General features: G+C 72.2%; 50 protein-coding genes, 1 tRNA gene and 1 pseudogene (2 of these 52 only partly in view). 19 read left to right on the top strand and 33 right to left on the bottom strand.

What is annotated here, in order from left to right; translation table 11 throughout:
- Window positions 1-2,990, top strand: partial view of an alpha-mannosidase gene (locus HW837_RS07045; RefSeq protein ID WP_045556738.1) — the 3' portion only. The gene continues 58 nt to the left of window position 1, outside the view; only the last 2,990 of its 3,048 coding nucleotides appear in the window; its start codon lies off the left edge, out of view; it ends in the stop codon at window positions 2,988-2,990.
- A gap of 142 nt (window positions 2,991-3,132) precedes the next feature.
- Here HW837_RS07045 and HW837_RS07040 read toward each other — a convergent pair whose 3' ends face one another.
- Window positions 3,133-4,284 carry an ATP-grasp domain-containing protein gene (locus HW837_RS07040; RefSeq protein ID WP_045556739.1) on the bottom strand — a complete coding sequence of 384 codons (1,152 nt, stop codon included), beginning with the start codon at window positions 4,282-4,284 and terminating at the stop codon, window positions 3,133-3,135.
- Between the two features lie 251 nt (window positions 4,285-4,535).
- Between HW837_RS07040 and HW837_RS07035 the strand changes: the two genes are divergently transcribed.
- From HW837_RS07035 to HW837_RS07025, 3 genes are read left to right on the top strand one after another with little or no spacing between them, the layout of a single operon-like run.
- Window positions 4,536-5,474: a metallophosphoesterase family protein gene (locus HW837_RS07035; RefSeq protein WP_196789231.1), complete on the top strand. Its 939-nt coding sequence runs from the start codon at window positions 4,536-4,538 to the stop codon at window positions 5,472-5,474.
- The gene (locus tag HW837_RS07030) at window positions 5,419-6,126 is read left to right on the top strand and encodes a 4'-phosphopantetheinyl transferase family protein (RefSeq protein ID WP_045556741.1); all 708 of its coding nucleotides are present in this window, start codon (window positions 5,419-5,421) and stop codon (window positions 6,124-6,126) included. Before HW837_RS07035 ends, HW837_RS07030 begins: the two co-directional genes overlap by 56 nt.
- Window positions 6,123-7,106, top strand: coding sequence for a polyprenyl synthetase family protein (locus tag HW837_RS07025; RefSeq protein ID WP_045556742.1), 984 nt, complete (start codon window positions 6,123-6,125; stop codon window positions 7,104-7,106). The genes HW837_RS07030 and HW837_RS07025 overlap by 4 nt, the downstream gene beginning before the upstream one ends.
- Before the next feature lie 57 nt (window positions 7,107-7,163).
- On the opposite strand, the gene HW837_RS07020 is transcribed toward HW837_RS07025, so the two are convergent.
- From HW837_RS07020 to HW837_RS07000, 5 genes are all read right to left on the bottom strand, one after another.
- Window positions 7,164-7,391, bottom strand: coding sequence for a hypothetical protein (locus tag HW837_RS07020; protein WP_045556743.1), 228 nt, complete (start codon window positions 7,389-7,391; stop codon window positions 7,164-7,166).
- 120 nt (window positions 7,392-7,511) lie between these two features.
- Window positions 7,512-8,936, bottom strand: a complete 1,425-nt coding sequence (locus HW837_RS07015) for an FAD-dependent monooxygenase (RefSeq protein WP_045556744.1) — start codon at window positions 8,934-8,936, stop codon at window positions 7,512-7,514.
- Window positions 8,920-10,128, bottom strand: a complete 1,209-nt coding sequence (locus tag HW837_RS07010) for an MAB_1171c family putative transporter (protein WP_045556745.1) — start codon at window positions 10,126-10,128, stop codon at window positions 8,920-8,922. The genes HW837_RS07015 and HW837_RS07010 overlap by 17 nt, the downstream gene beginning before the upstream one ends.
- Window positions 10,129-10,194: 66 nt before the next feature.
- A complete protein-coding gene (locus HW837_RS07005; RefSeq protein WP_045556746.1) occupies window positions 10,195-10,725 on the bottom strand; it encodes a hypothetical protein in 531 nt (176 codons plus the stop codon).
- A 31-nt stretch (window positions 10,726-10,756) separates the two neighbouring features.
- A complete protein-coding gene (locus HW837_RS07000) occupies window positions 10,757-11,413 on the bottom strand; it encodes a helix-turn-helix domain-containing protein (protein WP_045556747.1) in 657 nt (218 codons plus the stop codon).
- Between the two features lie 274 nt (window positions 11,414-11,687).
- On the opposite strand from HW837_RS07000, the gene HW837_RS06995 reads away from it, so the two are divergent.
- Entirely contained in the window at window positions 11,688-12,371 is a 684-nt protein-coding gene (locus HW837_RS06995) for an MmyB family transcriptional regulator (RefSeq protein WP_045556748.1), read from the top strand.
- A 52-nt stretch (window positions 12,372-12,423) separates the two neighbouring features.
- Here the strand turns inward: HW837_RS06995 and HW837_RS06990 are convergent, their stop codons facing one another.
- Genes HW837_RS06990 through HW837_RS06975 form a run of 4 tightly spaced genes read right to left on the bottom strand, consistent with a single transcriptional unit; the run spans window position 12,424 to window position 15,756 of the window.
- Window positions 12,424-13,218: an ABC transporter ATP-binding protein gene (locus HW837_RS06990; protein WP_045556917.1), complete on the bottom strand. Its 795-nt coding sequence runs from the start codon at window positions 13,216-13,218 to the stop codon at window positions 12,424-12,426.
- Window positions 13,219-13,244: 26 nt separating this feature from the next.
- Complete coding sequence (locus HW837_RS06985; RefSeq protein WP_045556749.1) at window positions 13,245-14,021, bottom strand: ABC transporter permease; 777 nt, start codon at window positions 14,019-14,021, stop codon at window positions 13,245-13,247.
- Window positions 14,018-14,791 carry an ABC transporter permease gene (locus HW837_RS06980; RefSeq protein ID WP_045556750.1) on the bottom strand — a complete coding sequence of 258 codons (774 nt, stop codon included), beginning with the start codon at window positions 14,789-14,791 and terminating at the stop codon, window positions 14,018-14,020. Before HW837_RS06980 ends, HW837_RS06985 begins: the two co-directional genes overlap by 4 nt.
- On the bottom strand, window positions 14,788-15,756 hold the full coding sequence (locus HW837_RS06975; protein WP_193379919.1) for an ABC transporter substrate-binding protein: 969 nt from the start codon (window positions 15,754-15,756) through the stop codon (window positions 14,788-14,790). Before HW837_RS06975 ends, HW837_RS06980 begins: the two co-directional genes overlap by 4 nt.
- Before the next feature lie 106 nt (window positions 15,757-15,862).
- Between HW837_RS06975 and HW837_RS06970 the strand changes: the two genes are divergently transcribed.
- The 3 genes and pseudogenes from HW837_RS06970 (at window position 15,863) to HW837_RS50295 (ending at window position 16,502) form a co-directional block, all read left to right on the top strand.
- A complete protein-coding gene (locus tag HW837_RS06970) occupies window positions 15,863-16,060 on the top strand; it encodes a hypothetical protein (RefSeq protein ID WP_045556752.1) in 198 nt (65 codons plus the stop codon).
- A 144-nt stretch (window positions 16,061-16,204) separates the two neighbouring features.
- Window positions 16,205-16,264 (top strand): annotated as a pseudogene (locus HW837_RS50300) (hypothetical protein); the annotation flags it as partial.
- Between the two features lie 55 nt (window positions 16,265-16,319).
- Complete coding sequence (locus HW837_RS50295) at window positions 16,320-16,502, top strand: hypothetical protein (protein WP_237270028.1); 183 nt, start codon at window positions 16,320-16,322, stop codon at window positions 16,500-16,502.
- Here the strand turns inward: HW837_RS50295 and HW837_RS06960 are convergent.
- Genes HW837_RS06960 through HW837_RS06950 form a run of 3 tightly spaced genes read right to left on the bottom strand, consistent with a single transcriptional unit; the run spans window position 16,479 to window position 18,672 of the window.
- On the bottom strand, window positions 16,479-17,432 hold the full coding sequence (locus tag HW837_RS06960; RefSeq protein ID WP_193379920.1) for a PDR/VanB family oxidoreductase: 954 nt from the start codon (window positions 17,430-17,432) through the stop codon (window positions 16,479-16,481). The genes HW837_RS50295 and HW837_RS06960 overlap by 24 nt on opposite strands.
- On the bottom strand, window positions 17,429-17,611 hold the full coding sequence (locus tag HW837_RS06955) for a hypothetical protein (protein WP_045556755.1): 183 nt from the start codon (window positions 17,609-17,611) through the stop codon (window positions 17,429-17,431). Before HW837_RS06955 ends, HW837_RS06960 begins: the two co-directional genes overlap by 4 nt.
- The gene (locus HW837_RS06950) at window positions 17,608-18,672 is read right to left on the bottom strand and encodes an aromatic ring-hydroxylating dioxygenase subunit alpha (RefSeq protein ID WP_193379921.1); all 1,065 of its coding nucleotides are present in this window, start codon (window positions 18,670-18,672) and stop codon (window positions 17,608-17,610) included. Before HW837_RS06950 ends, HW837_RS06955 begins: the two co-directional genes overlap by 4 nt.
- A 307-nt stretch (window positions 18,673-18,979) precedes the next feature.
- Here HW837_RS06950 and HW837_RS06945 point away from each other — a divergent pair, with 307 nt between their 5' ends.
- A complete protein-coding gene (locus HW837_RS06945) occupies window positions 18,980-21,031 on the top strand; it encodes a phosphocholine-specific phospholipase C (RefSeq protein WP_193379922.1) in 2,052 nt (683 codons plus the stop codon).
- Window positions 21,032-21,266: 235 nt separating this feature from the next.
- On the opposite strand, the gene HW837_RS06940 is transcribed toward HW837_RS06945, so the two are convergent.
- Both HW837_RS06940 and HW837_RS06935 read right to left on the bottom strand, forming a co-directional pair.
- Window positions 21,267-22,256 (bottom strand): DMT family transporter, encoded by a 990-nt coding sequence (locus HW837_RS06940; protein WP_193379923.1) that lies wholly within the window; start codon window positions 22,254-22,256, stop codon window positions 21,267-21,269.
- A complete protein-coding gene (locus HW837_RS06935) occupies window positions 22,253-23,053 on the bottom strand; it encodes a phosphatase PAP2 family protein (RefSeq protein WP_193379924.1) in 801 nt (266 codons plus the stop codon). The genes HW837_RS06940 and HW837_RS06935 overlap by 4 nt, the downstream gene beginning before the upstream one ends.
- Window positions 23,054-23,282: 229 nt before the next feature.
- Here HW837_RS06935 and HW837_RS06930 point away from each other — a divergent pair, with 229 nt between their 5' ends.
- On the top strand, window positions 23,283-23,897 hold the full coding sequence (locus HW837_RS06930) for a TetR/AcrR family transcriptional regulator (RefSeq protein WP_045556760.1): 615 nt from the start codon (window positions 23,283-23,285) through the stop codon (window positions 23,895-23,897).
- Between the two features lie 184 nt (window positions 23,898-24,081).
- On the opposite strand, the gene HW837_RS06925 is transcribed toward HW837_RS06930, so the two are convergent.
- From HW837_RS06925 to HW837_RS06915, 3 genes are all read right to left on the bottom strand, one after another.
- Complete coding sequence (locus HW837_RS06925; RefSeq protein WP_045556761.1) at window positions 24,082-25,125, bottom strand: DUF2510 domain-containing protein; 1,044 nt, start codon at window positions 25,123-25,125, stop codon at window positions 24,082-24,084.
- Between the two features lie 159 nt (window positions 25,126-25,284).
- Complete coding sequence (locus HW837_RS06920; protein WP_078853369.1) at window positions 25,285-26,598, bottom strand: anhydro-N-acetylmuramic acid kinase; 1,314 nt, start codon at window positions 26,596-26,598, stop codon at window positions 25,285-25,287.
- A gap of 6 nt (window positions 26,599-26,604) precedes the next feature.
- Entirely contained in the window at window positions 26,605-27,912 is a 1,308-nt protein-coding gene (locus HW837_RS06915; RefSeq protein ID WP_193379925.1) for an MFS transporter, read from the bottom strand.
- Window positions 27,913-28,153: 241 nt separating this feature from the next.
- Between HW837_RS06915 and HW837_RS06910 the strand changes: the two genes are divergently transcribed.
- Window positions 28,154-30,826 carry an ATP-binding protein gene (locus HW837_RS06910; protein ID WP_045556763.1) on the top strand — a complete coding sequence of 891 codons (2,673 nt, stop codon included), beginning with the start codon at window positions 28,154-28,156 and terminating at the stop codon, window positions 30,824-30,826.
- Between the two features lie 67 nt (window positions 30,827-30,893).
- Here the strand turns inward: HW837_RS06910 and pcaDC are convergent, their stop codons facing one another.
- From pcaDC to HW837_RS06875, 7 genes are all read right to left on the bottom strand, one after another.
- A complete protein-coding gene (gene pcaDC / locus HW837_RS06905; protein ID WP_193379926.1) occupies window positions 30,894-32,027 on the bottom strand; it encodes a bifunctional 3-oxoadipate enol-lactonase/4-carboxymuconolactone decarboxylase PcaDC in 1,134 nt (377 codons plus the stop codon).
- Window positions 32,024-33,355 (bottom strand): 3-carboxy-cis,cis-muconate cycloisomerase, encoded by a 1,332-nt coding sequence (pcaB, locus tag HW837_RS06900; protein WP_045556765.1) that lies wholly within the window; start codon window positions 33,353-33,355, stop codon window positions 32,024-32,026. Before pcaB ends, pcaDC begins: the two co-directional genes overlap by 4 nt.
- Window positions 33,352-33,957: a protocatechuate 3,4-dioxygenase subunit alpha gene (pcaG, locus tag HW837_RS06895; protein ID WP_045556766.1), complete on the bottom strand. Its 606-nt coding sequence runs from the start codon at window positions 33,955-33,957 to the stop codon at window positions 33,352-33,354. Before pcaG ends, pcaB begins: the two co-directional genes overlap by 4 nt.
- Before the next feature lie 6 nt (window positions 33,958-33,963).
- Entirely contained in the window at window positions 33,964-34,737 is a 774-nt protein-coding gene (gene pcaH / locus HW837_RS06890; protein ID WP_045556767.1) for a protocatechuate 3,4-dioxygenase subunit beta, read from the bottom strand.
- A gap of 115 nt (window positions 34,738-34,852) precedes the next feature.
- Entirely contained in the window at window positions 34,853-36,079 is a 1,227-nt protein-coding gene (locus HW837_RS06885) for a thiolase family protein (protein ID WP_045556768.1), read from the bottom strand.
- Window positions 36,076-36,723: a CoA transferase subunit B gene (locus HW837_RS06880; RefSeq protein WP_193379927.1), complete on the bottom strand. Its 648-nt coding sequence runs from the start codon at window positions 36,721-36,723 to the stop codon at window positions 36,076-36,078. Before HW837_RS06880 ends, HW837_RS06885 begins: the two co-directional genes overlap by 4 nt.
- Window positions 36,723-37,502 carry a CoA transferase subunit A gene (locus tag HW837_RS06875; protein WP_045556770.1) on the bottom strand — a complete coding sequence of 260 codons (780 nt, stop codon included), beginning with the start codon at window positions 37,500-37,502 and terminating at the stop codon, window positions 36,723-36,725. Before HW837_RS06875 ends, HW837_RS06880 begins: the two co-directional genes overlap by 1 nt.
- A 208-nt stretch (window positions 37,503-37,710) precedes the next feature.
- On the opposite strand from HW837_RS06875, the gene HW837_RS06870 reads away from it, so the two are divergent.
- Window positions 37,711-38,166: a MarR family winged helix-turn-helix transcriptional regulator gene (locus HW837_RS06870; RefSeq protein ID WP_045556771.1), complete on the top strand. Its 456-nt coding sequence runs from the start codon at window positions 37,711-37,713 to the stop codon at window positions 38,164-38,166.
- Between the two features lie 44 nt (window positions 38,167-38,210).
- On the opposite strand, the gene HW837_RS06865 is transcribed toward HW837_RS06870, so the two are convergent.
- The gene (locus HW837_RS06865; RefSeq protein ID WP_093788748.1) at window positions 38,211-39,224 is read right to left on the bottom strand and encodes a DUF3048 domain-containing protein; all 1,014 of its coding nucleotides are present in this window, start codon (window positions 39,222-39,224) and stop codon (window positions 38,211-38,213) included.
- A 131-nt stretch (window positions 39,225-39,355) separates the two neighbouring features.
- Here HW837_RS06865 and HW837_RS06860 point away from each other — a divergent pair, with 131 nt between their 5' ends.
- Complete coding sequence (locus HW837_RS06860; protein ID WP_193379928.1) at window positions 39,356-40,546, top strand: zinc-dependent alcohol dehydrogenase; 1,191 nt, start codon at window positions 39,356-39,358, stop codon at window positions 40,544-40,546.
- A 14-nt stretch (window positions 40,547-40,560) separates the two neighbouring features.
- Here HW837_RS06860 and HW837_RS06855 read toward each other — a convergent pair whose 3' ends face one another.
- On the bottom strand, window positions 40,561-41,628 hold the full coding sequence (locus HW837_RS06855; RefSeq protein ID WP_193379929.1) for an ATP-dependent DNA ligase: 1,068 nt from the start codon (window positions 41,626-41,628) through the stop codon (window positions 40,561-40,563).
- An 89-nt stretch (window positions 41,629-41,717) separates the two neighbouring features.
- Here HW837_RS06855 and ligD point away from each other — a divergent pair, with 89 nt between their 5' ends.
- On the top strand, window positions 41,718-42,728 hold the full coding sequence (gene ligD / locus HW837_RS06850) for a non-homologous end-joining DNA ligase (RefSeq protein ID WP_060882656.1): 1,011 nt from the start codon (window positions 41,718-41,720) through the stop codon (window positions 42,726-42,728).
- A 66-nt stretch (window positions 42,729-42,794) separates the two neighbouring features.
- On the opposite strand, the gene HW837_RS06845 is transcribed toward ligD, so the two are convergent.
- Both HW837_RS06845 and HW837_RS06840 read right to left on the bottom strand, forming a co-directional pair.
- Complete coding sequence (locus HW837_RS06845) at window positions 42,795-45,002, bottom strand: OmpL47-type beta-barrel domain-containing protein (RefSeq protein ID WP_237270027.1); 2,208 nt, start codon at window positions 45,000-45,002, stop codon at window positions 42,795-42,797.
- Window positions 45,002-47,482, bottom strand: a complete 2,481-nt coding sequence (locus HW837_RS06840) for a ThuA domain-containing protein (RefSeq protein WP_193379930.1) — start codon at window positions 47,480-47,482, stop codon at window positions 45,002-45,004. Before HW837_RS06840 ends, HW837_RS06845 begins: the two co-directional genes overlap by 1 nt.
- 199 nt (window positions 47,483-47,681) lie before the next feature.
- Here HW837_RS06840 and HW837_RS06835 point away from each other — a divergent pair, with 199 nt between their 5' ends.
- Both HW837_RS06835 and HW837_RS06830 read left to right on the top strand, forming a co-directional pair.
- Window positions 47,682-48,755: a multicopper oxidase domain-containing protein gene (locus HW837_RS06835; protein ID WP_193382333.1), complete on the top strand. Its 1,074-nt coding sequence runs from the start codon at window positions 47,682-47,684 to the stop codon at window positions 48,753-48,755.
- A gap of 164 nt (window positions 48,756-48,919) precedes the next feature.
- On the top strand, window positions 48,920-49,978 hold the full coding sequence (locus HW837_RS06830) for a LacI family DNA-binding transcriptional regulator (protein ID WP_193379931.1): 1,059 nt from the start codon (window positions 48,920-48,922) through the stop codon (window positions 49,976-49,978).
- A gap of 34 nt (window positions 49,979-50,012) precedes the next feature.
- Here the strand turns inward: HW837_RS06830 and HW837_RS06825 are convergent, their stop codons facing one another.
- Together HW837_RS06825 and HW837_RS06820 are read right to left on the bottom strand one after the other, a co-directional pair.
- Complete coding sequence (locus HW837_RS06825; protein WP_193379932.1) at window positions 50,013-51,230, bottom strand: glycoside hydrolase family 64 protein; 1,218 nt, start codon at window positions 51,228-51,230, stop codon at window positions 50,013-50,015.
- Window positions 51,231-51,390: 160 nt separating this feature from the next.
- A complete protein-coding gene (locus HW837_RS06820; RefSeq protein ID WP_193379933.1) occupies window positions 51,391-52,206 on the bottom strand; it encodes a VOC family protein in 816 nt (271 codons plus the stop codon).
- Window positions 52,207-52,437: 231 nt separating this feature from the next.
- Here HW837_RS06820 and HW837_RS06815 point away from each other — a divergent pair, with 231 nt between their 5' ends.
- From HW837_RS06815 to HW837_RS06805, 3 genes are all read left to right on the top strand, one after another.
- On the top strand, window positions 52,438-52,686 hold the full coding sequence (locus HW837_RS06815) for a WhiB family transcriptional regulator (protein ID WP_060882649.1): 249 nt from the start codon (window positions 52,438-52,440) through the stop codon (window positions 52,684-52,686).
- Between the two features lie 258 nt (window positions 52,687-52,944).
- Window positions 52,945-54,285: an SDR family NAD(P)-dependent oxidoreductase gene (locus tag HW837_RS06810; RefSeq protein ID WP_045556782.1), complete on the top strand. Its 1,341-nt coding sequence runs from the start codon at window positions 52,945-52,947 to the stop codon at window positions 54,283-54,285.
- Window positions 54,286-54,313: 28 nt separating this feature from the next.
- Window positions 54,314-54,386 (top strand) — tRNA-Trp (locus tag HW837_RS06805).
- A 249-nt stretch (window positions 54,387-54,635) separates the two neighbouring features.
- Here the strand turns inward: HW837_RS06805 and HW837_RS06800 are convergent.
- A complete protein-coding gene (locus HW837_RS06800) occupies window positions 54,636-55,613 on the bottom strand; it encodes an acyl-ACP desaturase (RefSeq protein ID WP_045556783.1) in 978 nt (325 codons plus the stop codon).
- A gap of 241 nt (window positions 55,614-55,854) precedes the next feature.
- Window positions 55,855-55,969, bottom strand: the 3' portion of a protein-coding gene (gene ddaH, locus HW837_RS06795; RefSeq protein ID WP_045556784.1) for a dimethylargininase. The gene runs 662 nt beyond the window's last position; 115 of the gene's 777 nt are visible here — the last part of the coding sequence; the start codon falls outside the window, past its right edge — the gene reads right to left on this strand; it ends in the stop codon at window positions 55,855-55,857.

Raw genomic sequence — 55,969 nt, 5'->3', positions numbered from 1 at the left:
TCAAGCCCGCGATCTACGCGGCCTCGGTGCCCTTCGAGGTCGAGGCCTGGCAGGCGCCGGGCGAGCCCGTCCCCTTCGAGGAGGCCGCGGCCGCCTCGTACACCCCGTTCGCGATGGACACCCCCTGGGGCCCGCCGTGGGGCACCACCTGGTTCCGGATGCGCGGACAGGTCCCCGCCGCATGGGCGGGCCGCCGCGTCGAGGCCGTCATCGACCTCGGGTTCGTCGGCGACTGGCCCGGCAACCAGGCCGAGGCCCTCGTCCACCTCGCCGACGGCACCCCGCTGAAGGCGGTCAACCCGCTCAACCAGTACGTCCCGATCGGCAACCCCGTACGCGGCGGCGAGAGCGTCGACTACCTGGTCGAGGCCGCCTCCAACCCCGACATCCTCGCCGACAACTTCTCGAAGATCACCCCGCTCGGCGACATCCTCACCGCCGGCGACAAGCCGCTCTACACCTTCCGGCGCGCCGACATCGCCGTCCTCGACGAGGAGGTCTTCCACCTCGACCTGGACCTCCAGGTGCTGCGCGAGCTGATGGTCCACCTCGGCGAGCACGAGCCCCGCCGCCACGAGATCCTGCACGCCCTGGACCGGGCCATGGACGCCGTCGACCTCGACGACGTCTCCGGCAGCGCCACCGCCGTCCGCGAGATCCTCGCCCCGGTCCTCGCCAAGCCCGCCCACGCCAGCGCCCACACCGTCTCCGGTGTCGGCCACGCGCACATCGACTCCGCCTGGCTCTGGCCCATCCGCGAGACCAAGCGCAAGACCTCCCGCACCTTCTCCAACGTCACCGCGCTGGCCGACGAGTACGAGGACTTCATCTTCGCCTGCTCCCAGGCCGTGCAGTACGAGTGGGTGCGCGACAACTACCCGCAGGTGTGGGAGCGGATCAAGAAGGCCGTCGACAAGGGCCAGTGGGTCCCGGTCGGCGGCATGTGGGTCGAGTCCGACGGCAACCTGCCCGGCGGCGAGGCCATCGCCCGCCAGCTCGTCCACGGCAAGCGGTTCTTCATCGAGCACTTCGGCATCGAGACCAAGGGCGTCTGGCTGCCGGACTCCTTCGGCTACAACGCCTCCTACCCGCAGCTCGCCAAGCTCGCCGGCAACGAGTGGTTCCTCACCCAGAAGATCTCCTGGAACCAGACCAACCGCTTCCCCCACCACACCTTCTGGTGGGAGGGCATCGACGGCACCCGCATCTTCACCCACTTCCCGCCGGTCGACACCTACAACGCCCGCTTCAGCGGCGAGGAGATGGACCGCGCCGTCCGCAACTACCAGGAGAAGGGCGGCGGTACGCGTTCCCTGGCCCCCTTCGGCTGGGGCGACGGCGGCGGCGGCCCCACCCGCGAGATCATGGAGCGGGCCCGCCGCCTCGCGGACCTGGAGGGCTCCCCGAAGGTCGTCGTCGAACACCCCGACGAGTTCTTCGCCAAGGCCCGCGCCGAGTACGAGGACGCCCCCGTCTGGAACGGCGAGCTGTACCTGGAGCTGCACCGCGCCACGTACACCTCCCAGGCCCGCACCAAGCAGGGCAACCGCCGCAGCGAGCACAAGCTGCGCGAGGCCGAGCTGTGGGCGACGACGGCCGCGCTCCACGCGCCGGAGTACGCCTACCCGTACGAGAAGCTCGACCGCCTCTGGAAGACGGTCCTCCTCCACCAGTTCCACGACATCCTGCCGGGCTCCTCGATCGCCTGGGTGCACCGCGAGGCCGAGGCGGAGTACGCCCGCGTGGCGAAGGAACTGGAGGAGCTGACGCGGGAGGCGATCGCGGCGCTCGGCGGCGGTGACTCCCGTGTCTTCAACACCAGCCCCCGCGACCGTGCCGAGGTGGTCCGCACCTCCACGGGCTCCCCGGTGTACGTGACGGTGCCGGCGAACGGCAGCGCGCCCCTCGCGCCCGCCGATGCCCCGCACCCCGTCACCGTCTCCGGCCGCGTCCTCGACAACGGCCTGGTCCGGGTCGAGATCGCCGAGGACGGCACCCTGGCGTCCGTGCGCGACCTCGTCGCCGACCGCGAGGTCCTCGGCGACCGGGGCAACCTGCTCCGCCTGCACACCGACCTCCCCAACTACTGGGACGCCTGGGACGTCGACAAGCACTACAGGAACCGCTACACCGACCTGCTGGAGCCCGAGTCGATCACCGTGGTCGAGGAGGACCCCCTGCTCGGCGCGATCCGCGTGGAGCGGTCCTTCGGCAAGGGCTCCCGCATCACGCAGACGATCACCCTGCGCGCCGGCAGCCCCCGGATCGACTTCGAGACGGACATCGACTGGCACGAGGCCGAGAAGTTCCTCAAGGCCGGTTTCCCGATCGACGTCCGCGCCGCCCACACCTCCGCCGAGATCCAGTTCGGCCACATCCAGCGCCCCACCCACACCAACACCAGCTGGGAGGCGGCCCGCTTCGAGGTCTCCGGCCACCGCTGGGTGCACGTCGGCGAACCCGGCTACGGCGTCGCGGTCATCAACGACTCGACGTACGGCCACGACGTCTCCCGCACGGTCCGCGAGGACGGCGGTACGACCACCACGGTCCGCCTCAGCCTGGTCCGCGCCCCGCGCATCCCGGACCCCGAGGCCGACCAGGGCAAGCACCGCCTCACCTACTCGCTCCTGCCGGGCGCGAGCATCGAGGACGCGGTCGCCGAGGGCTACGCCCTCAACCTGCCGCTGCGCGTCGCGGACGCGGCGGGCGCCCCCGAGCCGGTGGTGTCCGTGGACGGCGAGGGCGTCACCGTCGAGGCGGTCAAACTCGCCGACGACGCCTCGGGCGACGTCGTGGTCCGGATCTACGAGTCGAGCGGCGGCCGGGCCCGAGGCGTCCTGCGCACCGGATTCCCGCTCGCCGGGGCCCAGATCACCGACCTGCTGGAACGCCCCCTGGCGGAGGCGGCCACGGACGGCGACGGCGTCCCGGTGACACTGCGCCCGTTCGAGGTGCAGACGCTGCGGCTGGCGGTGGGGAAGCGGTGACCCTGCTTCCCGGGAAGCGTCAAGGCTGAACGCCGTACCCGCGCCCCTGAACCGGCCGCAGGCCTTTCAGGGGCGCGGGGAACTGCGCGAGAAGCCCCACCGGACCCGCGGATGGGGTCGAAGGGGCGCGGCCCTTGCTGGCTCAGACGGCGAGCGGCCGGTCCGCGGCGGTCGGCTTGCAGGCCACCGGCGGCGCGACAGCCACCGGCCGCGCGTCCACCGCGACGGCCACCTCGGCAACCGGCACCTCAGCCACCTGGTGCGGCAACGCCACCGGCCGCACCGGCCGCGGCCCCGACACCACCGTGTAGTCCTGCCCCAGCCGCGTCGGCAGCACCTCTCCCGGCTCCTCGCCGAGCGCCAACCGCACAGCGGCCCACGGCGCGTTGATCCCGCACAGCGCCAGCTGGTGCAGCCCGCCCGCCGGGCGCGTGTTGATGTCCATGAGGACCGGCTCGTCGCCGTACATCCGGAACTGGATGTTGGTCAGGTAGTGCAGCCCGAACCGCTCCGCGATCCGCCGCGCCGGCTCGATCCACGCCGGGTGGAGCGTGAACCCGCGCCGCCGGCCGTTCTTGGTACGGCCCACGGCCATCCGGACCCGTCCGTCGGGGCCGGTGAGGCAGTCGACGGACACCTCCGGCTGCTCCAGCCGCGGCATCACCATCCAGTCGACCGGCTCCTCGGCCGCCCGTACCGCCTCCACGACCATGTCGAGCTGGACGTACGGGCTCGGGAAGCCACTGAGGTGTTCGAGCGAGAAGGGGGTGCGCGTGACGACACGGAAGCCCACACCGCCCGCACCGGACGCCGGCTTGAAGCACGCCCTGTGTCCGCCTGCCTCCAACTCCTCGACGGCGGCGATCAGTTCGTCGGCGTCGGTGACCCGGAACCACGGCGGGACCGGCACCCCGTGCTCCCGGACCGCCTCGTACGCGGTCACCTTGTCCTCGAAGACCTCGATGGCCGAGGCGGTCGGCGCCAGCAGAGCCGTACCGACGGCGGCGAACTCCTCGCGGTGCGCGGCGAGTGCCGCCTGGTGCAACCGGGGCACGAACACGTCGATGCCGCGCTTGGCGCACTGGTCCAGCGCGTACTCCACGTACGCGGCGGGGGAGAGGCCCTCGGGCTCCAGGTCGGCGGTGTCGGCGGCGGCCAGGACGGGGGAGTCGGCGTCACCGTGCGTGGCATGGATCTCCACCGGACGAGCGTGCGGATTATGCCGCAGCTGATCCATGAAGAAGACATTCTCCGCGTACGTGCGGTTGAGCCAGACGCGTACGCGAGAGACCATGCAGGCCGCCTTTCCAGGGTTCGCGGGCAGGGCGAAGCAGGCCGTGCCCGGCCAGGGGGGATGGAGGTACGCCGAACCGCCGTACGCGAAAGAGAGGCGTGGCGGTGGTGTAGGACGGATCATACGGCCACCGGGGCCCATGTTTCTGTCACGCGCGTGTTAATCCTTGTGGGGCGGGCGCGCCGGGAGCCGTCCGCCCCCGCGCGGCAGGTCGGTCTTGTCCACGGGTACGCACCTGTGTTCTCGTGTTGATGTTCGGTGTCCGGAAGGGAGCACGGGTGGAGTCGAGGGTCGGCCGTCACGGAAATCTGCTGGCCGTCAGTGATCTGCACATCGGCTATCCCGAGAACCGAGCCCTGGTCGAGCGGATGCGCCCCGAGACCGACGACGACTGGCTGCTCGTCGCCGGTGACGTCTCCGAGAAGGTCGCCGACATCCGCTGGGCGCTCAGCACCCTCGCCGACCGCTTCGCCAAGGTCGTCTGGGTGCCCGGCAACCACGAACTGTGGACCCACCCCAGCGAGACCGTCCCCCACAGGGGCGTCGAGCGGTACGACCATCTCGTCGCCCTCTGCCGCGAACTGGGCGTCGTCACCCCCGAGGACCCCTATCCCCTCTGGGAGGGCCCCGGCGGCCCGGTGGTGATCGCACCGCTGTTCCTGTTGTACGACTACTCCTTCCTGCCCGAGGGATGCGCCACCAAGGCGGCGGGACTCGCCTACGCGCACGGCACCGGAATCGTCTGCACCGACGAGCACGTGCTGCACCCCGACCCGTACCCGAGCCGCGAGGCCTGGTGCCACGCCCGTGTCGCGGAGACCGAACGCAGGCTCGCCGAACTGCCGGTAGAGCTGCCGAAGGTGCTGGTCAACCACTACCCGCTGGACCGGCACCCCACGGACGTCCTGTGGTACCCCGAGTTCGCCATGTGGTGCGGCACGGAGCTGACCGCCGACTGGCACCGGCGGTTCAACGTCGAGGTCATGGTCTACGGCCATCTGCACATCCCGCGGACCACCTGGCTGGACGGGGTCCGCTTCGAAGAGGTGTCCGTGGGATACCCCCGCGAGTGGCGACCGCGCCCGGAACCCCCGGGCAGGCTGCGCCGCATTCTGCCGATGGAGGTCGGAGCCGGTGATCGAGGAACTGCTCCCGGGAGCGGTCGTGGTCGTGGAGGCGCACGCCCATGAAGCGGCCGCCGCCGTCGAGGGGGTCGAGCTGTACCCCGAGGAGGAGGCGGTCGTCGCCCGGGCGGTGGAGAAGCGGCGCCGCGAGTTCACCCTCGTCCGTGCCTGCGCCCGGCGGGCCATGGAGAAGCTCGGGGCCGCCCCGCAGGCGATCGTGCCCGGCGAGCGCGGCGCCCCCGGCTGGCCGGACGGACTGACCGGCAGCATGACCCACTGCGAGGGGTACGCCGCCGCCGCGCTGGTCCGCGCCGTCGACCTCGCCTCCCTCGGCATCGACGCCGAACCCCACGACGTCCTGCCCGAGGGCGTCCTGACGGCGATCGCCCTGCCCGCCGAGGAGACCCGGCTGCGCCGGCTGACCGCCGACCACCCCTCGGTCCACTGGGACCGGCTGCTCTTCAGCGCCAAGGAGTCCGTCTACAAGGCGTGGTTCCCGCTCACCCGGCGGTGGCTGGACTTCTCGGAGGCCGACATCGAGCTGACCGTCGGCCCCGACGGCCGCTCCGGCGCGCTGCGCGCCCGGCTCCTCGTCCCCGGACCGGTGGTGGCCGGCCGCCGCGTCGACACCTTCGACGGGCGCTGGACCGTCCGGGGCGGGCTGCTGGCGACGGCGGTCCCGGTTCCCTTCCCCGCGACGGACGAGGACGCCGGATGACCACCCTCTCCTACGCCGAACTGCACCGACAGGTCGCGTCCGACATCGACGCGGAGATCGCCGGCGCCCTGGAGGGCCTCGGGCCGTCGACCGCGGCGGTCCGAAGATCCATATCCGGGCTGCTGGGACATCAGCAGATGAAATACCCGTTGTCCGTGCTCCCCCTCCTCGTGCACGGCTGTGAGACCGGCGTCGCCCGACCGGCCGTCCCTCTGGCGGCCGTGCACGTCCTGTGGTGGACCTCCGCCTGCTACCTCGACGACCTGGCCGACGGCCACGGCGCGCACACCCCCGCCGGACTCGGCCCGGACGAGGCACTGCTGGCCGCCGTCCTCAGCGGACAGGCCCTGCCCATCAGGGTCGTACAGGCCCAGCCGGTGCCGGACGCGGTGCGCAACGCCCTCACCCGGGAGATCGTCGACTGCTCGATCGACGCCGTGGAGGGCCAGCTGCGCGATCTGCGCGGCGACCCGGCGAACGCCTCCCGCGACGCGGTCGTGGCCGCCTGTCGCGGCAAGTCCGGCGCCCCCTTCGCGATGATCACGGCCATGGCCGCGATCCTCTCCGGCGCGGGAACCGAACGGACCGAACTCTGGCGGGAGTTCGGCGATGTCTTCGGGTTCCTCTGGCAGCTGTTCAACGACCAGGAGGACCTGCTCTCCGGCCGCGACGAGGACCTGCGCAACGGCACGGTCACCTATCTCCTCGCCTGCGCCCTGGAGGAGGCACCCCCCGGATCCAGGGCACGGGTCGCGGAACTCGGGCGCGCCGCGCGCGACTCCGCACCGGCCCGCGCCCGGCTCCGCGCGACTCTCCTCGCCCCCGCCGTGCTCCGGCGCTTCGAGAAGGACCTCACGGCGTTCCGCGACGACGCGCACCGCGTCCTCGACGAACTGGGCGGCGACGAGAGCTACCTCCCGGCCCTGCGGCAACTGGTCGACCAGGCCGCCGGGATGTACCTGACCGAGCTCCTGCCCTAGGTAGGGCAGGCCGCGGTCCGCCGGAGGAGACCCGGCGGACCGTCGCCGCCCGCGCCCTCACCTCTCCGGGCACCAGCTCCTCAGCAGTGCGAAGAACTCCTCCTCGTTGCCCGAGAGGCCCGCCGCCGCCAGCGCCTGCTCCGCCTCGGCGAGCGCGGCGGGCGGCACCACGGGTGGTCGGCGGGACTCCAAAGGCCCGTCGAACGCTGCTCGTACGGTTCCCAGCAGCCGCAGATAGGCCTGTACGGCGGCGCGCTCGCGGTCGGTCAGTACGGCGGTCGGCATCGAACGGCTCTCCCCTGGTCGGATCGGCGAAACTCCGTGCCCGCCCCGGCACACGGGCGGCACACTCCCAGCTTGCCGTCCACCACTGACAATCCCGCTCTCCCGCGCGCGGAAGTCGCCCTAGGAGCCCGCTCCCAGCACCGCCCTACGCTCATCCTCCGTCAGGGGCGGTTCCGTCAAAGGGGGTTCGACCGGACCGCGCAGCACCGCGAGGACCACCTCAGGACGGACGAGGGCGCCGATCGGCGCGGTGAGGGTGACCACGCCGAGGTACGGCCTGAAGACCGGCGGGCGGCTCAGCGCGGTCCGCATCAGCCGCTCCACGTAACGCCCGAAGAGCCTCTGCACCGCGTTCGGCCGCTTCCCGATGGCCTCCGGGTAACGGATGTCGGTGCCCGTGGCCAGCTCCCACGCCAGGGTCACCGGCGTCGCCACGGCCTTCTGTACCCGGCGCGCCAGCCCCGGCGCCGTGAGGCCCAGCGCGGCGGCCTTCTCCCGCAGCACGAGGGCGCTCTGCGCGGCGACCGACATGCCGTGGCCGTATATCGGGTTGTACGTGGCGACCGAGTCGCCGATCGCGACGAAGCCGTCGGGCCAGCCGGAGACCTTCTCGAAGAAGCGGCGCCGGTTGATCGTGCTGCGGGTGACCACGACGTCCGTCAGGGGCTCGGCGCGGGAGATCAGCTCGCCCACCACCGGGTGCCGGACGTTCCGCGCGAACGCCTCGAACTCCTCGGTCCGCGCGGTCGGTTGACCCCCGCGGGTGCCCGACACCGTCACCAGCCAGCGCCCGCCCTCGATGGGCACCAGCGTCGCGCTCCGCCCCGGCACCGGCTGCGAGCCGTCCGGCTGCACATTGACCACCGGGTACTCCTCGGTCCCCGCCGGCGCCCGGAAGATCCGGCTCGCGTACACGAGTCCGGAGTCGACCTCCTCCATCGGCGCGGGCGCCACCCCGAGCGTGTCCAGCCAGGCCGTGCCCCGCGAACCGCGCCCGGCGGCGTCCACCACCAGATCGGCCGTGAGCACCCGTTCCTCGCCGTCGGCGGAGGAGACCCGGACGCCCGTGACCCGGGAGGCGTCGCCCGCGAGGCCGAGGATCTCGGTGCGCTCCAGCACCGTGACGCGGTCGTCGGCGACGAGCCGGGCGCGGACGACCGACTCCAGCAGATCGCGGCTGCACGCGATCATGAACTCCATCTCCGGCCAGCGGCGCAACCAGCCCTGCGGCGACAGGGACACCAGCCCGGTCGGCAACGGGATGCGCCGGGCGCCGGCCGCCAGCCAGGCGTCGGTGACCCCGGGCAGCAGCTCCTCCATCGCCCGGGCCCCGCCGGACCAGAGCAGATGGGCGTGCCGGGCCTGGGGCACGCCCTTGCGGGGCTCCGGGCCCTCAGGCAGCGCGTCGCGTTCGACGACGGTGACCTCGGCGTGGTCGCGCAGCGCGGCGGCGGCCAGCAGGCCGGCCAGGCCCGCGCCGACGACGACGGCACGCCGGGGAGTCGTGACCGCGCTGTCGTGCGGGCCGCTAACGGGTTCTCTCATGGAAGTCGCTTCCTGACCTGGTCGCGGCGGCCCATTCGCGGGCGGCCGCTACGACGGGTGACTGACGCAGGGCGATGGACATCCGTACGAGGTCACGGGGGTTCTCGGCCGGCGGGGCGGGGGCGTCGGCCGGGGCCGAGCTGATGACCCGGCCCTCCGGATCGTCCGCCTTCGCCCGCACCGCCGCCGTCACCATCGCCGCGTCGGCCTCGGCCCGCGCCTGGACGGGTTCCGAACCCGACGCCACGGCCGCGTCGTACGCCCTGGCCCGCACCGTCGCGTCGAAGTACGGGTACAGGCTGAGCATGCCGTCGTGGATGTCGGACTCGCGCTGGGTCATCTGCAGCCGGGCCGGCGCCCACCAGGAGATCCGCACCTCGTGGCTCGCCTGGGCCCAGACGGGGCGCAGCTCCCGCCACAGCGGGCCGAGCCGGCGGTACATGGACCACACCGTCCAGGAGTCGCCGAGGCGTTCTCCGGCCAGCGGCAGACAGAAGCCGACCGCGCAGACCTGTGCGCCGACGGACGACAGCACGGGCGCGACATACGTGCTCAGGTAGTCCAGGTCGCCGCCCTGCCAGCGGGCCACCACGGCGATCAGCTTGACCGCCGCGAACGGGACGTTGAGCAGGAATCCGAACGCGATGATCAGCAGCCCGGCGCGCAGCCAGCCGCGGACCTGGAGCGCCCAGCGCCAGCACATCACGTTCATCGCGAGACCCGCGACCATGAACCCGGTCAGGTACAGCACGATCATCTCGCGCAGGAACGGGGCGCCCGCGTAGTACGTGTCGAAGTCCCGCACCCGCTCCACGGGGGCGTCGCCGAGCACGAACAGCGCCACGATCGCCGCGCACACCGCGCCGTACCCGGCGATCCAGCGGCGCGAGAGGCGGCGGGTCGTCTCGGGCGGGCCGCCGCGCCAGTTGGTGATCAGCACCAGACAGGAGCCGCTGAACGCGCTCAGCAGCAGATAGACGACGGCGGCCGAGATGTTGGTGACGCCGGTGACGCGGTTGAGTTCGATGATCGTCGGCGGCGCGGCGAAGCAGAAGACCAGGGCGGCCAGCGTCATCAGCGCGCACACGGATCTGATCAGCGGGTCGCCCCAGTTCCGCAGCAGCGCGGGCGTCTTGAGGGCGAGCGCGATCGTCATCGCGACGGCCGGAATGTAGTAGCTGGACCCGTCCATGTCTTCGGCGTTCTCGGCGTTCTCGGCCTTCTCGGCGTTCTCGGCGTCTCGGCGTTCCGGGGCCGCTCAGCCCTGCGGCCCGCGGTAGCCGAGCGAGGCCCCGATGCGGCCCGCCAGGTGATCGCGGCGCACCGGTCCGCGCAGCGCCGAACCGGCCAGCCACATACGGCACTTGCTGGCCAGCAGCAGTCCGAAGCTCTCGGCGTCCTGCTCGTCGGACAGGTCGAACCGGGTCCGGGCGGCGACCCTCAGCACGGTCTCCCGCAGATCGGCCTCCTGGCTCAATAAGCGCGCGGCGACGGCGGCACCGTCCACGTGCTGCCCGCAGTGCCCGGCCTGCATGTGCCACAGCTCGTGGCCGAGGATCACCAACTGGTGGTCGGGCGCGGTGCGTTCCTCGATGACGACCAGGTCCTGTTCGGCCATGTCCAGCCACAGCCCACTGGCCGTACCGGGTGGGAAGGCGGCGGTGCGGTAGTGGACGGGGCGGCCGCGGCGTCTGCTCATGGCGTCGCACAGGGCACTGTAGAGGTCGGCGGGGTCCGCCGGTGCCGGCAGGGTGAGTTCGCCGACCAACTCGCCGCACAGACGGCGCATTTCCTTTCCGATGCCCACAGATCTCCCCCGGTCAGGACTCGGGCCGCTTGACGCTCTCCAGCAGCATGTCCAACCACTCCGCGACCTTGTCGCGGTGCTGGTCGGTGGGCAGCTGCGCCGCCCGCCAGGCGATGGAACGCACACCGTGGTTCTGGAGCAGCCGCTGCAACGGGTCGTCGGCGGCCTCGGCCGCCGCGCGCTCGCGGTCGGCGAGCTGCTGGAGGAGCTCCTGCTCGGTCCGCATCAGGGCGCTCGCCAGCGCCTCCGGATCCTCGGCGGTGAGGAAACCGGCGTGCACTCTGAAGAAGCGCTGGATGGCGTCGCAGTGCTCCATCGTCGGCCGCCGGTCACCGTTGATCAGGGCGCCCGCCTGCTGGCGCGACATGCCCGCGCCGTCGGCGATCTCCTGCTGGGTGTACTTGCGGCCGTTGGGCTTGAGCCGGGTGCGTCGCAGCAGGTCCAGGCGCTGCAGAAAGCGGGCCTGGACGTCCGGCTCACCGGCGCGCCGACCACTCAGCAGGGCCTTCACGACCGCCTCCGGCACACCCGAGGCCACCGAGAGCCGCCGGGTGTCGAAGACCTCCGCGTGCCCCACGCGCAACTTGTCCGCCAGCGCGGTGACACGGGCCACGACGGCCGGCAGCAGAACCGTCGCCGCGGCGTCCGGAACCTCGAAGCCATCCGTCACCGACAGATCTCCTACGTCTCTCTCAGGCCAATTTCGCGGTACTGCGGAATCCGTGGATCCAAGCCTGGCGCGAGACCCTGGTCCCGGCAAGTACACCGTGAACTGCGGGGAGACTAGCGGTTGTGTCGAACTCACATCCAGGTCTCGCCACAACTGTGGCGAGATTCAGCCGTCAACCGTCGTCGAATGCCACGATAGTTGACACGCCTCCGTCGGGGGCAGGAGGATCAAGGAGCCGCGTGAAGGCCGCATAGGCAAGAGGGGTGACCTCCCGATGGCATATCAGGCAGGAGGGCAGCGGTCGGTACCGCGGCCCGTCCCCGACACTCTCGAAGCCCAGGAAGCACAGGCGTACCTCCAGGACTACGCCGTACTGCTCGACTCCGTCCTGTTCCCGTCCGTCGTCCTCGACCACCGCTGGGACGTCGTGCTGAGCAACGCCGCGTTCCGGGCGCTCTTCACCGGCGTGGGACCCGACCCGACGGCCATGCCGGACGACAACTTCCTCCGCTTCGTGCTCTTCCACCCGGACGCCGCCACCGTCCTCGGGGACCACGAGTCCAGCTGGTGCCTGCCGATGCTCGCCCACTTCGCCGCCGCCGTGGAACGCCATCCCCAGGACCGGGGACTGCAGTCCATCCGCCGGGAGATCGCCCAGGACCCCATCATGGACGCCGCCTACCGCCACGGACTGCCGCACTGGCTGCGCACCGTCGGCCCGGCCGCCGGACGGCACGACGGCGCCGTGCGCCCCCTGGTCCACCCCGACCCGCGCTGGGGCGCCACCCACTGCCGGGTCGTCGGCGAGACTCCCGACACCCTCCGCGACCTGGGCTACCACCGGATGACCCTCGTCCTGCGCGAGGTGGGCCGCCCGGGCGACCCCGCCCGCAGGGCCCGCCGTCCCCGGCGTGCCGTATCGACCCACCTGAGCGTGGTGCCCTCCCCCGAGCGGTGAGCCGCACCCCCTCCGGCGCCGCCGGCGTTCAGGTCGCCGACGGCGCCGGAGGTCAACCCTTGTCCGGCGCGGCCCCCCGTCTGGCCGCCTGGATCTCCTCGTACACCCGGCTGCGCAGCTCCGCGAAGCGCGGAGCCACCCGGGTGTGCAACTGGTCGCGCTCCGCCGGGAGATCGACGGTGAGCCGCTCCTGGACGACCGTGGGGGAGGCGGACAGGACCAGGACACGCTCGCCGAGGTAGACGGCCTCGTCGATGTCGTGGGTGACGAAGAGGATCGTGATCCCCCGCTCCCGCCACAGACCCCGGACGAGGTCCTCCAGCTCGGCGCGGGTCTGGGCGTCGACCGCCGCGAACGGCTCGTCCATCAGCAGGACCTCCGGCTCGTACGCCAGCGCGCGGGCGATGGCGACCCGCTGCTGCATCCCGCCGGACAGCTGCCACGGATACGCGCCCGCCGCGTCCGACAGACCCACCGAGGCGAGCGCGTCCTCGACCAGCCCCCGCCGCCGCTCCCTGCTGAACCTCTTCTGCTTGAGCGGCAGTTCGACGTTGTCGCGGACCCGCATCCAGGGAAAGAGGCTGCGCCCGTACTCCTGGAAGACGACGGCCATGCCCGGCGGCGGCCCCTCCACCCGCCGACCGCCCAGGCGGACCTCACCCGCCGTCGGCCTCAGCAGCCCGGCCACGCACTTCAGCAGGGTCGTCTTGCCGCAGCCCGACGGGCCCACCAGACACACCAGTTCACCCGGGTCGACGGTGAAGGTGAGGTCCCGCACCGCCTCCACCCGCCGCCCGGCACCCTCGTAGACCTTCTGGAGACCCGCCACGTCGAGCAAGGCGTCCATCGCCCGCCGCCCCTTCTCGAGTTCCACTACGACCGCCGGGAGGAAGCGCGCAGACCGTGGTACCAGCCGAGCACGCGCCGCTCGACCAGCCGGAGGACGACGGACAGCACGAACCCCAGCAGACCGAGGACCAGGATGCCGGTCCACATGTCGGGGATCGCGAAACCGCGCTGGAACTGGACGATGGTGTGGCCCAGTCCGTTGCTGGACGCGGTCATCTCGCTGATGACCATGAGGATGATGCCGATGGACAGCGCCTGGCGCAGCCCCGCGAAGATCTGCGGGCTCGCCGAGCGCAGCACGACGTGCCGCAGCCGCGCCGCGCCCGTGATGCCGTACGACCGGGCCGTCTGGGCCATCACCGAGTCCACCGCGCGCACCCCCTCGACCGTGTTGAGCAGGATCGGCCACACACAGCCGCTCGCGATCACCACGATCTTCATCGTGTCGCCGATGCCCGCGAACAGCATGACGACCGGGACGAGCACCGGCGGCGGCACCGCCCTCAGGAACTCCAGGACCGGTTCGCAGAGCGCCCGCACCCGCCGGTAGGAGCCGATGACCGTGCCGAGCGCCACACCGACGGCCGCCGCCAGCGCGTACCCGGCGGTGAGCCGCAGCAGGCTGGGCAGGACGTCGTCGCGCAGCCGCTCGGCCGTCCAGACGTCGGGGAACGTGGCGAGGATCGTGCGCAGCGGCGGCCAGAACACATCGGTGCTGCTCTCCGAGACCAGCCACCACACGGTGACCAGGACGAGGGGGAGGGCGACGACGAACAGCAGCCGGAGCAGGACACGGCTCACACCGCCACCTCCCCGCGCACCGACTGGTGCCAGGCCAGCGCCCGCCGCTCCACCGTCCGCGCCCCCACGTTGATGAGCAGCCCCAACAGCCCGGTGACCACCACCAGCGCGTACATCTCCGGCACCGCCTGCGAGGTCTGCGCGACCGCGATGCGCTGCCCCAACCCCGGTGCGCCGATGACCAGTTCGGCGGTCACGGCCAGGATGAGGGCCACGGCGGCGGCCAGCCGGACGCCCGTCATGACGTACGGCAGGGCCGTGGGCCACAGCACGTGGCGGATCCGCGCCCAGGTGCCGAGGCCGTAGGAGCGGGCGGTCTCCTCGGCGACCGGGTCGACGTCCTGGACGCCGTACAGCGTCTGGATCAGGATCTGCCAGAAGGACGCGTAGACCACCAGCAGCAGCACCGAGCGCAGTTCGGTGCCGTACAGCAGGACCGCGAGGGGGATCAGGGCCACCGAGGGGATCGGGCGCAGGAACTCGATCGTGGAGGACGTCGCCTCGCGCAGATACGGCACGACCGCGATGACGCCCCCCGCCAGGATCCCGGCCGTGACGGCGATCAGCAGCCCGACCGCCCAGCCGGTGAGGGTGTCGCCGAGCGCCGTCCAGAACGCCTCGTCGGCGAACTCGGTGCCGAGGGCGCCCGCGACCCGGCTGACCGGCGGCAGGAAGTCCTCCTTGACCACGCCGAGCCGCGGGACCGCCTCCCACAGGGCGAGGAATCCCGTGAGGCCGGCCGCGCCGAGGGCGGCGTGGGAACCCCTCACGGCAGCAGCTCGTCCAGGTCCGGGGCCTGCTCGAACAGCCCGTCCCGCTGCCCCAGTTCGGCCAGCCGCTCGATCGAGGCGCGGTCCGGCTCGGCGGGCCAGCGGGGCAGCACGACCGTCTCCAGCAGGCTCTGGGGGATCTTGGTGTACGTGGTGATGATCTCCCGTACCTCGTCGGGGTGTTCGTCGGCGTACGCCAGCGACTCGGCCGTGGCCTCCTGGAACTTCTTCACCAACTCCGGGTTCTTCCGGGCGTACTGCCGGGAGGTGAAGTACATGGCCACGGTGAGGTCGGGGGACACGTCGACGAAGTTCGACGCCAGGACCGTGCCGCCCTGGGACTTGACGGTGGCGAGCGCCGGCTCCACCACGCAGGCCGCGTCGACCTGGCCCCCGGACAGGGCGGCCGGCATCTGGTCGAAGGGCATCTCCACGTACTCGACCTTCGACGGGTCGCCGCCGTCCTTGCGGACCGACTCGTTGACCGAGGTGTCGCAGATGTTGCCGAGGGTGTTGGCCGCGACCTTCCTGCCCTCCAGGTCCTTGGCGGACTTCAGGGGGCTGCCCTTCGGCACGGCGATCTCCGCGAAGTCGGCGCCCGCCTTCCCGGTGGAGGCGACCCCGTTCACCACGGCCTCGACCGGCACGTTCTTGGACCGGGCGACCAGCAGGGAGGTCATGTTGCTGAAGCCGAAGTCGAACTGGCCGGCGACGACACCGGGCACGATCGCCGCCCCGCCCTGGGCGAGCGTGGGCTCCAGCTTCAGCCCGCGCTCGCGGTAGAAGCCCTTCTTCTCACCCAGGTACAGGGGAGCGACGTCGATGATGGGGATGACCCCGAGCTCGAGGGTGGTGGTGCCGCCGGACCCCGGGTCCGCGCCGTCCGAGCCGGCATCGGACGAACCGCAGGCCGCCGCGGTGACGCACAAGGTTCCGGCCGCGAGGTGGATGAGCAGACGACGCATGACTCCCCCTGATGGGACCGCGCTACGACGGGTTTGCCCGACATGCTGTGCGCACACCGCACATAAGTGCTCAGCGGGACGGTAGAACGCCGACGGTTGCCGGTCAATGGCGCTGCTCCGCAAGGTCGTCGACAGCCCCGGACATGGTCCGAGCGGCTTCCCGGAGGCGACGATGCCCGATCGAGACCGGTTCGACGCGGCCCGCGCACCACACTTCGTCCGGTCCTTCGAGCGGGGGCTCACGGCCGAGCTGCGCCGTGTACGACGGCAGGGGTTGGAGCTGCTCGGCGGCCAGGTCGCGTAGGGAACCGGCCTCCCGGGCCAGGACCACGCACCGGATGCGTGGCGCCACCCGGGGCCGAGTACGCCGGGGCCGGCTCGCCCAAGACCGTTCGGGGCGCGCGGCTGAACGGAATCACTCCCACTCGGTCCACAGGAACGGTACGCCCTGGTCGACCGGGAGCTGGAAGAGGGGCTCCGCTCGGTCACCGCTCCGGTCCGGGACCGGGACGGCGAGGTGGTGGCCGCCGTGAACATCCCCGTCCACGCCGGCCGTACGTCCGTTGAGGCGGTACGCCCGCGACCTGCTGCCCCAACTGCTCGCCGCGGTCGCCCGGATCGAGGCCGACCTGTGCGCGACCGGGACGGCCGCGAGCCGGGCACGAGCCGTCACCTCCGGCGTCGCCCCGGCCCGGTCGGCCCGCCTGGCCTCGACGCCGCCCCTACAGGTCGAGCACCAGCCGTGACCCCTGACAGCGGGACACACAGATGAGCATGGTCTCCCCGGCCGCGCGCTCCTCCTCGCTGAGAACCGAGTCGCGGTGGTCCGGGGTGCCCTCCAGCACGTCCGTCTCACAGGTCCCGCACGTGCCCTCGGCGCAGGAGTACAGCACCTCGACTCCGGCGGCGCGCACGGTGTCGAGCACGGAGACACCCACGGGAACCGTGACGGTCTTCCCCGTCCGCTCCAGCACGACCTCGAACTCGGCGTCCGGGCCGGTCTCCTGCTCCTTGGGCCGGAACCGCTCGACCCGGAGCGCCCGGCCCGGGCACCGCTCCTCGACCGCGTCGAGCAGCGCGCCGGGACCGCAGCAGTAGACGAGCGTGTCCTCGGGCAGTCCGTCCAGCACGGACCCGAGGTCGAGCAGCCCGGCCTCGTCCTGCGGGGCGACCGTCACCCGGTCCCCGTACGCGGCCAACTCCTCCTGGAACGCCATGGATTCGCGGCTGCGCCCGCCGTACAGCAGCGACCACTCCGCGCCGGCCGCCTCGGCGGCGGCCAGCATCGGCAGGATGGGCGTGATGCCGATGCCGCCGGCCACGAAGCGGTAGCGGGGCATCGGCTCCAGCGCGAAGTTGTTCCGCGGCCCGCGCACCCGGACCTTGTCGCCCCGCCCCAACTCCGTGTGCACGTACGCCGATCCGCCGCGCCCGTCGGGCTCCCGCAGCACCCCGATCCGCCAGGTGTGCCGGTCCGCCGGGTCGCCGCACAGCGAGTACTGCCGCTCCAGCTCGGGCCCGAGCAGCACATCGATGTGCGCGCCCGGCTCCCAGGCCGGGAGTTCCTCGCCCAGCGGGTGGCGCAGGGTGAGGGCGAGGACGCCGTCGGCGGCGAACTCCCGGCTGTCTACGACGAGTTCGGCCTCGTAGACGGGCGACGTGGAGGACGAGGTCATGAACTGTTCCCTTGCGGATCGTGTCCTTGCGGGTGGGCGAGCATCCACTCCCACATCTCGATGGGGTCCTGCGAGGTGTGCTCGCGCCCGCAGTGACAGGTGCCGTGCAGGACGTCCGTGCCCGGCAGCCAGGCGATGCGGTAGATCTCCCCCGTCCGGAGGGTGGGCGGTGTGCTCACAGGACCGGCTCCACCGGCTTCTCGCCCTGCTCGACCAGGCGGGCGAGGATGCGGCGGGCGGCCAGACCACCGGTGTCGATGTTGATGCTCAGCTCCTGGTAGCCGGTGCGCTCGGAGCCCAGCGTCTCCTGGAGCAGGTTCAGCGCGACGACGTCCTGCATGACGACCGTGTGGTTGTTGCCCTTGAGGAACTGGGTGACCTCGTCGTTGTCGGTGGCCCAGTCGCGGGAGACCATCCAGAAGTCGTACACCTTGCCGTCCGTGGACGGGGTGATCGCGTAGGTGATCTCGGTGTGGAAGCCGTTCGGGTCGCTGCCGTCCGCCTCCGGGAGCACTCCCACCGGCGCGATCCGGCTGTGCAGCAGGTACAGGCACGGTGCGAAGTACTCGATGTCCTGCCAGCGGGTGATGCGTCCCTCGATGCCGGTCGACTTCGCGTAGAACGGCGGGCACTCGGCGTCGTCCATGTGCCGGCTCACCCGCACGACACCGGCGCCCTCGTCGACCTCGGTGGTGATCGGCGTCTCGGCGACCTCGGGGGTGCCGATGTAGCCGCCGTGCAGATACGTCTCGTGGGACAGGTCGAGCAGGTTGTCGACGAGGAGCCCGTAGTCGGCGTCGATCGGCTCCATGCCGCGCACGGTCGTCCAGCCGGGGGCGGCCAGGTGCTTGGCGCGCGGGATGGTCTGCGGGTCGGCGAGCGCCGGGTCGCCTATCCACACCCAGATCAGCGAGTCCTGCTCGACCACCGGGTAGGAGGCGACACGGGCCGTCCGCGGGATGCGCTTCTGCCCCGGCACGTACACGCACGCGCCCGTCGTGTCGTAGGTGAAGCCGTGGTAGCCGCACACGATGCGGTCCCCGTCCAGGCCGCTCTCGGAGAGCGGGTACCGGCGGTGCACACACCGGTCGTGCAGCGCGACGGGCGTGCCCTCCTCCTCCGTCCGGTAGAAGACGAGCGGCTCACCGAGGATCGTCCGACCCAGCAGCTCACGGCCGACCTCTTCGGCGTAGGCGGCGACGTACCACTGATTCCTGGCGAAGGCGGTCATGTGAGGCATGGCGATCCCGTCCCTGAGAACCCTGAGAACCGTTCGAGCGGAGGCACGTCGCCTCGCGTGCCACCACATTCCTGAGCCGCCCCGGCACCGGGCAATACCGCTTCCGTCAGACGGAAGGACCGCTTTGCCCGGCCCTGGCGCACCCGCCCGGCGCTGTTCGCGCGGGGGTCCCCGGCGCGTCACACCCGCGCCACGGACCCTTCCCCCGCGTTCGTTCCTCTTGGACCATTCCCCGGGGACTCCCGAAGCACCCCCGTCGCGCAGGTCCCATCCGACGCACCACGTCAGGACAAGAGGTCATCCACCCATGCCTGAAGTCAACCGGCGGCGATTCCTCCAGGTCGCGGGCGCCACAACGGCGTTCAGCGCACTGTCGGCCAGCATCGAGCGGGCCGCGGCGCTGCCCGCGCACCATCGTTCCGGCACGATCGAGGACGTCGAGCACATCGTCGTCCTCATGCAGGAGAACCGGTCCTTCGACCACTACTTCGGCTCGCTGAGGGGCGTACGCGGCTTCGGCGACCCGCATCCGGTGACGCTGGACAACGGGAAGAGCGTGTGGCACCAGTCGGACGGCACGAAGGACGTGCTGCCGTTCCACCCCGAGGCCGACGATCTCGGCATGCAGTTCCTGGAAGGCCTGCCGCACGGCTGGCCGGACGGGCACGGCGCCTACAACGGCGGCAAGTACGACAGGTGGGTGCCGGCCAAGGGCACCACGACGATGGCGTACCTGACACGGGACGACATCCCGTTCCACTACGCCCTCGCCGACAGGTTCACCGTCTGCGACGCCTACCACTGCTCGTTCATCGGCTCGACCGACCCCAACCGCTACTACATGTGGACGGGCTACACGGGCAACGACGGCAAGGGCGGCGGCCCCGTCCTCGGCAACGACGAGGTCGGCTACGACTGGACCACCTACCCCGAACGCCTCGAAGCGGCCGGGATCTCCTGGAAGATCTACCAGGACATCGGCGACGGCCTGGACGCGGCGGGATCCTGGGGCTGGATAGCCGACGCCTACCGGGGCAACTACGGCGACAACTCGCTGCTCTACTTCGACAAGTACCGGAACGCCGAGCCCGGCGACCCCTGGTACGACAAGGCACGCACCGGTACGAACGCGAAGGCCGGCGACGGCTACTTCGATCAGCTGAAGGCCGACGTCAAGGCGGGCAGGCTGCCGCAGATCTCCTGGATCGCCGCGCCCGAGGCGTTCTCAGAGCACTCCAACTGGCCCTCGAACTACGGCGCCTGGTACATCTCCCAGGTCCTCGACGCGCTCACCTCCAACCCGGCGGTCTGGGCGAAGACGGCCCTGTTCATCACGTACGACGAGAACGACGGCTTCTTCGACCATCTCGTGCCGCCGCTGCCGCCGCGCGACGCGGCCCACGGCAGGTCGACGGTCGACGTCGGCCCGGACCTCTTCGCGGGCAGCGCGACCCATGTCGCCGGTCCGTACGGCCTCGGCCCGCGCGTGCCGATGCTCGTCGTCTCCCCCTGGAGCAAGGGCGGTTACGTCTGCTCGGAGACCCTCGACCACACCTCGATCCTGCGGTTCATGGAGCGGCGGTTCGGGGTGCGCGAGCCCAATATCTCGCCGTGGCGGCGCGCCGTCTGCGGTGATCTGACCGCGGCGTTCGACTTCTCCCGCAAGGACAGCCGGCCCGTCGCGCTGCCGGACACCGACGCGTACGAGCCGCCGGACCGGCAGCGGCACCCCGACTACCGGCCGGCCGTGCCGGCGGACCCGAGCATGCCGCGCCAGGAACGGGGGCTGCGTCCCGCCCGGCCGCTGAAGTACGCGCCCCGGGTGGACGGTTCGGCCGACCCGAAGGCCGGGACCCTCACCCTCACGTTCGCCTCCGGCGGCAGGGCCGGCGCGGCGTTCCTCGTGACCTCGGGCAACCGTACGGACGGGCCGTGGACGTACACCACCGGGGCGGGCCGGACCGTGTCGGACACGTGGGACGCCGCGGCCTCCGGTGGCTCCCACGATCTGACGGTGCACGGGCCGAACGGCTTCCTGCGGGTCTTCGCGGGACCGGGGAGGACGGCCGGGGGCGGGCCCGAGGTCACCGCGCGCCACCTCGGGGACGACGTGGAGCTGACCTTCACCCACCGGGGGTCCGGGACGGTGACGCTGAGGGTGGTGAGCGCGTACGGGGGCCGGGCCCGTACGGTCCGGGTGCGGGCCGGGGCGAAGGTCCGGCAGGTCGTGGACCTCCGGTCCACCCGCCGCTGGTACGACCTGACGGTGACCGCCGAAGGGGGGTTCCTCCGGAGGTTCGCCGGACACGTGGAGAACGGGCGGGCGGGGGTGAGTGATCCGGCGCTGGGGCGGGGGTAGCGCGCCCAGCAGCTCGGGAGGATCTGCCGTCGGGCGTCCACCGGCCGTACGTGGCTGATCGCGCAGTTCCCCGCGCCCCTGAGGCCTGCGGCCTTCCGGGCCGCGCCCCTTGGTGGGGCGGGGCCCCGCTGTCTCCGGCGCCCGCCCCAGCTGCGCCCACCCGTGCCGCGGGGGCGGCACGCGTGGGCGCAGGCGGCGGCCTGTGAGGGCCGGCCGGCGCCTCCCGCCCGTCTCCTCAGAGCGCGGTGAGGTGCCCGGGTGCCGGGGTGCCCGGGCGGCGGGGCAGCAACGACGGTTCCGTCGGGGCGTGGTGGGGCTCCAGGGCGAGGACCGCCGCCACGGGGTGGTCCTCGGCCGCCGGTGCGGGACCGGCCGGCCGGGCGGGGTCCATCGGCCGGACGGTGGCCTCCGGGGTCACCCGGGTCAGCAGCACCACGCCCCGCGCGGCGACCACGGCCCCCGTCACCGCGAGCAACGCCCCCGCCACCCCACCCCGCAGGCCCTCCCCGAGCAGGGAGAGGCCGATCACGGCGGCGGCCAGCGGGTTGGAGAGGGTCACGACCGCGAGGGGAGCGCCCAGGCCCCCTCGGTACGCCGTCTGGGAGAGCATCAGCCCGCCCACGGCGAACGCGGCGACCAGCAGCGCCACCACGACGACCTCCAGGTCGAGGAGGGACCCCGAGCGGTCCGTCGCCGCGACCGTGACGGTCTGGGTGAGCGCGGAGGCGACCCCCGAGGCCATTCCGGAGGCACCGGCGTGACGCAGCCCGGGCCGGGCACCGGGCCGCGACAGCAGACCGACCAGGGTGACGGTCGCCCCGGCCACGGCGACGGCCTCCGGAAGGCTCAGCACCTCGTCCGGCGCCGACCCGGACGCGACGACCAGGATCGCGGCGAGACCGGCCAGCGTGAGCGCGGTGCCCCGCCACTCCGTCGGGGTGACCCGGCGCCCCGCCATCCGCGCCCCCAGCGGCACCGCGGCCACCAGGGTGAGCGCGCCCAGCGGCTGCACGACCGTGAGGGGGCCGTACTTGAGGGCCACGACGTGCAGCAGCGCGGCGCCCGCGTTGAGCGCGACCGAACTCCACCAGGCACCGCTGGCGAGCATCCGCCGTACGCCCGGGTCGGCGCTGCGCGAGGCGAGCCGCTCCTGGGCCACGGCGGCGGCCGCGTAGGCGACGGCGGAGACCAGCGACAGGGCGACGGCGACGAGGGTGGCGTTCATCGGCCCGCTCCCACCAGGACCGGTTCCTCGGTGGGCACGAGGGCCCCGGGACGCTGCCCGGCGGTGGTGGCCGTCCGGTGCGGGAGCCGGATCACGGCGAGGACGACGGCCAGCAGGGCACCGGCCACGATCGCGTCCAGCCAGTAGTGGTTCGCCGTGCCGACGATCACCACCAGGGTCACCAGGGGGTGCAGCAGCCACAGCCACCGCAGCCGGGAGCGGGTCGCGGCGATCAGGCCGACCGCGACCATCAGGGCCCAGCCGAAGTGCAGCGAGGGCATCGCCGCGAACTGGTTGGCCAGCGAGTCGGTCGCCGGTGTCGCCGAGTACACCGTCGGTCCGTAGACCTGTCCGGTGTCGAGGAGGTGCGCGCCGTCCAGCATCCGCGGCGGGGCCAGCGGGAACGCGAGGTGCAGCAGCAGCGCCGCCGCGGTCAGCGCGGCGAGGGCCCGCCGCGCCCCTGTGTAGTGCCCGGGCCGCCGCACGTACAGCCAGATGAGGAAGGCCGCGGTGGCGGGGAAGTGGACGGTCGCGTAGTAGACGTTCGCGATGTGGACCAGCGTGTCGCCGTGCAGCAGCACGGACTGCACGGAGCCCTCGTCCGGCAGGCCCAGGGCGCGCTCCCAGCCCCAGAGGTCGTGGGCGTTGCGGAAGGCCTCGGTGGTGTGACCGTTGGCCAGGAGCCGGCCGAACTTGTAGACGAGGAAGAGCCCTGCGACGAGCAGGAGCTCACGGACGAGGGGCGGTCGCGGTATCGCGGCGGCCGGCTCTCGCGCAGGCGCGGTGCGGCATTCCATCCCCGGCCCTTTCACTGACGGCGCTGGTGGCGCTGGTTCCCTTGGCGGCACGACGATCGATACGCCGTAGTACCGATACGTGCCGGTACCGATACGAGAGTGTACCGATACGTCCGAGTACCGAAACGAGGGGGTGTCGATACGGCACTGTACCGATACGGAGCCGTTCCGGTACAGTGGCGTTTCGACAGGCCTTTCGGCACAGGGACGACCGGAGGAGACAGGAGTCATGACGTCGCAGGCAGCGGAGGGGCCGGAGACGGCCGTCGCCTCACGCCGCTCCAAGCTCACGCCCGAGCGCGAGCTGGAGTTCTTCGACGCTGTGCTCGAACAGATCCGTGAGTGTGGTTACGACTCGGTGACCATGGAGGGCGTCGCCGCGAGCACGCGGTGCAGCAAGTCGACGCTCTACCGGCAGTGGCGGACGAAACCGCAGTTCGTGGCGGCCGCGCTGCGCGCGCGCCGCAGTGTCCGCTGCGCGGGGATCGACACCGGCACCCTCGCCGGTGACCTGCGCGAGGTGGCCCGGCATGCCGGGGAGGGCTACGTTCTGGAGGGGCGCCTCTTCCAGGGCCTCGGCCATGCCGTCGCGCAGGACGAGGAGCTGCGGGCGGCCCTGCGCGACGCGCTGGTGGAGCCGGAGATCGACGCGCTGCGGGCGATGATCGCCCGCGGAGTGGCGCGGGGCGAGGTTCCCGCGGACCACCCGGCGCTGGAGTTCGTCCCGGCGCAGATCTTCGGCGTTCTGCGGGCCCGGCCGGTCCTGGAGGGCCGGGACGCGGACGAGACGTACATCACCAAGTTCATGGAAGCGGCCGTGCTGCCCACGCTCGGTCTCTCATAGGGCTCAGGCCGCCGTCCGTGACTCGACCGGACGACGACCTGATCGCGCCGCACCGTGGGGACGGGGGCGGCGCGTAACCCCGGCCGGGTGGGGTTCCTCTGGAGCGGAGAGGAATCCCACCCGGCCGACTTTCCGTCCTCAGGGCCGCACGGCCGCGGGCCGTCCCCTCGACGTCACGCCCCCCTCACACGTCCTGACCGCTGCCGCCTCCGCTGATCGACGCCTTCTTGATGCCCTTGGTGATCTCGTCGATGACCGACTGCTCGGGCGCCTTGTCGCTCACGTCGATGCCGAAGCGGACCACGACGAGCCGCGAGGAGTCGGCGGGGGAGGGGAAGGCGAGCGACTCGACATAGCCGTCGTCGCCCTTGCCCGTGACCACCTTCCAGCGGACGTAGTAGCCCTTCTCACCGGCCACGGTCACCGCCTTGGAGGCCAGCTCCTCGTGCGAGGTGATCTTCCCGTAGCCCTCGCTGCCGTAGGCGTCCTCGGCGGCCTGGGCGATGTCCTCCTTGGCGGCGGCCTCGGCCGTCGTGGCCTTCAGCTTCAGCAGCTCGGCGGGGGTCGAGTAGGCGCCGCCGCGCGTGCACGTCTTCGAGGGATCCGCCGGGCACTTGTACGACGCCTCGGTCGTGACCTGCGCGCCGACCTGCAGCGGAGAGGTGAGCCAGCCCTCGGGCACAGGGATGCTGATGCCGCTGGTGGTGTCGGTGGCGTACCCGTCCTCCTGCGGCGGCTGCTCCGACCCGTCCGGTCCGGGCGTCCGTCCGCCGGAACCCCCCGAGCCACCGGGGCCGCCCTGCCCGTCGGAGCCGCCGCCCGGTCCGCCCTGGCCGCCGTCGTCACCGCGCCCGCCGCTCTGCCCGCCGGATCCCTGGGACGTCGTACTGCCCTCGCTGCCACCGTCGTTGCCGGCCAGCGCGTACACGCCCACCCCGATGCTGGCCAGCACCGCGGCGGCCACGGCGACGGCTATCCCGGTGCGCAGGCCGCGCCTGGGGGCGGGGGCCGGGTATCCGGGGTGACCGGGGTATCCGGGGTGGCCACCGGGCCCTTGCGGGTAGGCCCCGGCGCCCGGCGGGTAGGTCGGCGGACCGAACCCCGGGGCCGAGCCGGCGGGGCGGATCTGGTCCGTCCACGCCTTGCCGTCCCACCAGCGCTCGGTGGCGGGCGCGTCACTTGTCTGCCCGGGGTCGGGGTACCACCCGGGAGGAGTCACCTGCGTCATGGGGCCACCGTATGAGGCCGGAGTGAAAACCGGATGAGAGGGGCGGACATTCGTGCCCAGCCGCTGTCTTGCCCGCCGGTGGTCCTGGCGCTTTTGTGCCGTTCGAGGCCGTCCGACGCGGCGTTCTCCGTCAGCCGTTCGAGGCCCTCGTCCGGGCGCTCACCCGATGACGAGCCGTACCGGGGGCCGACCGGCGTGGGGCGGCGCCGCGCGCTCCCCGCGCGCGCCGGGCTCGTGCGCGGTGTTCCGCTCCGGGCGGGGGAGGCCCCGGCGGCCCGGAGTCACCGATCCCAGCACGCTGGGGTGGCGGGCGCCCGTGCTCCGCGGATCGGTGCCCGGCAGGCCGTGGACGGTCAGGAAGCCCAGCACGGCGAAGGCGTACGCCTCCTTCGCGTCCGCCGGGAGCCCCCACTCGTCCGACACCCGCAGCGGTACGTCCGCCAGCTCGGCGGCCAGCATCCGCATCAGCGTCGGATTGCGGGTGCCGCCGCCCGACGCGATCACCTCCGTGGCCCCCACCGCGCGGACGGCGTCGGCGACCGTCCGCGCGGTGAGCCGGGTGAGGGTGGCCGCGACGTCCGCCGGGGGCAGTTCCCCGAACCCGGCCGGCGCGGCGCGCAGATAACCGGCGTGGAAGAGTTCCTTGCCGGTCGTCTTCGGCGCCGGCAGCGCGTAGTACGGCTCGGCGAGGAGGCGCCGCAGCAGCGGCGGGTGGACGGTGCCGCGAGCGGCCAGGGCGCCGTCCACGTCGTACGGGAGCCGCCCGCCGGTGAAGTCCCGCACGGCCGCGTCGAGCAGCGCGTTCGCGGGCCCGGTGTCGAAGGCGGTGCCGTCGGGGGCGGTCAGGTTGGCGATGCCGCCCAGGTTCAGGGCGACCGGGGTGCCGGGCCGGCCGCGCAGCCACAGCCGGTCGACGAGGCTCACCAGGGGCGCGCCCTGCCCGCCGGCGGCGATGTCCCGGGCCCGGAAGTCGGCCACCACGGGCAGCCCCGTCGCCTCGGCGATCCACGCGGGCTGCCCGAGCTGCAGCGTGCCGAGCACGGCGGTCCCGGCGCCGCCCGCCCCCGACGGAACCGCCGCACCGGCGAGGGCGGCCCGGCCCCTCGCACCGACCCCGCCGCTGTCGCTGTCCTCCCGCGCGCCGATCTCCCCGCCACCCGCGACCCAGTGGTAGACCGTCTGCCCGTGCGAAGCGACCAACTCGGCCCGACCGTCGCAGAGTTCCCGGTCGGCCTCGACCGCGAGGGCCGCGAACGCCTGCCCGATACGGGTGTCCAACCGGCACACCTCGCCGACGGTGGTTGCGGCCGGGGGCAGCGCGCTCGCCAACGCGCTGTGCAGGTCGTCGTCGTACGCCCGGCTGATCCGCCCCAGCGGCCTGAGGGTGAGCGTGTCGCCGTCGAGGCCCAGGTCCGCCGCCGCGGCGTCGACGGCGTCGTACGACGTCCCGGACATCAGTCCGATCACCCGCATGCCCCATCAACTCCCCTGTCCGGCGGTCGGCTTACGGAGCGTCAGCAGGGCGAGCGCGCTCACCGCGCAGGTGGCCGCCGCGTAGTACGCCGGGACGTCCACGTTGCCCGTCCGCTTGACGGTCTCCGTGATGATGAGGCCCGCGCAGCCCGAGAACACGGCATTGGACAGGGAGTAGGCGAGTCCCAGGCCCGTGTAGCGGACGCTCGTCGGGAACATCTCGGAGAGCATGGCCGGCCCCGGCCCCGCCATCAGTCCGACGACCGCGCCCGCCGCGCACACCGCCACGCCCTTCGCTGCGGTCGAGGTGCCCGTGTCCTGGAGGAGGTCGAGCAGCGGCAGCGCCAGTACGGTCACCGCCAGGGCGCCCGTCAGCATCACGGGCCGGCGGCCCACCCGGTCGCTGAGCCGTCCGGCCGGGAGGATCGTGACGGCGAAGCCGAGATTGGCCAGCACGGTGGCCAGCAGTGCCTGCCGGAAGGTGGCGTCCAGGCTGTTCTGGAGATAGGAGGGCAGCACGACCAGGAAGGTGTAGCCGGCCGCCGCCCAGCCCATGACGCGCCCGGCACCGAGCGCGATGGCCCGGGCGGTCTCGGGGACCGGCGGCCGGACCGGTGCCGTTCCCTCCTCGTGCTCCCGCCGAAAGGCGGGCGTCTCGTCCAGCCGCAACCGCAGCCACAGCGCGCCGAGGCCGAGCGGCAGCGTCAGCAGGAACGGCAGCCGCCACCCCCACGACTCCAGTGCCTCGGGGGAGAGGACGGTGGCCAGCAGCGCCGCGACCCCCGCGCCGCCGAGCAGCCCCAGCGCCACCGTGAACGACTGCCACGCGCCGTACAGGCCCCGTCCGCCGGCCGGCGCGAACTCCGTCATCACCGACACCGCGCCCCCGAACTCCCCTCCCGCCGACAGCCCTTGGAGCACCCGGAGCAGCGTCAGCAGCCAGGGCGCGGCGGCGCCGACGGTGTCGTACGTGGGGAGCGCGCCGATCAGGGTCGTCGCGACCGTCATCAGGACGATCACCAGAACCAGCACGGGCCGGCGGCCGATCCGGTCACCGAGCCTGCCGAACAGCGCGGCGCCCACCGGCCGGAAGAAGAACGCCAGCGCGAACGAGGCGTACGTCCGCACGAGCCCCTCGGCCTCACCGCCGCCCTCCGGGGTGAAGAAGCGCGCGGCGATGATCGTCGCGAAGTACCCGTACACCCCGAACTCGTACCACTCGATGAAGTTCCCCACGGCCCCCGCGAACAGGGCCCGCCGGGGCGGCCCGGTGAGGACGGGACGGGGGCTGCGGCCGGGGCCGGATGCGGTCATGCCGTCTCCTTCGGGGTAGGGAACCGCCGTCACCGGAAATACGGAAAACGGGCTGGTGATCACGGGGAGTTGACTGCCCGTCATGTCCAACGGGGCAGGTGGCCGCACGGATGCGTCGCCCGTCCGCCGCCCGGTGTCACCCGACACGGCAATAGGTGCCCGGACCAGCCTCCACTTCGGCATGCAGGGGGCTACGCTCAATGACCTGTGCATCGTTCGGGCGACCTCGGGAGGTAGCGGAATGACGGAGGCACGGCCCGACGCGGCAGCCTCGGCTTCCCTGTGGGAGCGCGACACGGAGATCACCGCCATCACGGAGGCGATCGACGAACTGTGCGTCGACAAGGCGTCCCCCGGGAGCGTGCTGGTCTTCACCGGCGAGGCGGGCGTCGGCAAGACCGCCCTCCTCACCGAGGCCCGCCGGATCGCCGAGCAGCGGGGCTGCCGGGTCTGGTACGCCCGTGGCGGGGAGACCGTCACCTCCGTCCCCTTCAACGTCGTACGACAGTTGCTGCAGCCCGGACTCATGGGGCTGATGGAGGAGGAGACCCGCGAGTACCTGGGCGACTGGTACGACATCGCCGGACCCGCCCTCGGCCTCGCCGAACCCGGTGAGGGCCAGGCGGACCCGCAGGGCGTGTGCGAGGGGCTCGTCGCCGCCGTGAACCGCCTGGTGCGTCGCGCCTGGCCGCTCGTGCTGCTGATCGACGACCTCCACTGGGCCGACCAGGAGACGCTGCACTGGCTGTCCGCCCTGGCCGACCGGCTGACCGAGATGTGCGTCCTCGTCGTGGTGGCCCGACGCCCCGGCGAGGCCACCGGCGAACGCGCCCGCCATCTCGGCCGGATCGCCGCCAAGGCACGCCCCGTCTCCACGCTCAACGCGCTCACCCCCAAGGCCACCGCGGGGCTCACCCGTGCCACGGTCGGCCGGCACGCCGACGACCCGTTCTGCCGCGAGGTCTGGGCGGTCACCGGTGGCAACGCGTACAACACCGTCGAACTCCTCGCCAAGGTGAAGGACTGCGGACTGGACCCGGTGGAGGACTCGGCCGGCGAACTGCGCGCCCTGAACCGCTCGGCGCGCGGCACCGGCCTCGTCGCCCGCCTGGAGGAACTGGGCGTCGAGGCCACGCGGTTCGCGTGGGCGGCGGCCATCCTGCACACCGGGATCACCGTCGACATCGTGGCTCGCCTCGCCAGCCTGCCCCGGGCCTCGGCCGTGCAGTGTGCCGAGCTGCTGACCTCGGCCCGAATCCTCACCGAGCCCGATCCGGCCAACCGTCAGGCGGACGCCGGAGACCTGGAGTTCGTCCACCCGCTGATCGCCACCGCCGTCTACGACTCGATCCCGCCGGGCATCCGCACCGCCTTCCACGGCGTCGCCGCGACGGCCGTCACCGAATCCGGGCGCGGCGCCGCCGCGGCCTCCCGCCACCTCATCGAGGTGCACCCCGACGGCGAGGCCGAACTGGTCGAGCAGTTGCGCGCCGCCGCGGCGGAACACCTGGCCGTCGGTGCCCCCGAGGCCGCCCGCCGCTGTCTGGAGCGGGCCCTGAAGGAGCCGCCGCAGCCGGACGTCCGGGTCCGCGTGCTCTACGAACTGGGCTGCGCCACCCTGCTCACCTCACCCGGCACCACGGTCGAGTACCTCCGCTCGGCCCTGGCCGAGCCCGGCCTCGACAGCGCGGAGCGCGTCGACGCGGTCTTCCGCCTCTCGCAGGTGCTCCTCCACAACGACCAGCTGCACGAGGCCGTCCGCACGCTCGACGCGGAGATCGGGCGGCTGGACCCCGGGCCCGCCCGGATGCGTCTCCAGGCCGCGCGCTACATGTGGGAGGGCGTCCACGCCGGTGAGGAACTCCCGCCGACCCACTCCCAGGAGCTCGCCGCCCTCGCGGCGACCTGCACCGGCCGGGACAACTCCGAACGCGCGCTGCTCATCCTCCGGGGCTTCGACGCGATGACCCGCGGCGAGAACGCGGAGGAGGTCGTCGAACTCTGCGACCGCGCCCTCGTCAACGGCCGCCTCGCGCCCGGACTCGGCTGGACCGACACCGAGTGGGGCATCGAACTGCTTTTGATGCTGGCCAGCGCGTACGCCTACGCGGACCGCCTCGACCGGGCCGAGAGCCTCTTCACGGAAGCCCTGCGCACCTACGAGTCCGCCGGCTGGAGCGGCGGTCATCTCGCGCTGGCCCACGCCTATGTCGGGCTCGGACACCGCATGCGGGGCCGCCTCAGGGACGCGGAGGCCTCCCTGCGCCGGTCGCTGGTGCTGGCCGAGGGGGTCGGTCGCGGACTGCCCCTGTACTGGACCACCACCTGCAACCTGGTCGACACGCTGCTCGTCCGCGGCCACGTCGAGGAGGCCTGGGCCGTCGCCGAGCAGTACAACTTCGCGCCGCCGTACCCGTCCACCATCGTGCTGCCCGAACCGCGGTCCGTACGGGGACGGCTGCTGCTCGCAGTGGGGCGCACCAAGGAAGGCATCAACGAGCTGGAGGCCGCCGAGAAGGCGACGGCGGCCCGGGGCCACCACAACACCGTCTCCGCCACCTGGGGTGGCGCCCTCGCCCGGGCCCTGGCCGGCGAGGACCCGCGCCGGGCCGCCGAACTCGCCGCGAGCGTCCGCCGCCGTGCCGAACGCTTCGGTACGGACACCGCCATCGGCGAGGCCCTGCGCGTCGAGGCGTCCCTCGCCACCGGCCGTAAGGCCACCTCGCTCTACGCCCAGGCGGTCACCTATCTGGCGGCGTCGCCCTCCGCCTACGAGCACGCCGCGGCCCGTGTCGAGTACGGCATCGCCAACCGCTCGGTCTCCGAACTCAACCGGGGCCTGACACTGGCCGAGTCCTGCGGCGCCGACGGCCTGGCCCGGCGGGCTCGGGAGGAACTCGGCCGACTCGAATAGGGCGTGTGCCGGCCGGGAGTACGCCGGGCGGCACCGACGCGGCGTACGGTGCCGCCTCGACGCCCCCTCAGCCCTGCCCCTCCTCCTCCGCCAGCACCCCCTGCGCCACCGCGAACGCCGAGTTCGCTGCCGGGACGCCGCAGTAGACGGCCGTCTGGAGGAGGACGGCGCCGATGTCGTCCGGGGTGAGGCCGTTGCGGCGGGCGGCGCGGATGTGCATGGCCAGTTCGTCGTAGTGGCCGTGGGCGATCAGCGCGGTCAGCGTGACCATGCTGCGTTCGCGGCGGGACAGCGTCGGATCGGTCCAGATCTCGCCCCAGGCGTAGCGGGAGATGAAGTCCTGGAACTCCGCCGTGAAGGGGGTCTGCCGGGACTGGGCGCGGTCCACGTGCGCGTCGCCGAGCACCTGGCGCCGCACCTCCATCCCGCGCTTCGGGTACCCGTCGACGTGCCCGCGCAGCGCCGCCAGTACGGCCTCCGGCCGTTCCGCGGGCGCGAGATGCGACGCCCCCGCGATCTCGGTGAGCGTCGCCCCGGGCACCGCGTCCGCGATCTCCCGCAGATGCGCGGGCGGCGTCGCCGGGTCCTCGCGGCCGGCGACGAGGAGGGTGGGCACGGTGATCCGGGACAGCTCCTCGCGGAGGTCGAACGCGGCGAGCGCGTCGCAGCAGGCGGCGTACGCCTCAGGGTCGGCCCGGCGGTGGTCCTCCACCAGCTCCGGCACGGTGAAACCGGGCGTGAACCACCGCGAGTCGGCACTCCGAGCGAGCCCGGCCAGCCCCTCCCGCCCCTCCCGGCGCACCAGCTCCGCCCGTTCCTCCCACGGCTTGGCGCCGTTGAAGTGCGCCGACGAACAGATCACGGCGAGGGAGGAGATCCGCTCCGGGTGGTGCGCGGCCAGCCACAGACCGACCGCGCCGCCGAGGGAGACCCCGGCGTAGGCGAACCGTTCGACGCCCAGCGCGTCCGCCAGATCCAGGACCAGGGCGGCCAGGTCGCCCACCGTCGCCCCCGGCGCGATCAGCCCGGCGGAGGAGCCGCCGTGCCCCGGCAGGTCCCAGCGGACCACCCGGTGCGTGATCGACAGCTCGGGCGCCACCTTGTCCCACAGCCGGGTGGACGTGCCGAGGGAGGGGCCGAGCAGCAGTGGGGGAGCGGACGTCGGGCCCTCCGCGCGGTGGTTGAGCAGGGTGTCGGTCAACGTCGCTCCAGGGCACGGTCGGTGAGGGCTCCGGCGGAGCCGGTGTATCGGGTGGGGTCCGTGAGGTCCGCGAGGTCGATGTCCCTCAACTCCGGTTCCTCGGCGAGCAGTTCGCCCAGCGGGCGCCCTTCGGCGTAGACGCGCTCGGCGGTCCGGGTCAGCAGCTCCTTGGCGCGGGCCCGGCCCAGCACCGGGGCCAGCTCGGCGGCCAGCCGCTCCGAGACGATCAGCCCGTGGGTGAGGTCCAGGTGCCGGCGCATCGCGTCGGTGTGCACCCGCAGCCCCCGCGCCAGCTCGACCGCGTCCCGGGCGGCGCCCCCGACGAGGCGGAGCAGCTCGCGCAGCGGCTCCCACTCCGCGTGCCACGCACCGGCCGGCCGTTCGTCCTCGGCCGGCAGCGCCCCGTACAGCGTGGCCGCCAGCTGGGGCGCCCGCCGGGCGGCCGCCGCGATGAGCGTCGACCGGACCGGGTTCGCCTTGTGCGGCATCGCCGACGAACCGCCGCCGCTGCCCTCGGTCACCTCCGCGATCTCGGTGCGGGCCAGGGTCAGCACGTCCACCGCGACCTTCCCCAGGGCGCCGGCGGCGAACGCCAGCGCTCCGGCCAGGTCCGCGATCGGGGTGCGCAGGGTGTGCCAGGGCAACTCGGGTGCGCGGAGGCCGAGTTCATGGGCGTAGGCGGTGCTCAGGGCCTGGGTGTCGGTGGCCCCGAAGACGGTGAACGCCGCCGCCGTGCCCGCCGCGCCCCCGAGCTGGGCGGGCAGCGTCGCGCGGACGACGGCGAGCCGGTCCCGGGCGTCCAGGAGAAGCGAGCGCCAGCCCGCGGCCTTCAGCCCGAAGGTCGTCGGCACGGCGTGCTGGGTGAGGGTGCGGCCGGGCATCGCGGTGTCCCGGTGCGCGGCGGCGAGCGCGGCCAGCGCGGCCTCCGTACGGCCGAGGTCGGCCAGGACCAGATCGAGCGTGCGGGCGGCGACCAGCATCGTCGCCGTGTCCAGGATGTCCTGGCTGGTGGCGCCCCGGTGGACGTACGGGCCGTACTCCGTGCCCACCGCCGCGGTGAGGTCCGCGACCAGCGGGATCACCGGGTTGCCGCCGCCGCGCGCGCGTTCGGCGAGGGAGCGTACGTCGAGGACGGCGGCGTCCGCCGCCGAGGTCACCGCGGGCCCGGCCGCGGCGGGGGCCAGCCCCAGCGCGGCCTGGGCGCGGGTCAGCGCGGCCTCGGCGTCGAGCAACGCCCGCAGATAGGCGGTGTCGCTCGTCGCGGCCGCGGCCGGGGAACCGGTCCACCCGGGGGCGAGCAGACCGGTGTCGGCGTCGGCAGAAGTCACTGGAACTCCAGAAAGACCGTTTCGCCTTCGCCCTGAAGGCGGATGTCGAAACGGTAGGTGCCGTTGCCCCCGTCCTCGGCGATCAGCGTGCCCCGGCGCGCCTCGTCCACCCGGGAGAGCAGCGGGTCGGCGGCCAGCGCGGCATCGTCGCCCGGCAGATAGATCCGGGTGTACAGATGGACGAGCAGGCCCCGCGCGAAGACGCAGACGCTGAGATACGGCGCGTTGCGCCCGCGTGCGCCGGGCCGCAGCGTACGCGCGGTCCAGTGGCCGCTGCTGTCGGCCTGGACGCGGCCCCAGCCGGTGAACTCCACGCCGTTGCGGCCCAGGAAGCCGCCGCTCGCGGAGTCGCGGCGCATGGAACCGTCGACCCGCGAGATGTTGCCGTCCGGGTCGGGGCCCCACAGCTCCAGGAAGGCGTCCGGCAGCGGGTTGCCCTCGCCGTCGAGGATGCGGCCGTGCAGGGAGATGGTGTCGGGGTGGCCGAGGGGAGCGATGTCGCCGCCGCCGGGGAAGGGCAGGGCGTGGCCGTAGAAGGGGCCGACCGTGTGCGACGGGGTCGGGAGCACCGTCTCCGGGCGGCTGGTGTCGATCTTCGTCATGGCAGGTCAGCGCCCTTCTTCGATCCAGGTGGCCTGCGGGCCGTCGAGCACGATGTCCCAGACGTAGCCCATCGAGAACTCCGGCACGGACAGGCTGTGGTCGTACGTCGCGACCAGCCGCTGCCGGGCCGCGTCGTCCGTGACCGACTGGATGATGGGGTCGTAGGGGAAGAGCGGGTCGCTCGGGAAGTACATCTGCGTCACGAGCCGCTGGGTGAACGCCGAGCCGAACATCGAGAAGTGGATGTGGGCCGGCCGCCAGGCGTTGAGGTGGTTGCGCCACGGGTAGGGGCCCGGCTGGATGGTCGTGAAGTGGTAGCGGCCCTCGCCGTCGGTCAGTGTGCGGCCCACGCCGGTGAAGTTCGGGTCCAGGGGCGCGTCGTGCTGCTCGCGCTGGTGGGCGTAGCGGCCCGCCGAGTTGGACTGCCAGATCTCCACCAGCTGGCCGCGCAGCGGGCGCCCGTCGCGGTCGAGGAGCCGGCCGGTGAGCGTGATCCGCTCTCCGATGGGCTCGCCGCTGTGCTGCCTGGTCAGGTCGTTGTCGATCTCGGTGATGTCCCGCTCCCCGAAGGCGGGGGAGGACAGCTCCACCAGCTCGGGGTCCTGGGTGATGTCGATGGAGATCGGCGGCTGCTCGGGGTGCCGCAGGACCGAGGAGCGGTAGGGGGCGTAGTCACGGCGGGGGTGGTGTTCCACGGGCGCGCCGTCGGCGACCCGCTTCTCGTAGGCGGCGTGTTCGGCCGCGATCTCCTGATCGATGTCCGCTTGGGTGAGAGTCATGGGGGTTCCTGAAGTCTTGTCGGTCTCGTCGAAGTCGGGGGTCAGGACGGCGCCCCGTCAGGGGCGCGGGGAACTGCGCGACCAGCCACGTACGGCCGGCAGTCGCGGTGACAGCTCAGCGCTCCAGAACGAGGGCGAGTCCTTGCCCCACGCCGATGCACAAGGTGGCGACGCCGACGCCCGAGCCCGCGCGCGCCAGCTGGTGCGCGACCGTCCCCGCCAGCCGCGCACCGGACGCGCCCAGCGGATGACCGAGCGCGATCGCCCCGCCCTGCGGATTGAGGATCGCCGGGTCGAACTCGGGCCATTCGGCGACACAACCGAGCACCTGTGCGGCGAACGCCTCGTTCAGTTCGAGAACCGACAGGTCCCCGAAGCCCTTGCCGGCCCTGTCCAGCGCACGGGTGACCGCCTCGACGGGCGCGAGCCCGAAGTAGTGCGGGTCGATCGCGGAGACCCCGGACGCCGAGATCCGGGCGAGCGGCTCGCGACCGGTGGCCGCCAGCCCCTCCTCGTCCACCAGCAGGAGCGCGGCGGCCCCGTCGTTCAGCGGCGAGGCGTTGCCCGCGGTGACCGTGCCCCCGTCGGGGCGGAAGGACGGCTTCAGCCTGGCCATGGCGGCCAGGGACGCGTCGGCGCGTACGCACTCGTCGGCGCCGAAGGCGACCGGGTCGCCCTTGCGCTGCGGGATGGAGACGGGCGCCAGTTCGGCATCGAGGAGCCCCGCGGCCCGGGCCTTCGCCGCCTTCTGGTGGGAGGCGAGGGCGAACTCGTCCTGCTGCTCCCGGCTGATCTTGTGCTTGTCGGCGATGAGTTCGGCCGACTCGCCCAGCGGGATCGTCCACTGCGGGTCCATGTCCGGGTTGACCATGCGCCAGCCCAGCGTGGTCGAGTACAGCTCGGTGTGCCCGGCGGGGAAGGGTCGGTCGTTCTTCGGCAGGACGTACGGCGCGCGGGTCATGGACTCGACACCGCCGGCGACGGCGATCGACGCGTCGCCCAGCGCGATGGCGCGGGCCGCCTGGATCACGGCCTCCAGGCCCGAGGCGCACAGCCGGTTGACGGTCACGCCCGGTACGGAGGTGGGCAGCCCGGCCAGCAGCGCGGCCATGCGGCCGACGTTGCGGTTCTCCTCGCCGGCGCCGTTGGCGTTGCCGAAGTACACGTCCTCGATCCGCGCCGGGTCCAGGTCCGGCGTCCGGGCGAGCAGCTCACGGACGGCGTGCGCGGCGAGGTCGTCGGGCCGGACCCCCGCCAGGGCGCCGTTGTAGCGGCCGATCGGGGTACGGACCGCGTCGACGACGTAGACGTCCTTGCGAGGGGGACGCGAGGCGTTGCTCATGACAGGCTCTCCTCGGGGACGCGTACCTTGGCCGCGGTCTTGGCGACGATCTCCTCGACGGTGACACCGGGCGCGGTCTCCACGAGCACCAGGCCCTCGTCCGTCACGTCGAGCACACCCAGGTCGGTGATGATCCGGTTCACGCAACGCTTGCCGGTCAGCGGCAGCGCGCACTCCTCCAGGATCTTCGCCGAGCCGTCCTTGGCGGCGTGGGTCATGACCACGATGACCGTGCGCGCGCCGTGGACGAGGTCCATGGCACCGCCGATCCCGGTGATCATCTTGCCGGGGATGGCCCAGTTGGCGAGGTCGCCCCGGGCGGAGACCTGCATCGCGCCGAGGACGGCGACGTCGATGTGGCCGCCGCGGATCATCGAGAAGGACAGTGCCGAGTCGAAGTAGGAGGCCCCCGGCAGGACGGTGACGGTCTCCTTGCCCGCGTTGATCAGATCGGGGTCGACCTGGTCCTCGGTCGGGTACGGGCCGGTGCCCAGGATGCCGTTCTCCGACTCAAGGATCACCTCGACGTCGTCCGGGAGGTAGTTCGGGATCAGCGTCGGCAGGCCGATGCCGAGGTTGACGTACTGGCCGTCCTCGAGTTCGCGCGCGGCGCGGGCGGCCATCTGTTCACGGGTCCAGGCCATCACTCGCTCACCGTTCCCGTCGTCGCGGCGGAGACCGTCCGCTTCTCGATCTTCTTGTCGGCCGCCTGCTCGGGGGTGAGGGCGATGACGCGCTGGACGAAGATGCCGGGCAGATGCACGGCGTCCGGGTCGATCTCGCCGGGCTCGACCAGCTCCTCGACCTCGGCGATCGTCACCTTGCCGGCCATCGCCGCGAGGGGGTTGAAGTTGCGGGAGGACTTGTTGAAGACCAGGTTGCCGTGCCGGTCGCCCCGGACGGCGCGGACGAGCGCGTAGTCGGTGCGGATGCCGCGTTCGAGCACGTACTCGCCGCCGTCGAACTCGCGGACCTCCTTGGGCGGCGAGGCCAGCGAGACACCGCCGTCGCCGTCGTAGCGCCAGGGGAGGCCGCCCTCGGCCACCTGGGTGCCGACGCCCGCCGGGGTGTAGAAGGCGGGGATGCCGGCGCCGCCCGCGCGCAGCCGCTCGGCGAGCGTGCCCTGCGGGATCATCTCGACCTCCAGCTCACCGGCGAGGTACTGTCGCGCGAATTCCTTGTTCGCCCCGATGTACGAACCGGTCACCCGGGCGATACGGCCGGCCGCGAGCAGCACCGCGAGGCCGGACTCCATGGCTCCGCAGTTGTTCGAGACGATGCCGAGACCGGAGACCCCGCGCTCGTGGAGCGCCTGGATCAGCGCGTTCGGTACCCCGCTCAGCCCGAATCCGCCGACGGCGAGCGTCGCGCCGTCCGGCACATCGGCCACTGCCTCCAGGGCTGTGGCGACCACCTTGTCCATCCGTGAGGCCCCATCTCGTCCGCGCACCCGATGACCCGTTAATCAGGACACTGAGCATTTAGTGAAGTTTCCTTCACGCTGCCACTCGTCGGCTCCGTCGTCAAGAGCTGCGAAAAGAGCGAGATCGACGGGTACGGGATATGGACACGCGTCGAGGGGTGCCGGGTATCGTCAGTGCACAGACTAATTGCCGAGCCGAGGAGCGCACATGGCCGCGGTGGACCTCTCCACCCACCCCGGGCACCTGGCCCGACGGTTGCAGCAGGCCCACTACCTGCTGTGGAACGTGATGGTCTCCGAGGAGATCACCTCGCCGCAGTTCGCGGTCCTCAACGCCCTCGTCGACGAACCCGGACTCGACCAGCGCACGGTCGGGGAGCGGGTGGGGCTCGACCGGTCCACGATGTCCGAGGTGGTCAGCCGGCTCGGGCGCCGGGGGCTCCTGGACAAGGTGCGCGATCCGCAGGACGGGCGGCGGTTCCTGCTGCGGCTCACGGACGACGGGGCGCGCACGCACCGCAGGCTCACGGTGCGGACGGCGCGGATGAACCAGATGTTCCTGGCCCCGCTGTCGGCGCGGGAGCAGGAGGTGTTCTTCGACCTGATCCGACGGGTGGCGGACGCGGCGGAGGAACTGCGCACCCCGGCCGAGGCGCTGCGCTAGAACCTGCCCGGGCAAGACCCGGACGGTCGGCACCGGGTGCTCGGCTACCGGGAGTCGGTGGCGTACACCACCCATACCTGGCCTTCGGCGAAGTTCATCGGCTCGCCGTTCGGCGTGGTGAAGTCCGTGCCGTCCGTCGGGCTCTTCCGCTCCCAGCCGGCCTCGAAGGTCTTGCCGTCCCGCAGGACCTCCGCGCGGCCCGAGCCGACGGTCTCGGTGTACGGGGTGTTGTTGCCGAGGAAGTCGTGGAACCGGGACTCGCGGACGGTCACGTACTGGACGACCACCGTGGCAGGGGCGACGCGGACGTCGTCGGTGGTGATCGTCGGCCGTCCGTCCATGGAGACCTGCCAGCGGCGGCTGTCGCCGGACCACGTGAAGGTGAAGCGGGCCGCCGGGTAGCGGACGGTGCGGGAGTCCTCGGGAGTGCCGCCGGAGGGGGCCGGGCCGCGGCGGAAACCGGTGGTGAGGGCGTCGGCGCCGGGCGCCGAGTCCATCAGTTCACCGGGGCGCAGATACAGGTTGTGCGGCGGGGGCTTGTCGGCGCCCCGGAAGTACGCGTCGCCGGCGTCCTCGGGGGTCTCCGCGTGCAGGGGCGCCTTGTCGATCAGCGGCAGGAGTTTGCCCTGTGCGCCCGAGAAGGCCAGGGTCGGCTCGTCGAACTGGCGCAGCAGCTCCAGGTCGGACTCGCGGGCACTGCGCACCGGTCCGACCGCCTCCGGGAACCGGGTGGCGTACACGGCCATCAGCCGGCTGAGACCGCCCTCGACCTGCTCGGCGTAGACGATGTCCGCGGCGTCGAGACCGGTCTGGGGCCGCGCGGCGGCGACGTTGTCGATCTTCACGGCGAGCACGGATCCGGCCGGCGGAGCGCTGGTCCGGTCGTCCCGGCCGCCGTCGCCCTGCCCCCTGCCGTCGTCGCCGTCCGTGCCGGTCACGGTGCAGCCCGCCAGCACGGCGCCCGCGACCACGGCGGCGAGCAGTGCCCCCGTCGTCGCGCCGCGCCGGGCCCGTTTCCGCACCCGTGGTCTCTCGCCCACCGTACTCAAGTTGCTCATGATGGATCCGATTGTGCACTTATCCATTCATGAATGGCCATAGTGGATTGTTTCTGACTGGTTCGGGGGTGAGGTGCCGGGTACTCGGGCGGGACCTGCTGACCGAGGCGAGGGAACGGAGTGTGGGCACGATGAAGGCAGTGACGTGGCAGGGCAAGCGGGACGTACGCGTGGAGACCGTGCCCGATCCAGTGCTCAAGGAGCCGACCGACGCGATCATCCGGATCACCTCCACCGGGCTCTGCGGCTCCGACCTGCACCTGTACGAGGTGCTCACCCCGTTCATGACGCCGGGCGACATCCTCGGCCACGAACCGATGGGCATCGTCGAGGAGGTCGGCGCCGGCGTCCCCGACCTGGCGGCCGGGGACCGGGTCGTCGTCCCGTTCCAGATCGCCTGCGGCAGCTGCTGGATGTGCCTCACCGGCCTCCCCACCCAGTGCGAGACCACCCAGTGCACCGGCGAGGGCATGGGCGCGGCCATCTTCGGCTACACCCGGCTGTACGGCGCGGTCCCGGGCGCGCAGGCCGAGTACCTGCGTGTCCCCCAGGCCCAGTTCGGACCGATCAAGGTGCCGGAGGGGCCGTCCGACGACCGCTTCCTCTATCTCTCCGACGTGCTCCCCACCGCCTGGCAGGCGGTCGAGTACGCGCACATCCCGCCCGGTGGCAGCGTCGCCGTGCTCGGTCTCGGCCCCATCGGCGACATGGCCTGCCGGGTGGCCCTGCAGCGTGGCGCCGAGCACGTCTTCGGGGTCGACCTGGTGCCCGAGCGGCTGCGCCGGGCGCGCGAGCGGGGCGTGCAGACCTTCGACCTCAGGGACTTCGACAACGAGAAGGAACTGGTCGGCGCGATCCAGGACCGGACCGCCGGACGCGGCCCCGACTCCGTGATCGACGCCGTCGGCACCGAGGCCCACGGCAGCGCGGCCGCCCGGCTCGCCCAGAACGCGACCGGAATGCTGCCCCGGGCCATCGGCTCACGGCTCACCGAGCGCCTCGGCGTGGACCGGCTCGCCGCCGTCCACACCGCCATCGACCTGGTACGACGCGGCGGCACGATCTCCCTCTCCGGCGTCTACGGCGGCAAGGTCGACCCGCTGCCCCTGCTCACCCTCTTCGACAAGCAGGTCCGGCTGCGCATGGGCCAGGCCAACGTCCGCACCTGGAGCGACGAGATCCTGCCCCTGCTCACGGACGACGACCCCCTGGGCGTCGACGACTTCGCCACCCACCGGGTGCCGCTCACCGACGCCCCGCACGCCTACGAGATGTTCCAGCGCAAGGAGGACGGGGCGGTGAAGGTGATCATGGAGCCCTGAGCCCGCGACCGGGATCAGGCGCCCAGGATCTGCGCCAGGTCGTACGTCACCGGCTCCTCCAGCTGTGCATAGGTGCAGCTCTCCGCCGTACGGTCCGGGCGCCAGCGCCGGAAACGGGCCGTGTGGCGGAAGCGGACACCGTTCTCCATGTGGTCGTAGGCCACCTCGGCGACCTGCTCGGGGCGCAGCGGCACCCAGGAGAAGTCCTTCTTCGTGGACCACCGGCTCGGCGCACCCGGCAGCCGGGCCGTCTCGTGCGCAGCCTCGTCGGACCAGGCGGCCCAGGGGTGCTCCCGGACGTCCGTCAGCCGCAGCGGCTCCAGCTCCTCCACCAGCTCCGCGCGCCGCTTCATGGGAAAGGCCGCGCACACGCCGATGTGCTGGAGCGTGCCCGCGTCGTCGTGGAGGCCCAGCAGCAGCGAGCCGACCACCGGCCCGCTCTTGTGGAAGCGGTAGCCGGCGACCACCACGTCCGCCGTCCGCTCGTGCTTGATCTTGAACATGGCCCGCTCGTCCTGCCGGTAGAGCAGGGTGAGCGGCTTGGCGATCACCCCGTCCAGGCCCGCCCCCTCGTACTGCTCGAACCACTGCTTGGCCAGCTCGCGGTCCGTGGTCGCCGGCGCGAGGTGCACCGGGGCGGTCACCCCGGACAGGGCCAGCTCCAGCAGGGCGCGCCGGTCGGTGAGCGGGACGTGGAGCAGCGACTCGTCGTTCAGCGCCAGCAGGTCGAAGGCGACGAAGGAGGCCGGGGTCGTCGCCGCCAGCATCCGGACGCGGGAGTCCGCCGGGTGGATGCGCTCGGTGAGGGCGTCGAAGTCCAGCCGCCGCCCGTCCCGGACGATCACGATCTCGCCGTCCATCACAGACCGCGTCGGCAACCGCTCCCGCAACGCCGCCACCAGCTCGGGGAAGTACCTGGTCAGCGTCTTCCCGGTCCGGCTGCCGATCTCCACCTCGGGCCCGTCGCGGAACACGATCGCCCGGAACCCGTCCCACTTCGCCTCGTAGTGCATGTCCGGCGGGATCTTCGCCATGGACTTGGCGAGCATCGGTTTCACGGGCGGCATCACCGGAAGATCCATGCCTCCGATTCTGCGACCGCCACCACACCGCCGCGCGGCGAACTCCGCCCGGTATGCGGCATTCGGTCGTTCCGCCTACCGTGGCTCGCATGGGCGAAGCGGTGGAACTGGAGGCGGCGGGACGGACGGTACGGCTGTCCAGCCCCGACAGGATCTTCTTCCCGGAGCGCGGCTTCACCAAGCTGGACCTCGCCCGGTACTACATCGCCGTCGGCCCCGGCATCCTGCGGGCCCTGCGCAACCGGCCCACCACCCTGGAGCGCTACCCGGAGGGCGTGACCGGCGAGAACTTCTTCCAGAAGCGCGCCCCCAAGAACATGCCCGACTGGATCCCCACCGCCCACATCACCTTCCCCAGCGGCCGCAGCGCCGACGAGATGTGCCCCACCGAGGTCGCCGCCGTCGTCTGGGCCGCCCAGTTCGGCACGCTCACCTTCCACCCCTGGCCCGTCCGCCGCGACGACGTCGACCGGCCCGACGAACTCCGCATCGACCTCGACCCGCAGCCCGGCACCGACTACGCCGACGCGGTGCGGGCCGCGCACGAACTGCGCGAGGTCCTCCACGAGTACGGCGGCCTGCGCGGCTGGCCCAAGACCTCCGGCGGCCGGGGCCTGCACGTCTTCGTGCCGATCCGGCCCGACTGGACCTTCACCCAGGTACGCCGGTCGGCCATCGCCGTCGCCCGGGAACTGGAGCGCCGGATGCCGGAGCAGGTGACCACGGCCTGGTGGAAGGAGGAGCGCGGCGCGAAGATCTTCGTCGACTACAACCAGACCGCCCGCGACCGCACCATCGCCTCCGCCTACTCCGTACGCCCCCACCCGCACGCCCCCGTCTCCGCGCCCCTGACCTGGGACGAGGTGGGAAGCGCCGTGCCGCGCGACTTCGACCTGGGGACGATGCCGGGGCGTTTCGCCGAGGTCGGGGACGTCCACGCCGACATGGACGAGCACGCGTTCTCGCTGGAGGCGCTGCTGGAGCTGGCGGCGCGGGACGAACACGACCACGGGCTCGGGGATCTGCCGTATCCGCCGGAGTACCCGAAGATGCCGGGGGAGCCGAAGCGGGTGCAGCCGAGCCGGGCCAAGAAGGCATGACGGTGGCCCGCGCCCCAGCCGGCCGCGAGGCAGGGAGGGCACGGGCCACCTTCGGTTGAAGTTTGCCTACAGTTCCTTGATCCGGATGTCGCGGTAGGAGACGACGTCCGTCGTGCCGTGGACCTGGAGTCCGAGATAGCCGGAGGCGAACCGTCGCCCGTCCGTGCCCGGGTCGTCCGAGCGGGGCGGGGTGAAGTCCTGGCCGCCGGTGTTGTCGAACTCGTTGATCAGGACACCGTTGCGGTAGACCGAGTAGTGCTGGTCGACCACCCGGATCTCGTAGTCGTTCCAGGTGCCCTTCTGGGTGACGCCCGCACCGGCGAGCCCCACCCGGTCGAAGCCGTAGACCGACCCCGTCTTGTACATGTCGCCGTCGGGCCGGTCGAGGACCTGCACCTCATGGCCGTACTTGATGGCCACCCACTCCGGCCGCGACTCCTCCGGATGGTCGTGGACCGAGGGGAAGCGCACGAACACACCGGAGTTGGCGTTGCTGGTGCCGGGCGCGTCGTCCCGCCACTGGAGGCGCAGCGAGAAGTCGCCGTACTTCCGCTCGGGGAACCACAGCATGCCGAGCCCGGCCTTCGTCGTCCCCGAGGTGATCGAGCCGTCGTTGTTCAGGCCGAACGAACCGCCGCCCACCTGCTGCCACTTGGCGAACGACTCGGCCGTGCCGTCGAGGATCGTGCGGTAGCCCTCGGTCTGGCCCGGCCTGCCGATGCCCGACTCCTCCGCCGCTTCCTTGACGGCGGTGTACTCGCGCAGGTCGACGACCCCGTCCCGGAACAGCTTGTCGAGGACGGTGTCCACGTGCTTCAGGAACAGCGCGTGGGACGTCCACTCCTTCTCGTCCTCGATCAACTCGTTGATCCGGCACCGGTTGTCGGTGACCCGGTTCGGCACCCCCGAGTCGACCGTGCCGACGAAGACCGTCAACCGCTCGTCGTACTCGGCGCAGTTGGGCGCGGGGACCCCACCGCCCGCGACGACCGTGAAGCTCACCGAGCGCGCGGCGGCCGTGTTGCCCGCCTTGTCGCTCGCCCGGTACGCGACCGTGTGCGTGCCTGCCCGGTCGACCACCACGGGCGCGGTGTAGGCGAGATAGGGGCCGCCGTCCAGCGAGTACTCGACGGCGGCGACGCCCGACCCGCCGTGGTCCGTGGCGCTGACCGTGACCTTCGCGCTCTTCAGGTACGCGCCGGCGGAGTTCCGGTCGCCCTCGACGGTCACGCCCGTCACCGGGGGTGTGGTGTCGGCGGCGGGCGGGGCGACGACGGTGAAGCCGACGCTCTTCTCGGCGGCGACGTTGCCCGCCTTGTCCGTGGCCCGGTATCGGACCTTGTGCGTGCCGACCTCGTGCACCATCACGGGCGCGGTGTACGGCTGCCAGGCCCCCGAGTCGCCGAGGGCGTACTCGATGGTGTTGACCCCCGACCCGGTGTCCGACGCGGAGACGGTGACCGTCGCCATGGACACGTAGTCGCCCTGGGGGTTCTTCTCGCCGGACACCGTCGCCGAGGTCTCCGGCGCGGTCGTGTCGTCGGTCGGCGGTGCCACGACGGTGAACCCGACGCTCTTCTCGGCCGCCGAGTTGCCCGCCTTGTCGACCGCGCGGTAGCGGACCTTGTGCGTGCCGACCTGGTCGACCACCACGGGTGTGGTGTACGGCAGCCAGGCCCCGGCGTCACCGACGGCGTACTCGATCCGCTCGACACCCGAGCCGCCCGGGTCGCTCGCGCTCACCGTCACGGAGGCCGAACCGACGTACGCCCCCTGGGAGTTCTGCGTCCCGGTGACCTGCGCCGAGGTCTCCGGCGCGGTGGTGTCCTCACCGGTGCCCTCGGTCACCACCAGGATGCCCTGCATCTGTCCGTGCCCGGGGATCGTGCAGTAGTAGCGGTAGCGGCCGGGGGTGAGCGTGACCTCGGCGGTGTGGCGGCCGCCCTGGTCGTCGCCGGGGTTGGCCAGGATGTTGAGTGGCACGTCGTTGTTGTACTCCGGGTCGGAGACGTCGAACGTCAACGTGTGCGGCATCCCCATGGTGTTGCCGGTCGCCTTGCTGTTCTCGAACACCAGGGTGGTCGGACCGGCCACCGCCGTCTGCGGCGCGGTCAGGTACTTGGTGATGTCGTCACCGGCGGTCCAGGTGAGCACCTGGGCGGCGGCCTTCTCCCGCGCACCCCCGTCCGTACGGCCGGACGCGGGCGTCGACGTGAGACCGAGGACCATCAGCAGGGCCGCCAACAGGGCCGCCCACAAGCGTCTTTCCCGCATCACTCCGCCTTCCTCGCCAGCTCGTCGGCCGCCGGTGTCGGGCCGCCGCCCGTGTAGGTGACGCGCCACAGCGCCGACTTGGCGTCCGAGGTGAAGAAGCCGCGTCCGTAGTCCAGGACGTACAGCGCGCCGTCCGGACCGAACTTCCAGTCCATGAGGTTCCTGATGCCGTCGGCCCCGACCGGCACGATCTTCTTCAGGGACTCGGCGTGGACCGGGAGTCCGCCGCTGCCCTGGTTCTTCGGGTCCATGACCACCGCGTGGCGCGGCTGGTCGGCGTCGTAGAAGTCGCCGACGAACCACTTGCCGTCCCAGTAGGCGGGCCACCGGACGGAGTTGTCGCCCGACTCGGCGTACCGGTAGACCGGCCCGTTCATCGTCGCCTGGCCGCCGCCCTTGAGCCACGGCAGGAGGTACGTGGCCTCCTCGTTCTTGTAGGAGGGGATGCCGCTCGCGTCCCGGGGGAAGTCGGGGGCGCCTCCTTGCGGCGCGTACCAGATGTTGTTGCCGGTCACCGGGGGCAGGTTGACGAGCCCGTCGTTGTTCGGGGACTCGTTCTTCGGGTGGTCGCAGTCGTACCAGCCGAGCGGCTTCGACGGGTCCGGCAGGTTGCGGTCCCGGTAGGGTTGCTTGTTGCCCATGCAGTACGGCCAGCCCCGGTTGCCCGCCTCGGTGATCGCGGCGAAGGTGTCGTACTTGGCCGGGCCCCAGGTCGTCGACGGTGCCGAGGCGTCCGGGCCGACCCAGCCGGCGTAGAGGACGTCGGTCTGCCGGTCGACGAAGATACGGGCGGGGTTCCTGACCCCCATCACATAGATCTCGCCGCGGGTCTTGCCGCCGCCCTCAGCGGTCTCCCTGCCGGTGAACAGGTTCCCTGCGGGCAGGGTGTAGGTGCCGTCGGGCTCCGGGTGGATGCGGAGGATCTTGCCGTTGAGGTTGTTGGTGTTGCCGGCGGTGCGGCGCGCGTCGGCGAAGGAGACGCCCTTGTAGTTCGGCTCGGGGTTGTTGCCCGAGTAACCGGCGCTGAAGCCGCTGGAGTTGTTGTCGCCGGTGGCGATGTACAGGTTGTCCTTGGAGTCCCAGCTCATCCCGCCGCCCGAGTGACAGCAACTGTGGATCTGCACCGGCCACTTGAGCAGGACCTTCTCGCTGCTCAGGTCGAGCCTGTTGCTCGCGAGGTCGAGGGTGAACCGGGAGACGCGGCGCTCGGCCGTCCGGGTGTCACGGTCGATCCGTGAGTGCGGCGTGTAGTGCAGGTACACCCAGCCGTTCTGCTGGAAGCCGGGGTCCAGCTCGATGCCCAGCAGGCCCTCTTCGACCTTGATCAGCTCGTCGCCGCCGCCCTTGTTGCCGAAGACGGTGAGGGCGCCCGCGAGGGTGACCTTCTTCGTCCTCGGGTCGTAGACGTGGATCTCGCCCTTGCCCTTGCCGATGTCGGGGTTGTTCCAGTCGGTGACCACCGGCTGGGAGGAGTCGGCGCCGCCCCGGCCGATGTAGAGGACCCGTCCGTCGGGTGCGGTGACCAGGCCGTGCGGTTCGCCGATCTGGTCGTTCCGCCCCGGCTGGTTGGGCTGGGTCAGCCGCTCCGCCTTGTAGTTGGCGGTGATGGTCGCCTTGCAGTCGGCCCGTGCCAGCCGGGACGTCCACAGCAGGGCGCCGCGCAGATGCGTACGGAAGTCGCTCTCGTCGTACGCGGAGACGGTCCCGCCCATGCCCGTGTAGAAGGAACGGCCGCCGTCGTAGTCACGGCACCAACTCACGGGGTGGTCCCACCCGTTGGCGCCGGTGCCCGGCTGGTAAGTCGACTCGCGCACCCGGGCCACGGTGTGCACGGAACCCGACGGGTTCTTCGTCCAGTTGAGCCACTTGTCGGGCCGCTTCCACTGCGCCGGCAGGTCCTTGGTGGCCGGGTGCCGCCGGTCACCGACCTCGACCGTCGCCCGCTGCACGGTCGTCGGGCTCGACCCGGCCGGACGCGCGCCGATCAGACCGGTGAACCAGTCCGAGTACGGTTCGGCGCGGGCCGCGTCGTGGACGCCGACGAAACCGCCGCCGGCCTCCATGTACGCCTCCAGCCCCGCCTCCTGCTCGGGATCCAGGACGTCACCGCCACCGGTCAGGAAGACCACGGCGTTGAAGCCGCTCAGCCGGGTCCCGTCGGTGAAGACGGAGGCGTCGCCGGTGGCCACGACCCCGAACCGCTCGGCGGCCGGCCCGGACAGGCCGATCCGTTCGATCGCCTCGATCCCGGCGTTGACGACGGGCGACTCGTCCCCGGCCGCGGCAGAGCCGTGGAAGACCAGCACCTGGGGGCCTGAGCCGCCTGGTGGCGACTTGATCGACATCGTTGTCAGCGGTGCTTCCGGCGCCGGTCGCGCCTGGGCCGCGGGGCCCGACAGGAGTCCCGCGGTGACGACCGAGGCGGTCAGGGTGGCCGCCCAGGCCCGTCTCTTCGCGTCGCTCAACCCTCGTAAGTACATGGGCACCTCCTCGGTCACAGCAACAGCGCCAAGGAAGCTAGCCCCCATTTGCGCGGCTCGCCAAGACCTATGACCGGAATGGTGCGAACTTTGTCCCGGGTGTGGAGAAACCGCCGGGGTGCCGCTACCGTCACACAGGTTGATCACAGGTGCGTCTCCGCAAGATCCGTATGAGCGTGGGGAGTTCCGCATGGACGCGATGGACAGACGAGGGTTCAACCGGCGGGTGCTGTGGGGCGGCGCGGCTGTCGCGACATCGTTGTCCGTGGCCATCGAGACCGTCGGCGCCCCCGAGGCCGTGAGCGCCGCCGAACGGGCGAGGACGGCTCCGGCGGGCGGCGAGGTCAAGCGCGTCAAGATGTACGCCGAGAAGCTGCCCGACGGGCAGATGGGCTACGGCTTCGAGAAGGGCAAGGCCTCGATACCGGGCCCGCTGATCGAGCTGAACGAGGGCGACACCCTGCACATCGAGTTCGAGAACACGATGGACGTGGCGGCCAGCCTGCACGTCCACGGCCTGGACTACGAGATCTCCAGCGACGGCACCAGGCAGAACAAGAGCGACGTCGAGCCCGGTGGCACCCGCACCTACACCTGGCGCACCCACGCCCCCGGCACCCGTCCGGACGGCACCTGGCGCGCGGGCAGCGCCGGCTACTGGCACTACCACGACCACGCCGTCGGCACCCCCCACGGCACGGGCGGCATCCGCAAGGGGCTCTACGGCCCGGTCGTCGTCCGCCGCAAGGGCGACGTCCTGCCCGACAGGACCGTCACCGTCGTCTTCAACGACCTGCGCATCAACAACAGGCCCGCCCACACCGGCCCCGACTTCGACGCCACCGTCGGGGACCGCGTCGAGTTCGTCGTCATCACGCACGGCGAGTACTACCACACCTTCCACCTGCACGGTCACCGCTGGGCCGACAACCGCACCGGCACGCTGAGCGGCCCCGACGACCCCAGTCAGGTCATCGACAACAAGATCGTCGGACCCGCCGACTCCTTCGGCTTCCAGGTCATCGCGGGCGAGGGCGTCGGTGCCGGCGCCTGGATGTACCACTGCCACGTCCAGAGCCACTCCGACATGGGCATGGCGGGCCTGTTCCTGGTGCGCAAGGCGGACGGCACGATCCCGGGGTACGAGCCGCACGCACCGCACGCCGCGGGCAGGACGGACGGGGCGGGAAACGCGGGCGGGGCGGGAACGGGCGGGACGGGCGAGGCGGACGGGGTGGCCGATTCCGGCGAGTCGCACGCGCACGGACACTGACGCCCCTCGGCGCCGAGGTCCCCCTCGCACTCCTGTCCCACCTCACGGAGGTCCCGTCGCAGGGCGGGCCCACCGGCGGGCCACCTCCGGGGGCCGGGAGCGCTCTCAGTGGGCCTCTGTCCAGGGCTATCCTGGGCGGAGCCGCCCCGGAGGAGTGTTCCGCAGTGACCGAGACAGCGTCGCGTCCCACATTGGAGGCCGTGGCCGCGCGGGCCGGGGTGTCCAGGGCGACGGTGTCGCGGGTCGTCAACGGGGGCGAAGGCGTACGGGAGCCCCTGGTCGAGCGGGTGCGCAAAGCGGTCGAGGAACTCGGGTACGTGCCCAATCAGGCGGCGCGCAGCCTGGTCACCCGGCGGCACGACGCCGTGGCCGTGGTGATCGCCGAGCCGGAGACCAGGGTCTTCGCCGATCCCTTCTTCGCCCTGCAACTCCGGGGCATCAGCAAGGAGTTGACCGCGCACGACTCGCAGCTCGTGCTGTTGCTCACCGAAGGGCCCGAGGACTACGCCCGGGTGGGACGGTATCTGGCGGGCGGACACGTCGACGGGGCGCTCGCGTTCTCGCTGCACCTCGACGATCCGCTGCCCGCGCTGATCCGGGGCGCGGGCGTCCCCACCGTGTTCGGCGGCCGCCCCGGCTGGGTCGACGGCTCGCGCGGCGACACGACCACCGTCTACGTCGACAGCGACAACCGGGGCGGCGCGCGGGACGCCGTACGCCATCTCGTCGGCCTCGGCCGCACCCGGATCGCCCACATCACCGGGCCCCTCGACCAGACCTCCGCCGTGGACCGGCTCGACGGGTTCCGGGACGTCATGGTGGACGCCGACCCCCGGCTGATCGTGGAGGGCGACTTCACCCCGGCGGGCGGGGAGCGGGCGATGCGGGAACTGCTGGCCCGCTGCCCCGAGTTGGACGCGGTGTTCGCCGCCAACGACGTGTCCGCGTCCGGCGCGCTGCGGGTGCTGCGGGAGCTCGGGCGACGGGTTCCCGAGGACGTCGCCGTGGTGGGCTTCGACGACATGCTGCCGGTGGCCGAGCAGTCCGATCCGCCGTTGACGACGGTCCGTCAGGACATAGAGGAGATGGGCCGGTTGATGGCCCGGCTGCTGTTCCGGGGCCTCGAACGGCGAGCCGGCGACGCGCGGGCCGATGAGGGCCCGGTCGGCACGCCGTCCAGCGTGGTCCTGCCGACCACCCTGGTACGACGCGCCTCCGCGTAGCCCGTGCGGGCCCGCGGCGTCACCGGCGGAGCGCTCAGGCGCCCACCGTCACCGTGAACCGGCGTGGATTGCCGTCGTGGGCCGCGCCCGACACGTCGGGCTGCCCGTCGGGCCGTACGTCGTCGTACGGGAAGGCGTACCCGATGGGCGAGTTGGCGTGCACCACGCGGGACCAGTGGTTCGTCACCGTCCCCCGGTAGTAGTCGGCGGCCGTCGTGCCGCCCGGCTGGGTGGGGTGGGTCAGCATGATCGAGCGGTTGAAGCCGGCCGCGAGCCGGGCGAGGAGGGCCTTCTTGTCGTCGGGGTCGCCGGGGTTGTTGGCGAACGGGCCGTGGTTGCAGGTGAAGATGTCCTTCGACGTCGGCTTGGCGAAGGAGTGGCCGCCGGCGAAGGTGAGGGTGTCGCCGGATACCCGCCCGGCCAGGACGCCGCGGCCGCCCTGGAGGTCGATCCGCAGATCCGTCGACCGGTACTTCTCCCACACCTGGTCGACATACGAGTCCCAGTAGGCGCGGAACGGCATCTGGTCCGGCCGGTCGAAGTACGGGGCCATCAGGTTCTGCGGGGAGACGACCCGCAGCACCCTGCCGTCGCCGCCCCGGATGACGAGCCGGTCCCAGGGCTGACCGTCCCGCGCCGACTGCGCCACGAGATCGGCGGCGATCCGGTCCACCGCCCCGTTCGGCAGCGGGGCGACCGTGTGGGTGCTGTCGCCTTCCAGTGTCAGCCCGATCGGCAGGGCCGTCACCAGGTCGACATAGCTGATGTTGGCGAAGAGCTGGGTGGGGTTGAACGTGAACTCGCAGAACGACCACGTCTTGCCGTAGTTGGCGTCGGCGGGTGCCGCGAACGCGGGCTCCACCAGGGCGGGACCCGGGTTGAGGAAGAACTCCAGGGTGCTGTCCCGTACGAAGTAGACGCGGGCGCCGAACATCTGAGGCAGCGTCAGCACCTTGGGCGCCGAGCCCGCCGCGCCGAGCGGGATCGCGCAGTCGACCGGCAGCGGCGTCCCGGGCGCCGACGGCGAGGTCGGCCGGTAGACGCTCCCGTCGGCGCGCAGCAGCACCCAGGCGCCCGTCGACTGCTCGTGCCCGGTGACGTACGCCCGGACCGTGCCCGGCAACGAGGCGTTGCGGAGGGCGAGTTGGCAGGTAGCGGGGGCGGCCTGGGCGGGAGCGCCGAGGGCACCCCCGACGGCGGTGGCGCCGACCGCGGCGGCGGTCGTGGACAGGAACGTACGGCGGGAGATCACGATGGCCTCCTGGGACGTGGGGGAGTGGAGGCACAGCGGACGGGGCCCCTGCTGTGGTTCCCCCACTGTTCCCAGGGGAGGTTGAGCCGTCAAGACTTATGACTGAGAGCGCTCTCAAGAACATGGATGGGTTCAGGAGGTGATCGGAAGGTTCGAAGCTCTATCCCTCTGCCTGACCGTCTGGCTGTCCCTGCGGCTGCTCGCTCCTGATCACCGCGAAGCGGGCCCCGTAAGGGTCGGTGAGCTTGGCGAAACGGCCCGCGCCAGGGAGGTCGGTGGCGGGCAGCCGGACGCCGCCGCCGCGCTCCTGCGCCCCGGCCACCGCGGCGTCGGTGTCCGGGACCTCGAAGTACGGCAGCCAGTACGGTCCGGACCCCGCCTCGCTCGGGTCCTCGTCGAGCGGCACGATGCCGGCGAACATCGACCCCGGTTCGGTGCCCGCCGGATGGACACAGGTGTAGGTGCCGCCGGCGATGTCGATCGCGGTGGTCTCCCAGCCGAACACGGCGTTGAAGAACCCGGCCGCCGCGGGCAGATCCGGTGTGTACAGCTCCAGCCAGCACAGCGCGCCCGGGTCCTTGACGACGTCGAGTCCCGTCACGCGGCCGGGCTGCCACACACCGAAGGGCGCCCCCGCCTGGTCGGCGAGGATCGCCATCCGCCCCTCGTCCGGCACGTCCATGGGCCGCATCAGCACGGAGCCGTGGGCCTGCTCGACCGCCTTGGCCGTGGCGTCGGCGTCAGGCGTCCGGAAGTAGATGTTCCAGGACGGCGGGCCCTGCTCCGGCGGGTTCTGCATACCGGCCGCGGCGGTACGGCCGTCGAGCCGGAAGAAGCCGTAGCCGCCCATCTCGGGCCCGGCGGACTCGAACCGCCAGCCGAAGAGATGCCGGTAGAAGGAGGCGGCGCCCTCGATGTCGGGAGTGCCGAGGTCGATCCAGTTCGGGGCGCCGGTGACAAAGCGGGTGGTGAGCATGGCTGCGCTCCTCCGATGAGGTCCGAGGGTCCGTTGCCCGTACCGCCGAGTCTGGCATCGCGCACGCGCCGCCGCCCGGCCATCGGCCGGATACCCCGTGGAACCTGGGGCACGCACCTCCCGCGCGCCGCCGTGTGTCACCCCGGTGGGCGAGAGGACCATGGAGGCCCCGGGCGACGTGTTGATGCCGCGTTGATCGAACGTTTTTCGGCGCCCGGCACGATGCCGTGCATGCACTACGACACGATCACCCCGATCGACCGTGCCTGGCAGGAGCGGGCGCTGTGCGCGCAGACGGGGGCCGACTTCTTCTTTCCCGAGCCCGGCAGCTCGGTCCGTGAGGCGAAGCGCATCTGCGGTATGTGCGAGATGCGTACCGCGTGCCTCGAGTACGCGCTGTCCAACGACGAACGGTTCGGCGTCTGGGGCGGACTCTCCGAGAAGGAGAGACTGCGCCTGCGGCGCACCGACAACGGCTGACCCGACGGCACCGGAACCCACTCATGTCCGACCCCACGGCGCCGCGCCGCACTGGACCGCCGGTGAACCGCCCGCCGCCGCGGGCCGGTCGGTGACGGCCGGTGATATTCGATGGGCCCCGTCCAGGGCGGTCGCATAGGATCCGGGGGCGCGGTTCGCAGGCGACGCGGAGGCAGGCGCACCGCCTCGGCCGGCCGCAGACGCTGGTTCCCATCCGGTCGTCCGAACCGTGCTCGACGGATCGGGCGGGGGGCACGCATGGGCGAAAGCGTTGGGATCACCGAGGAAGAGCTGGCGACCTTTCACCGTACGGTAGGCAGGCTGCGGGCGCTGCCCGTGGACGACCCCGTGCGGCTGCGGACCGAGCGGGTCGCCGCGTCCTTCGCACGCGACGGCTGGAAGCGGCGCCGTAAAGCGCTCAGCGACCAGAAGTCCGCCGCGGACGCCACCGTGCTGGCCGCGACAGCCACCGGAGCCCTGGACCGGCGCGAGGACGCCCCGTTGCCGGAGCGGGCGACGGGCGGCGGGGGTGTGCTCCGCAAGTCGCGGCACTGCTACGTCTGCAAGACGTCCTATCGACACGTCGACTCGTTCTACCACCGGCTGTGCCCGGAGTGCGCCGCCGACAACACCGCCCGCCGTGCCCTCGCCACCGATCTGAGCGGGCGCCGCGCGCTGCTCACCGGCGGCCGGGTGAAGATCGGCTTCCAGCTGGCGCTGATGATGCTGCGCGACGGCGCCGAACTGCTCGTCACCAGCCGCTTCCCGCACGACACCCTGCGCCGATTCCGTGCCGAGCCCGGCAGCGCGAAGTGGCTCGACCGGCTGACCGTCGTCGCCGTGGACCTGCGCGACCCGCGCCAAGTACTGGGCCTGTGCGAGCAGTTGCGGCAGGAGGGGGAGCCGCTCGACATCCTCGTCAACAACGCGGCCCAGACGATACGGCGGCCCCCGGAGTCGTACGCGCTGCTCGCCGCCGGGGAGCGCGACGCACTGCCCGAAGGGGCGCGCCAGGCACCGGGGTTCACACCGATGCGGATGCTCGGGGCCGGGGCCGCCACCCTGCCCGTCGTGTTGCGCGAGGCCGACGAGGCCGGGCTGCTGCCCGACCCCGCCCCGGAGAACTCCTGGTCGGCGCGGCTCGGTGGCCTCGACCCGGCCGAGGTCCTGGAGACCCAGCTGGTCAACTCCCTCGCCCCGGCGCTCCTCTGCGACCGTCTACTGCCGCTGCTCCTAGCCTCCCCGCGCCCCAGCCGCTACGTGGTCAACGTGACCGCCGTCGAGGGCCGTTTCGCCGTGCGCAACAAGACGGCCGGGCATCCGCACACCAACATGGCCAAGGCCGCCCTGAACATGCTCACCCGCACCAGTGCCGCCGAACTCGCCGAGCAGGGCGTCCACATGTGCGCCGTCGACACCGGCTGGATCACCGACGAGAACCCCGCCCCCAAGAAACACCGCATGGCCGGCGCCGGCTTTCGCACCCCGCTCGACATCGTCGACGGCGCGGCCCGCGTCTACGACCCGATCGTGCGCGGCGAGGCGGGCGATCCGGTGTCGGGCGTCTTCCTCAAGGACTACCGGGAGGCGGAGTGGTGAGGGCGGCCGCTAGGGTTGCGGGCAAGGACGGGGCGTAGCGCAGAGGCAGGCGCGCCGGTCTCCAAAACCGGAACACGCTGGTTCGAATCCAGCCGCCCCGCCCCCTGCGCCACACAGTCATCCGCGCCGCACGGCACCTGTGCCGCAGGGGCATTGGCGCCGCACGGGCGTTCGCGCCGCACGGCACCGGCGCCACACGGGTTCCGCACCGCACGGCGCCTGGGTGTCACGGCACCCGCGTCTCGCGGCACCCGCGGTCACCCGCACGGCGCCTGGGCCTCACGGCACCCACGCCACACGGCGCCCGGGTCTCAAGGCACCCGCGCCGCACGGCGCCCGCGCCGTGGGCGTCACGCTCCGGCGCGGGCCGCCATCCGGGCCTTGCGGGCCGCCAGCTTCTCGTCGAACTTGCGGGCCTCCGCGTCCAGTCCGCCCATGTAGAGGCCGAGTTCCTCCTGGGCCTTCATGCCCTCGGGGCCGAGGCCGTCGATCTCCATGATCTTCAGGAAGCGGATGACGGGCGCGAGGACGTCGTCGTGGTGGATGCGCATGTTGTAGACCTCGCCGATGGCCATCTGCGCGGCGGCCCGCTCGAAGCCGGGCATGCCGTGGCCGGGCATCCGGAAGTTCACGACGACGTCGCGCACGGCCTGCATGGTGAGGTCGGGGGCGAACTCGAATGCGGCCTTCAGCAGGTTCCGGTAGAAGATCATGTGCAGGTTCTCGTCGGCCGCGATGCGCGCCAGCATGCGGTCGCACACGGGGTCGCCGGAGTGGTGGCCGGTGTTGCGGTGCGAGACACGGGTGGCGAGCTCCTGGAAGGCGACGTACGCGACCGTGTGCAGCATCGAGTGCCGGTTGTCCGACTCGAAGCCCTCGCCCATGTGCGACATGCGGAACTCTTCGAGCTTGTCCGGGTCCACCGCGCGCGAGGCGAGCAGGTAGTCGCGCATCACGATGCCGTGCCGGCCCTCCTCCGCGGTCCAGCGGTGCACCCAGGTGCCCCAGGCGCCGTCACGGCCGAAGAGGGTCGCGATCTCGTGGTGGTAGCTGGGCAGGTTGTCCTCGGTCAACAGGTTCACCACGAGGGCGATCCGGCCCACCTCGGAGACCTTCGACTGTCCCTTCTCCCACGCCTCGCCGTCCTCGAAGAACCCGGGGAAGTTGCGGCCGTCGCTCCACGGCACGTACTCGTGCGGCATCCAGTCCTTGGTGACCTTCAGATGCCGGTTGAGTTCCTTCTCGACGACTTCCTCCAGGGCGTACAGCAGCCGCGCGTCGGTCCATTCGCCGGACGGGCTGCCGAGGTGGGGAGAAGTGATCGACACAGAGGCTCCAGGGGGACGTGCGGGGGACGGAACGTGCGGTGCTGCCGCGGGGCGGGCGAGCTGAACCTACGGCATCGTAGGCTACGAATCCGTAGGTTACGATGCCGTAGGTTAAGTGTGCTGTAAAGACGTGCGCTGTAAAGACCGCTGATCAGCGGGGTCCCCGCCCACGATCGGCGGCTGTGCCGAAGGCCCCGCGGACCAGCAGGTCCCGGGGCCGCAGGAGTCCGGCGATCACCCGTCAGGCGTACAGTCCGCGCAGCCGCACCGAGAGGCATGTCACACAGCCCTCGAGCTTCTCGAACTCGCTGATGTCGACCACCACGGGCTCGTAGCCGAGATCGGCGTACAGCTCG

The sequence above is a fragment of the Streptomyces caniscabiei genome, assembly GCF_014930365.1.
GTDB lineage: Bacteria > Actinomycetota > Actinomycetes > Streptomycetales > Streptomycetaceae > Streptomyces > Streptomyces caniscabiei.
This window is presented reverse-complemented; position numbering and strand designations above follow the sequence as displayed.

What these genes read in the sequence shown, in the direction of transcription:
- HW837_RS07040 (WP_045556739.1), bottom strand. Translation starts at nt 4,284, where the DNA reads ATGGTCTCTCGCGTACGCGTCTGGCTCAACCGCACGTACGCGGAGAAT.
- HW837_RS07035 (WP_196789231.1), top strand. Translation starts at nt 4,536, where the DNA reads ATGTTCGGTGTCCGGAAGGGAGCACGGGTGGAGTCGAGGGTCGGCCGT.
- HW837_RS07025 (WP_045556742.1), top strand. Translation starts at nt 6,123, where the DNA reads ATGACCACCCTCTCCTACGCCGAACTGCACCGACAGGTCGCGTCCGAC.
- HW837_RS07020 (WP_045556743.1), bottom strand. Translation starts at nt 7,391, where the DNA reads ATGCCGACCGCCGTACTGACCGACCGCGAGCGCGCCGCCGTACAGGCC.
- HW837_RS07015 (WP_045556744.1), bottom strand. Translation starts at nt 8,936, where the DNA reads ATGAGAGAACCCGTTAGCGGCCCGCACGACAGCGCGGTCACGACTCCC.
- HW837_RS07010 (WP_045556745.1), bottom strand. Translation starts at nt 10,128, where the DNA reads ATGGACGGGTCCAGCTACTACATTCCGGCCGTCGCGATGACGATCGCG.
- HW837_RS07005 (WP_045556746.1), bottom strand. Translation starts at nt 10,725, where the DNA reads ATGCGCCGTCTGTGCGGCGAGTTGGTCGGCGAACTCACCCTGCCGGCA.
- HW837_RS06995 (WP_045556748.1), top strand. Translation starts at nt 11,688, where the DNA reads ATGGCATATCAGGCAGGAGGGCAGCGGTCGGTACCGCGGCCCGTCCCC.
- HW837_RS06990 (WP_045556917.1), bottom strand. Translation starts at nt 13,218, where the DNA reads ATGGACGCCTTGCTCGACGTGGCGGGTCTCCAGAAGGTCTACGAGGGT.
- HW837_RS06975 (WP_193379919.1), bottom strand. Translation starts at nt 15,756, where the DNA reads ATGCGTCGTCTGCTCATCCACCTCGCGGCCGGAACCTTGTGCGTCACC.
- HW837_RS06970 (WP_045556752.1), top strand. Translation starts at nt 15,863, where the DNA reads ATGGCGCTGCTCCGCAAGGTCGTCGACAGCCCCGGACATGGTCCGAGC.
- HW837_RS06960 (WP_193379920.1), bottom strand. Translation starts at nt 17,432, where the DNA reads ATGACCTCGTCCTCCACGTCGCCCGTCTACGAGGCCGAACTCGTCGTA.
- HW837_RS06950 (WP_193379921.1), bottom strand. Translation starts at nt 18,672, where the DNA reads ATGCCTCACATGACCGCCTTCGCCAGGAATCAGTGGTACGTCGCCGCC.
- HW837_RS06945 (WP_193379922.1), top strand. Translation starts at nt 18,980, where the DNA reads ATGCCTGAAGTCAACCGGCGGCGATTCCTCCAGGTCGCGGGCGCCACA.
- HW837_RS06940 (WP_193379923.1), bottom strand. Translation starts at nt 22,256, where the DNA reads ATGAACGCCACCCTCGTCGCCGTCGCCCTGTCGCTGGTCTCCGCCGTC.
- HW837_RS06935 (WP_193379924.1), bottom strand. Translation starts at nt 23,053, where the DNA reads ATGGAATGCCGCACCGCGCCTGCGCGAGAGCCGGCCGCCGCGATACCG.
- HW837_RS06930 (WP_045556760.1), top strand. Translation starts at nt 23,283, where the DNA reads ATGACGTCGCAGGCAGCGGAGGGGCCGGAGACGGCCGTCGCCTCACGC.
- HW837_RS06925 (WP_045556761.1), bottom strand. Translation starts at nt 25,125, where the DNA reads ATGACGCAGGTGACTCCTCCCGGGTGGTACCCCGACCCCGGGCAGACA.
- HW837_RS06920 (WP_078853369.1), bottom strand. Translation starts at nt 26,598, where the DNA reads ATGCGGGTGATCGGACTGATGTCCGGGACGTCGTACGACGCCGTCGAC.
- HW837_RS06915 (WP_193379925.1), bottom strand. Translation starts at nt 27,912, where the DNA reads ATGACCGCATCCGGCCCCGGCCGCAGCCCCCGTCCCGTCCTCACCGGG.
- HW837_RS06910 (WP_045556763.1), top strand. Translation starts at nt 28,154, where the DNA reads ATGACGGAGGCACGGCCCGACGCGGCAGCCTCGGCTTCCCTGTGGGAG.
- pcaG (WP_045556766.1), bottom strand. Translation starts at nt 33,957, where the DNA reads ATGACGAAGATCGACACCAGCCGCCCGGAGACGGTGCTCCCGACCCCG.
- pcaH (WP_045556767.1), bottom strand. Translation starts at nt 34,737, where the DNA reads ATGACTCTCACCCAAGCGGACATCGATCAGGAGATCGCGGCCGAACAC.
- HW837_RS06885 (WP_045556768.1), bottom strand. Translation starts at nt 36,079, where the DNA reads ATGAGCAACGCCTCGCGTCCCCCTCGCAAGGACGTCTACGTCGTCGAC.
- HW837_RS06880 (WP_193379927.1), bottom strand. Translation starts at nt 36,723, where the DNA reads ATGGCCTGGACCCGTGAACAGATGGCCGCCCGCGCCGCGCGCGAACTC.
- HW837_RS06875 (WP_045556770.1), bottom strand. Translation starts at nt 37,502, where the DNA reads ATGGACAAGGTGGTCGCCACAGCCCTGGAGGCAGTGGCCGATGTGCCG.
- HW837_RS06870 (WP_045556771.1), top strand. Translation starts at nt 37,711, where the DNA reads ATGGCCGCGGTGGACCTCTCCACCCACCCCGGGCACCTGGCCCGACGG.
- HW837_RS06865 (WP_093788748.1), bottom strand. Translation starts at nt 39,224, where the DNA reads ATGAGCAACTTGAGTACGGTGGGCGAGAGACCACGGGTGCGGAAACGG.
- HW837_RS06860 (WP_193379928.1), top strand. Translation starts at nt 39,356, where the DNA reads ATGAAGGCAGTGACGTGGCAGGGCAAGCGGGACGTACGCGTGGAGACC.
- HW837_RS06855 (WP_193379929.1), bottom strand. Translation starts at nt 41,628, where the DNA reads ATGGATCTTCCGGTGATGCCGCCCGTGAAACCGATGCTCGCCAAGTCC.
- ligD (WP_060882656.1), top strand. Translation starts at nt 41,718, where the DNA reads ATGGGCGAAGCGGTGGAACTGGAGGCGGCGGGACGGACGGTACGGCTG.
- HW837_RS06845 (WP_237270027.1), bottom strand. Translation starts at nt 45,002, where the DNA reads ATGCGGGAAAGACGCTTGTGGGCGGCCCTGTTGGCGGCCCTGCTGATG.
- HW837_RS06840 (WP_193379930.1), bottom strand. Translation starts at nt 47,482, where the DNA reads ATGTACTTACGAGGGTTGAGCGACGCGAAGAGACGGGCCTGGGCGGCC.
- HW837_RS06835 (WP_193382333.1), top strand. Translation starts at nt 47,682, where the DNA reads ATGGACAGACGAGGGTTCAACCGGCGGGTGCTGTGGGGCGGCGCGGCT.
- HW837_RS06820 (WP_193379933.1), bottom strand. Translation starts at nt 52,206, where the DNA reads ATGCTCACCACCCGCTTTGTCACCGGCGCCCCGAACTGGATCGACCTC.
- HW837_RS06815 (WP_060882649.1), top strand. Translation starts at nt 52,438, where the DNA reads ATGCACTACGACACGATCACCCCGATCGACCGTGCCTGGCAGGAGCGG.
- HW837_RS06810 (WP_045556782.1), top strand. Translation starts at nt 52,945, where the DNA reads ATGGGCGAAAGCGTTGGGATCACCGAGGAAGAGCTGGCGACCTTTCAC.